The 55,323-nt window shown below is 64.0% G+C and carries 53 protein-coding genes (1 of these 53 running past the window's edge); 31 read left to right on the top strand and 22 right to left on the bottom strand.

Annotation, left to right across the window (positions count from 1 at the left end; all coding sequences use genetic code 11):
* Positions 1-60: 60 nt before the first annotated feature.
* The 8 genes from RHIBR816_RS0102920 to RHIBR816_RS0102885 all read left to right on the top strand — a co-directional run bounded on the left by RHIBR816_RS0102920 (position 61) and on the right by RHIBR816_RS0102885 (position 7,401).
* Positions 61-627 carry a NifU family protein gene (locus RHIBR816_RS0102920; RefSeq protein WP_018235034.1) on the top strand — a complete coding sequence of 189 codons (567 nt, stop codon included), beginning with the start codon at positions 61-63 and terminating at the stop codon, positions 625-627.
* Positions 628-957: 330 nt separating this feature from the next.
* The gene (gene tsaB / locus RHIBR816_RS0102915) at positions 958-1,626 is read left to right on the top strand and encodes a tRNA (adenosine(37)-N6)-threonylcarbamoyltransferase complex dimerization subunit type 1 TsaB (RefSeq protein WP_018235033.1); all 669 of its coding nucleotides are present in this window, start codon (positions 958-960) and stop codon (positions 1,624-1,626) included.
* 78 nt (positions 1,627-1,704) lie between these two features.
* Positions 1,705-2,202: a GNAT family N-acetyltransferase gene (locus RHIBR816_RS0102910; protein WP_018235032.1), complete on the top strand. Its 498-nt coding sequence runs from the start codon at positions 1,705-1,707 to the stop codon at positions 2,200-2,202.
* Positions 2,203-2,238: 36 nt separating this feature from the next.
* Complete coding sequence (locus tag RHIBR816_RS0102905; RefSeq protein WP_018235031.1) at positions 2,239-3,054, top strand: 1-acyl-sn-glycerol-3-phosphate acyltransferase; 816 nt, start codon at positions 2,239-2,241, stop codon at positions 3,052-3,054.
* Positions 3,055-3,132: 78 nt separating this feature from the next.
* On the top strand, positions 3,133-4,533 hold the full coding sequence (miaB, locus tag RHIBR816_RS0102900; RefSeq protein WP_018235030.1) for a tRNA (N6-isopentenyl adenosine(37)-C2)-methylthiotransferase MiaB: 1,401 nt from the start codon (positions 3,133-3,135) through the stop codon (positions 4,531-4,533).
* A gap of 115 nt (positions 4,534-4,648) precedes the next feature.
* Complete coding sequence (locus RHIBR816_RS0102895; RefSeq protein WP_026186578.1) at positions 4,649-5,704, top strand: PhoH family protein; 1,056 nt, start codon at positions 4,649-4,651, stop codon at positions 5,702-5,704.
* Positions 5,705-5,721: 17 nt separating this feature from the next.
* The gene (gene ybeY, locus RHIBR816_RS0102890) at positions 5,722-6,228 is read left to right on the top strand and encodes an rRNA maturation RNase YbeY (protein WP_018235028.1); all 507 of its coding nucleotides are present in this window, start codon (positions 5,722-5,724) and stop codon (positions 6,226-6,228) included.
* 12 nt (positions 6,229-6,240) lie between these two features.
* The gene (locus tag RHIBR816_RS0102885; protein WP_018235027.1) at positions 6,241-7,401 is read left to right on the top strand and encodes a hemolysin family protein; all 1,161 of its coding nucleotides are present in this window, start codon (positions 6,241-6,243) and stop codon (positions 7,399-7,401) included.
* Positions 7,402-7,438: 37 nt separating this feature from the next.
* Here the strand turns inward: RHIBR816_RS0102885 and RHIBR816_RS0102880 are convergent, their stop codons facing one another.
* Positions 7,439-8,014 carry an NYN domain-containing protein gene (locus tag RHIBR816_RS0102880; protein WP_018235026.1) on the bottom strand — a complete coding sequence of 192 codons (576 nt, stop codon included), beginning with the start codon at positions 8,012-8,014 and terminating at the stop codon, positions 7,439-7,441.
* Positions 8,015-8,419: 405 nt separating this feature from the next.
* Between RHIBR816_RS0102880 and lnt the strand changes: the two genes are divergently transcribed.
* The 4 genes from lnt to RHIBR816_RS0102860 all read left to right on the top strand — a co-directional run bounded on the left by lnt (position 8,420) and on the right by RHIBR816_RS0102860 (position 13,102).
* On the top strand, positions 8,420-10,015 hold the full coding sequence (gene lnt, locus RHIBR816_RS0102875; protein WP_018235025.1) for an apolipoprotein N-acyltransferase: 1,596 nt from the start codon (positions 8,420-8,422) through the stop codon (positions 10,013-10,015).
* A 146-nt stretch (positions 10,016-10,161) separates the two neighbouring features.
* Positions 10,162-10,575, top strand: coding sequence for a helix-turn-helix domain-containing protein (locus RHIBR816_RS0102870; protein ID WP_018235024.1), 414 nt, complete (start codon positions 10,162-10,164; stop codon positions 10,573-10,575).
* 223 nt (positions 10,576-10,798) lie between these two features.
* A complete protein-coding gene (gene metK, locus RHIBR816_RS0102865) occupies positions 10,799-12,067 on the top strand; it encodes a methionine adenosyltransferase (protein ID WP_018235023.1) in 1,269 nt (422 codons plus the stop codon).
* Between the two features lie 336 nt (positions 12,068-12,403).
* The gene (locus tag RHIBR816_RS0102860) at positions 12,404-13,102 is read left to right on the top strand and encodes a tRNA (guanosine(46)-N(7))-methyltransferase TrmB (protein ID WP_018235022.1); all 699 of its coding nucleotides are present in this window, start codon (positions 12,404-12,406) and stop codon (positions 13,100-13,102) included.
* A gap of 199 nt (positions 13,103-13,301) precedes the next feature.
* Here the strand turns inward: RHIBR816_RS0102860 and RHIBR816_RS0102855 are convergent, their stop codons facing one another.
* Both RHIBR816_RS0102855 and RHIBR816_RS0102850 read right to left on the bottom strand, forming a co-directional pair.
* On the bottom strand, positions 13,302-13,559 hold the full coding sequence (locus RHIBR816_RS0102855; RefSeq protein WP_012706639.1) for a DUF1150 family protein: 258 nt from the start codon (positions 13,557-13,559) through the stop codon (positions 13,302-13,304).
* Positions 13,560-13,608: 49 nt separating this feature from the next.
* On the bottom strand, positions 13,609-14,040 hold the full coding sequence (locus RHIBR816_RS0102850) for an Hsp20 family protein (RefSeq protein WP_018235021.1): 432 nt from the start codon (positions 14,038-14,040) through the stop codon (positions 13,609-13,611).
* A gap of 247 nt (positions 14,041-14,287) precedes the next feature.
* On the opposite strand from RHIBR816_RS0102850, the gene RHIBR816_RS0102845 reads away from it, so the two are divergent.
* Complete coding sequence (locus RHIBR816_RS0102845) at positions 14,288-15,232, top strand: nucleoside hydrolase (protein ID WP_018235020.1); 945 nt, start codon at positions 14,288-14,290, stop codon at positions 15,230-15,232.
* A 79-nt stretch (positions 15,233-15,311) separates the two neighbouring features.
* Here the strand turns inward: RHIBR816_RS0102845 and RHIBR816_RS0102840 are convergent, their stop codons facing one another.
* The 3 genes from RHIBR816_RS0102840 to RHIBR816_RS0102830 all read right to left on the bottom strand — a co-directional run bounded on the left by RHIBR816_RS0102840 (position 15,312) and on the right by RHIBR816_RS0102830 (position 20,130).
* Complete coding sequence (locus RHIBR816_RS0102840) at positions 15,312-17,690, bottom strand: methyl-accepting chemotaxis protein (RefSeq protein ID WP_026186577.1); 2,379 nt, start codon at positions 17,688-17,690, stop codon at positions 15,312-15,314.
* Between the two features lie 281 nt (positions 17,691-17,971).
* On the bottom strand, positions 17,972-18,871 hold the full coding sequence (locus RHIBR816_RS0102835; RefSeq protein WP_018235018.1) for a ribokinase: 900 nt from the start codon (positions 18,869-18,871) through the stop codon (positions 17,972-17,974).
* Between the two features lie 50 nt (positions 18,872-18,921).
* Complete coding sequence (locus RHIBR816_RS0102830) at positions 18,922-20,130, bottom strand: DNA recombination protein RmuC (protein WP_018235017.1); 1,209 nt, start codon at positions 20,128-20,130, stop codon at positions 18,922-18,924.
* 176 nt (positions 20,131-20,306) lie between these two features.
* Between RHIBR816_RS0102830 and RHIBR816_RS0102825 the strand changes: the two genes are divergently transcribed.
* The 4 genes from RHIBR816_RS0102825 to truA all read left to right on the top strand — a co-directional run bounded on the left by RHIBR816_RS0102825 (position 20,307) and on the right by truA (position 23,221).
* Positions 20,307-20,858, top strand: coding sequence for an NADPH-dependent FMN reductase (locus RHIBR816_RS0102825; protein WP_034815911.1), 552 nt, complete (start codon positions 20,307-20,309; stop codon positions 20,856-20,858).
* A gap of 77 nt (positions 20,859-20,935) precedes the next feature.
* Positions 20,936-21,460: a peptide deformylase gene (def, locus tag RHIBR816_RS0102820; protein WP_026186576.1), complete on the top strand. Its 525-nt coding sequence runs from the start codon at positions 20,936-20,938 to the stop codon at positions 21,458-21,460.
* Positions 21,461-21,542: 82 nt separating this feature from the next.
* Entirely contained in the window at positions 21,543-22,478 is a 936-nt protein-coding gene (gene fmt / locus RHIBR816_RS0102815) for a methionyl-tRNA formyltransferase (RefSeq protein WP_026186575.1), read from the top strand.
* Positions 22,478-23,221, top strand: coding sequence for a tRNA pseudouridine(38-40) synthase TruA (gene truA / locus RHIBR816_RS0102810; RefSeq protein WP_018235013.1), 744 nt, complete (start codon positions 22,478-22,480; stop codon positions 23,219-23,221). Before fmt ends, truA begins: the two co-directional genes overlap by 1 nt.
* A 9-nt stretch (positions 23,222-23,230) precedes the next feature.
* On the opposite strand, the gene RHIBR816_RS0102805 is transcribed toward truA, so the two are convergent.
* The 5 genes from RHIBR816_RS0102805 to RHIBR816_RS0102785 form a co-directional block, all read right to left on the bottom strand.
* On the bottom strand, positions 23,231-23,827 hold the full coding sequence (locus RHIBR816_RS0102805) for a hypothetical protein (protein WP_018235012.1): 597 nt from the start codon (positions 23,825-23,827) through the stop codon (positions 23,231-23,233).
* Positions 23,814-25,007 (bottom strand): succinyl-diaminopimelate desuccinylase, encoded by a 1,194-nt coding sequence (gene dapE / locus RHIBR816_RS0102800; RefSeq protein WP_018235011.1) that lies wholly within the window; start codon positions 25,005-25,007, stop codon positions 23,814-23,816. The genes RHIBR816_RS0102805 and dapE overlap by 14 nt, the downstream gene beginning before the upstream one ends.
* Before the next feature lie 158 nt (positions 25,008-25,165).
* Positions 25,166-28,351 carry an efflux RND transporter permease subunit gene (locus tag RHIBR816_RS0102795; RefSeq protein WP_018235010.1) on the bottom strand — a complete coding sequence of 1,062 codons (3,186 nt, stop codon included), beginning with the start codon at positions 28,349-28,351 and terminating at the stop codon, positions 25,166-25,168.
* Between the two features lie 124 nt (positions 28,352-28,475).
* Complete coding sequence (locus RHIBR816_RS0102790; RefSeq protein WP_018235009.1) at positions 28,476-29,681, bottom strand: efflux RND transporter periplasmic adaptor subunit; 1,206 nt, start codon at positions 29,679-29,681, stop codon at positions 28,476-28,478.
* Positions 29,682-29,722: 41 nt separating this feature from the next.
* On the bottom strand, positions 29,723-30,538 hold the full coding sequence (locus RHIBR816_RS0102785; protein ID WP_018235008.1) for an alpha/beta hydrolase: 816 nt from the start codon (positions 30,536-30,538) through the stop codon (positions 29,723-29,725).
* A gap of 136 nt (positions 30,539-30,674) precedes the next feature.
* On the opposite strand from RHIBR816_RS0102785, the gene RHIBR816_RS0102780 reads away from it, so the two are divergent.
* Positions 30,675-31,586, top strand: coding sequence for a LysR family transcriptional regulator (locus RHIBR816_RS0102780; protein ID WP_018235007.1), 912 nt, complete (start codon positions 30,675-30,677; stop codon positions 31,584-31,586).
* Between the two features lie 10 nt (positions 31,587-31,596).
* On the opposite strand, the gene RHIBR816_RS0102775 is transcribed toward RHIBR816_RS0102780, so the two are convergent.
* The 3 genes from RHIBR816_RS0102775 to dapD all read right to left on the bottom strand — a co-directional run bounded on the left by RHIBR816_RS0102775 (position 31,597) and on the right by dapD (position 34,894).
* Entirely contained in the window at positions 31,597-33,498 is a 1,902-nt protein-coding gene (locus tag RHIBR816_RS0102775) for a DEAD/DEAH box helicase (protein WP_018235006.1), read from the bottom strand.
* A gap of 152 nt (positions 33,499-33,650) precedes the next feature.
* On the bottom strand, positions 33,651-34,034 hold the full coding sequence (locus RHIBR816_RS0102770; protein ID WP_026186574.1) for a DUF805 domain-containing protein: 384 nt from the start codon (positions 34,032-34,034) through the stop codon (positions 33,651-33,653).
* A 2-nt stretch (positions 34,035-34,036) separates the two neighbouring features.
* Positions 34,037-34,894, bottom strand: a complete 858-nt coding sequence (gene dapD, locus RHIBR816_RS0102765; RefSeq protein ID WP_018235004.1) for a 2,3,4,5-tetrahydropyridine-2,6-dicarboxylate N-succinyltransferase — start codon at positions 34,892-34,894, stop codon at positions 34,037-34,039.
* Between the two features lie 303 nt (positions 34,895-35,197).
* Between dapD and RHIBR816_RS0102760 the strand changes: the two genes are divergently transcribed.
* Positions 35,198-36,097, top strand: coding sequence for an LOG family protein (locus tag RHIBR816_RS0102760; protein WP_018235003.1), 900 nt, complete (start codon positions 35,198-35,200; stop codon positions 36,095-36,097).
* Positions 36,098-36,112: 15 nt separating this feature from the next.
* On the opposite strand, the gene RHIBR816_RS0102755 is transcribed toward RHIBR816_RS0102760, so the two are convergent.
* Positions 36,113-36,826, bottom strand: coding sequence for a pyrimidine 5'-nucleotidase (locus RHIBR816_RS0102755; protein ID WP_018235002.1), 714 nt, complete (start codon positions 36,824-36,826; stop codon positions 36,113-36,115).
* Between the two features lie 157 nt (positions 36,827-36,983).
* Here RHIBR816_RS0102755 and RHIBR816_RS0102750 point away from each other — a divergent pair, with 157 nt between their 5' ends.
* The 4 genes from RHIBR816_RS0102750 to RHIBR816_RS0102735 all read left to right on the top strand — a co-directional run bounded on the left by RHIBR816_RS0102750 (position 36,984) and on the right by RHIBR816_RS0102735 (position 40,675).
* Positions 36,984-37,784, top strand: a complete 801-nt coding sequence (locus RHIBR816_RS0102750) for a sterol desaturase family protein (protein ID WP_034814818.1) — start codon at positions 36,984-36,986, stop codon at positions 37,782-37,784.
* A 49-nt stretch (positions 37,785-37,833) separates the two neighbouring features.
* Positions 37,834-38,748: an EamA family transporter gene (locus RHIBR816_RS0102745; RefSeq protein ID WP_018235000.1), complete on the top strand. Its 915-nt coding sequence runs from the start codon at positions 37,834-37,836 to the stop codon at positions 38,746-38,748.
* Positions 38,749-38,822: 74 nt separating this feature from the next.
* Positions 38,823-39,902, top strand: a complete 1,080-nt coding sequence (locus tag RHIBR816_RS0102740; protein ID WP_018234999.1) for a bifunctional transcriptional activator/DNA repair enzyme AdaA — start codon at positions 38,823-38,825, stop codon at positions 39,900-39,902.
* A complete protein-coding gene (locus RHIBR816_RS0102735; RefSeq protein WP_018234998.1) occupies positions 39,899-40,675 on the top strand; it encodes an isocitrate lyase/phosphoenolpyruvate mutase family protein in 777 nt (258 codons plus the stop codon). The genes RHIBR816_RS0102740 and RHIBR816_RS0102735 overlap by 4 nt, the downstream gene beginning before the upstream one ends.
* A gap of 194 nt (positions 40,676-40,869) precedes the next feature.
* Here RHIBR816_RS0102735 and argB read toward each other — a convergent pair whose 3' ends face one another.
* The gene (gene argB, locus RHIBR816_RS0102730) at positions 40,870-41,757 is read right to left on the bottom strand and encodes an acetylglutamate kinase (protein ID WP_012706663.1); all 888 of its coding nucleotides are present in this window, start codon (positions 41,755-41,757) and stop codon (positions 40,870-40,872) included.
* A gap of 260 nt (positions 41,758-42,017) precedes the next feature.
* On the opposite strand from argB, the gene RHIBR816_RS0102725 reads away from it, so the two are divergent.
* The 4 genes from RHIBR816_RS0102725 (at position 42,018) to msrB (ending at position 44,683) form a co-directional block, all read left to right on the top strand.
* Complete coding sequence (locus RHIBR816_RS0102725; RefSeq protein WP_018234997.1) at positions 42,018-42,557, top strand: sigma-70 family RNA polymerase sigma factor; 540 nt, start codon at positions 42,018-42,020, stop codon at positions 42,555-42,557.
* Positions 42,554-43,270 (top strand): anti-sigma factor domain-containing protein, encoded by a 717-nt coding sequence (locus RHIBR816_RS0102720; protein ID WP_018234996.1) that lies wholly within the window; start codon positions 42,554-42,556, stop codon positions 43,268-43,270. Before RHIBR816_RS0102725 ends, RHIBR816_RS0102720 begins: the two co-directional genes overlap by 4 nt.
* Positions 43,271-43,470: 200 nt before the next feature.
* Complete coding sequence (locus tag RHIBR816_RS0102715; protein ID WP_018234995.1) at positions 43,471-44,028, top strand: fasciclin domain-containing protein; 558 nt, start codon at positions 43,471-43,473, stop codon at positions 44,026-44,028.
* Between the two features lie 157 nt (positions 44,029-44,185).
* On the top strand, positions 44,186-44,683 hold the full coding sequence (gene msrB, locus RHIBR816_RS0102710) for a peptide-methionine (R)-S-oxide reductase MsrB (RefSeq protein ID WP_018234994.1): 498 nt from the start codon (positions 44,186-44,188) through the stop codon (positions 44,681-44,683).
* Positions 44,684-44,746: 63 nt separating this feature from the next.
* Here msrB and RHIBR816_RS0102705 read toward each other — a convergent pair whose 3' ends face one another.
* The 6 genes from RHIBR816_RS0102705 to rpmH all read right to left on the bottom strand — a co-directional run bounded on the left by RHIBR816_RS0102705 (position 44,747) and on the right by rpmH (position 49,627).
* Entirely contained in the window at positions 44,747-45,286 is a 540-nt protein-coding gene (locus RHIBR816_RS0102705) for a DUF1269 domain-containing protein (RefSeq protein WP_018234993.1), read from the bottom strand.
* A gap of 134 nt (positions 45,287-45,420) precedes the next feature.
* Positions 45,421-46,074: a ribosome biogenesis GTP-binding protein YihA/YsxC gene (gene yihA, locus RHIBR816_RS0102700; RefSeq protein WP_018234992.1), complete on the bottom strand. Its 654-nt coding sequence runs from the start codon at positions 46,072-46,074 to the stop codon at positions 45,421-45,423.
* 54 nt (positions 46,075-46,128) lie between these two features.
* Positions 46,129-47,061: a DMT family transporter gene (locus RHIBR816_RS0102695; protein WP_018234991.1), complete on the bottom strand. Its 933-nt coding sequence runs from the start codon at positions 47,059-47,061 to the stop codon at positions 46,129-46,131.
* Between the two features lie 234 nt (positions 47,062-47,295).
* Positions 47,296-49,074, bottom strand: a complete 1,779-nt coding sequence (yidC, locus tag RHIBR816_RS0102690) for a membrane protein insertase YidC (protein ID WP_018234990.1) — start codon at positions 49,072-49,074, stop codon at positions 47,296-47,298.
* A complete protein-coding gene (rnpA, locus tag RHIBR816_RS0102685; protein ID WP_084810984.1) occupies positions 49,074-49,460 on the bottom strand; it encodes a ribonuclease P protein component in 387 nt (128 codons plus the stop codon). The genes yidC and rnpA overlap by 1 nt, the downstream gene beginning before the upstream one ends.
* A gap of 32 nt (positions 49,461-49,492) precedes the next feature.
* Positions 49,493-49,627 (bottom strand): 50S ribosomal protein L34, encoded by a 135-nt coding sequence (gene rpmH / locus RHIBR816_RS35560; RefSeq protein ID WP_012706673.1) that lies wholly within the window; start codon positions 49,625-49,627, stop codon positions 49,493-49,495.
* 302 nt (positions 49,628-49,929) lie between these two features.
* Here rpmH and RHIBR816_RS0102680 point away from each other — a divergent pair, with 302 nt between their 5' ends.
* The 4 genes from RHIBR816_RS0102680 to RHIBR816_RS0102665 form a co-directional block, all read left to right on the top strand.
* A complete protein-coding gene (locus RHIBR816_RS0102680) occupies positions 49,930-51,930 on the top strand; it encodes a methyl-accepting chemotaxis protein (RefSeq protein ID WP_018234988.1) in 2,001 nt (666 codons plus the stop codon).
* A 193-nt stretch (positions 51,931-52,123) separates the two neighbouring features.
* Positions 52,124-52,921 (top strand): TVP38/TMEM64 family protein, encoded by a 798-nt coding sequence (locus RHIBR816_RS0102675; protein WP_018234987.1) that lies wholly within the window; start codon positions 52,124-52,126, stop codon positions 52,919-52,921.
* A 20-nt stretch (positions 52,922-52,941) separates the two neighbouring features.
* Positions 52,942-54,366 (top strand): NAD(P)/FAD-dependent oxidoreductase, encoded by a 1,425-nt coding sequence (locus RHIBR816_RS0102670; RefSeq protein WP_018234986.1) that lies wholly within the window; start codon positions 52,942-52,944, stop codon positions 54,364-54,366.
* A gap of 21 nt (positions 54,367-54,387) precedes the next feature.
* On the top strand, positions 54,388-55,323 hold the 5' portion of the coding sequence (locus tag RHIBR816_RS0102665; protein WP_018234985.1) for a HAMP domain-containing sensor histidine kinase. Its footprint extends 543 nt past the window's final position; only the first 936 of its 1,479 coding nucleotides appear in the window; it begins with the start codon at positions 54,388-54,390; its stop codon lies off the right edge, out of view.

Raw genomic sequence — 55,323 nt, 5'->3', positions numbered from 1 at the left:
TTCTTTTGAACCATTCTAAAGAGCCGGTTGAGACGCGTTCCCGGCGCAACGGAGTCAATCATGTTCATCCAGACCGAAGCCACGCCGAATCCGGCCACGTTGAAGTTCCTGCCGGGCAAGGTGGTGATGGAGAGCGGTACGGCCGAATTCCGAAGCGACGACGAGGCGCGCGCCGGTTCGCCACTCGCGGCGCGTCTGTTTGCGATTCCCGGCGTGACCGGCGTCTATTTCGGCTACGACTTCATCACGGTCAGCAAGGTAGGGCAGGAATGGCAGCATCTGAAGCCCGCGATCCTTGGCTCGATCATGGAACACTTCATGTCCGGCCAGCCGATCATGTCGGGCGCCAGCCGGGCTGAAGAGACCGACCAGGAAGACGAGTTCTATGACGAAGGCGACGAGGCGATCGTCGCCACGATCAAGGAACTGCTCGATACGCGGGTGCGGCCGGCCGTCGCCCAGGACGGCGGCGACATCACCTTCCGGGGTTTCAAGGACGGCACCGTGTTCCTGAACATGAAGGGGGCGTGCTCCGGTTGCCCGTCCTCGACCGCGACGCTCAGGCACGGCGTGCAGAACCTGCTGCGCCATTTCGTGCCCGAGGTCGAATCGGTCGAATCGGTCTGATCCGAAACCGGCCGAGTGGGCAATGGGCGAGCGGCACCGCTTCGGAACCGCTCTTCCTGCCTCGATTCGGATCGTAGCGATTTCAGGCTGACCGCAGCCCTGCAAGATTTCGGGATACCTAACGACAGGCAAAGCCTTGTAGGCTTCGCGAGTCGCGCCTACAGCGCCGCGCGTCTGATAAGACGCGCAAGGGTCGCTGTAGCACTTTGAAATACTGTATGTTTCCTCACGTCGGCTAACCTTCAAGGAAACATGCAGTCGCGGCAGGGGAGAAGTGTCTTCGCGGCGTTCGGGCGGCGAAGCGGATGAGCGAGGTCGTGACGGCTGAAAATGTTGGTTCTTGCCATCGATACATCGGGTAGTGGTTGTGCCGCGGCGGTCTACGACGGTGCGGCGGGCGAGGTTCTTGCCCGTGCCGGTGAGGACATAGGTCGCGGTCATGCCGAGCGCCTGATGGATTTCGTCGATGAGGCGCTGCTCGCCTCCGGCAGGCAGCTTGCTGAGATCGACCGCATCGCCGTAACCATAGGACCGGGATCGTTCACCGGCATCCGCGTTGGCGTCGCGGCGGCGCGTGGCCTGGCACTTGCCCTTGGAAAGCCGGCAGTCGGCATCACCACGCTTCAGCTCGTGGCGGAGAGCGCCAGGGAGAAGCAGCCGGGCCGGCCGGTGCTCGCAGTCATCGATGCGAAACGTGACGAGGTCTATGTCCAATCGTTCACCGCGCTCGGCGAGCCGGGAGGGGAACCCGAAATTCTGCCGCTCGGCGCGGCGCGCGACCGGTTTTCCGGCTTTGCCGGCGTCCTTTGCGGTTCCGGCGCGTCTCTTGTCGCCGCGGCTGAGACGGTTGGCGGGCCGGACGAGATCGACATTGCACTCGTCGGCCGGTTGGGCGCGGCGGCCGATCCAGCCTCGGCCAATCCGAAACCGCTCTATCTGCGCGGCCCCGATGCGAAGCCTCAGGCCGGCTTCGCGGTGACGAGGGCGACCGCAGGATAGGCCCGTGCAGTCAACCGAAATAGCGGGCCGGCACCCTTCAGGGGAGCGGCACCGTCGAGCCGGATACGTAGGACCGAGATGAGCTTCACCGACTATTTCACTCGCCGGACTGAATTCGACATCTTCCCGCTGGAGGAGGCCGACCTCATGGCCGCGGCAGCGCTGCACGGCCAGCGTTTCGCGGCGCCGTGGAGCGACGGCGAAATTCACGCGCTCCTGCTGCAGGACACTGTTTTCGGCTTCGCCGCCCGCCAGACGAATGGCACGATCCGTCCGGCCTTCGGCGGCTTCGTGCTGTCGCGTGCCGCCGCGGGTGAGGCCGAGATCCTGACGATCGGCGTTGATTCGCGCTTCGCCCGTTCGGGCCTCGGCTGGCGGCTGATGCAGGCCGTGATGCGCGAGGCGTTCGTCAAGGGCGCCGAGACGCTGTTCCTCGAGGTCGACGAGACGAACCTGGCGGCGATCGGCCTCTACGGCAAACTTGGCTTTGCCAAGGTCGGCGAGCGCAAGGCCTATTATCAGGCAACGCTCGGAGCGCGCACCGCCGCCCTTGTCATGCGGCTCGATCTTCGCTAGTCCCATCCAAGTGGTCGGATCAGAGAGTCTTTCCGGATGATCAACTGGGTACGGGTCGCGCTCTACGCCGTCTTGCTCGCGATCGTTTCTATCCTGCTGATGCCGGTCCAGATCATCTGCCTTTGGCTGGATCTGAAGCCACGCCGTTTCCTCCCACGCTTCTGGCATCGCATCGCCTGCCGCTTGCTCGGCCTCCGCGTTCGGGTGCACGGGGAACTGGACCGGCGGCGGCCGCTGCTCATCAGCGCCAATCACGTCTCCTGGAAGGACATACTGGTCCTGTCGTCGGTCGCCGATGTGGTGTTCGTGGCTAAGTCGGAGGTCAAGGGCTGGCCCGTCTTCGGCCTCCTCGCCCGGCTCCAGGCTTCCGTCTTCATCGAGCGCGACCAGAAGCGCACGACCGGTGACCAGGTGAGCGAGATCGGGCGCCGGCTCGCGGACGGCGAGGTCGTCGTGCTGTTTCCGGAGGGCACGACTTCGGACGGCAACCGCCTTCTCGAGATAAAGACATCGCTGTTCGGCGCTGCCGCCTCGGCCGTGCCGCAGTCGCCGACCGGTGTCGTGCATGTGCAGCCGGTGGCGATTTCCTATACGGGCATCCATGGCATGCCCATGGGCCGCTACTACCGACCGATCGCAGCCTGGCCGGGCGACATCGGGCTGCTGCCGCACCTTGTCGGGGTCCTGCGGGAAGGGGCGATCGATGTGGAAGTGGATTTCGGCGAGGCCGTGGATTACGACCGGCACTCCAACCGCAAGACCATCAGCCGTCTCGTCGAGCAGCGGATCCGCAACATGTTGTCGGACCGGCTGAGGGGCCGGGCGCCGGCCCGCGAGAGAACCGCGGCCTAGAAATAGCGAGCCGCCCGCCGCCTTGGATCCTCCCCGAAAATACTTCAACTTTGGGCCGCTTTGCACTAAAGAACGCCCATGACCCAGGAAACCGCTCTTCTGCCGAAATCCCCCGTTGCGGGCGACGAAAACGCGCCGGCGCGCAAGGTCTTCGTCAAGACCTATGGCTGCCAGATGAATGTCTACGATTCCGATCGCATGTCCGATGCGCTCACGCGGGACGGCTACGTCGCGACGGACGTGCTGGAGGATGCCGACTTTGTCCTGCTCAACACCTGCCACATCCGCGAGAAGGCCGCCGAAAAGGTCTATTCCGAACTGGGCCGCCTGCGTGAATTGAAGAAGGCAAAGGCGAGCGAGGGCCGCGAAATGGTGATCGGCGTCGCCGGCTGCGTCGCCCAGGCCGAGGGCAACGAGATCCTGCGCCGCTCGCCGGCCGTCGACCTGGTCATCGGCCCGCAAACCTACCACCGGCTGCCCGAAGCGTTGAAGCGGGCAAGGAACGGCGAGCGCGTCGTCGAGACGGACTACGCCCTCGAGGACAAGTTCGAGCATCTGCCGGCGCCGGACAACGCGAAGACACGTTTGCGCGGGGTCACCGCCTTCCTCACCGTGCAGGAGGGATGCGACAAGTTCTGCACCTTTTGCGTGGTGCCCTACACCCGTGGCGCCGAGGTCTCGCGGCCGGTGGCGCAGATCCTCGCCGAAGCGGAAAGACTGGTCGATGGCGGCGTGCGCGAGATCACGCTGCTCGGCCAGAACGTCAACGCCTGGCACGGAACGGGACCGGACGGCCGTGATTGGGGCCTCGGCGATCTGTTGCGGCGTCTCGGCGAGATCGACGGCTTGGCACGCCTGCGCTACACGACCAGCCATCCGCGCGACATGGACGAGAGCCTGATCGAGGCACACCGGTCGATGATGAAGCTGATGCCCTATCTGCATCTGCCGGTCCAGTCCGGCTCCGATCGTATCCTGAAGGCGATGAACCGGCGCCATACGGCGGCCGAATATCTCGCCCTCGTCGAGCGCATCCGCGCCGTCCAGCCGGACCTCGCCCTTTCCGGCGATTTCATCGTCGGCTTCCCCGGCGAGACCGAGGAGGATTTCGAGGACACGATGCGCCTGGTCGCGGCGGTGGGTTATGCACAGGCATTCTCCTTCAAATATTCGAGCCGTCCTGGCACGCCGGGGGCCGACCTCAAGGATCAGGTTTCCGAGGACGTGAAGGCCAAACGCCTGGAAAGATTGCAGACTTTGCTCGTCAACCAGCAGCGCGACTTTGCCGCCGGCTGCGTCGGCAGGGAGATCGATCTGCTTCTGGAAAAGCCCGGCCGCATGCCGGGCCAGCTGGTCGGCCGCTCGCCCTGGCTGCAGCCCGTGAATGTTGATGCAAAACGATCGCAAATCGGTGACATTATCAAGGTACGAATCACCAAGGCCGGCTCGAACAGCCTGTTTGCCGAGGTGATCGAATAGGGCAGAGGCACGAGATGCGTTCTCGGGAGCTTTTGCTGAGTTACGGTGTTAGAACGTTCTCTGCGCGTCATTTTACGCGCGGCGCTGTAGATCAAGAGCGAGGAGCCTGAACCGCTTGAACGGACACGAAATGATTTCATCCTCATCGCGCCATTCGAAGACAACCGCGACAGACGCCAATCACTTCGTGCTCACCTTTGAGAACAACCGGTTTGCCAGCGAGCTCTTCGGCCAGTTCGACCAGAATTTGAAGCTGCTCGAGGAGCGGTTGCGTGTCGATGCCCGACCGCGCGGCAATTCCGTTGCCATCTCTGGCGATGTCGTGGCGACCAATCAGGCGCGGCGCGCGCTCGACTATCTCTATGGAAGATTGCAAAGTGGGGCCTCGATCGATACGTCCGACGTCGAAGGGGCAATCCGCATGGCGGTCGCTGCCGACGACCAGTTGCAATTGCCGACCATGGAGCGCAAAGCCAAGTTGACGATGGCGCAGATTTCGACGCGCAAGAAGACGATCGCTGCGCGCACGCCGATGCAGGACGCCTATATCCGTGCGCTCGAGCGGGCCGAACTCGTCTTCGGCGTCGGCCCGGCCGGCACCGGCAAGACCTATCTCGCCGTCGCCCATGCCGCCCAGCTTCTGGAGCGCGGCGCGGTCGATCGCATCATCCTGTCGCGGCCGGCCGTCGAGGCGGGCGAGCGTCTCGGCTTCCTGCCCGGCGACATGAAGGAGAAGGTCGATCCCTATCTGAGGCCGCTCTACGACGCGCTCTATGACATGATGCCGGGCGACAAGGTCGAGCGGGCGATTTCGGCGGGCGTCATCGAGATCGCGCCGCTGGCCTTCATGCGCGGGCGCACGCTTGCCAATGCTGCCGTCATCCTCGACGAGGCGCAGAACACGACATCGATGCAGATGAAGATGTTCCTGACCCGCCTCGGCGAAAACGGCCGGATGATCGTCACCGGCGACCCGAGCCAGGTCGACCTGCCGCGCGGCGTGAAATCCGGTCTTGTCGAGGCGCTGCAGATCCTCAGGGGCGTGGAGGGCGTGTCGGTCATCCGCTTCAAGGATGCCGATGTGGTGCGCCATCCCATGGTGGCGCGCATCGTCAGGGCCTATGAGAGCCATACGGCCGTTCACGATGAAAGCGAACAGAGCGATCGCTGACGCGGTCGCGAGCGATCATGACGGCTTTGGATATTCAGATCAGCGTCGAGGAGGGGGACTGGCCGTCGGAGGACGAGCTCGAGACCTTTTCCAGCCGCATTCTCGGTGCGGCCGCGGATTTTCTCGCCGCAGAAGAAAAGCAGCCGTTCCCGGGCCAGCCGCCGGAACTGTCCTTGCTCTTCACCGACGATCGGTCGATCAGGGAGATCAACGCCGAGTGGCGCCACCAGGACAAGCCGACCAATGTGCTGTCCTTCCCTGCCTTTCCGGTGGTGCCCGGCAGGGTGCCGGGGCCGATGCTCGGCGACATCATCGTCGCCTATGAGACGCTGAAGCGTGAAGCGGAGGAGTTGGAGAAGCCATTCGAGGAGCATCTGACGCATCTTCTCGTGCATGGATTCCTCCATCTTTTCGGCTATGATCATATCGAGGACGACGAAGCGGAAAGAATGGAAGGGTTGGAGACTCGCATTTTGGCGCGTCTTGGCCTATCTGATCCCTACGGGGGCCGACCCCCGGGTTGACAGTTTGGAACAATGAGCGACTTCAAGACACAGCCGGCAACGGTTGCCAGCGAGGAGGCCGATGCCTCCGGCGATGCCGACGCGGGCAGTAGTAGTATCACCGCCCGAGCAGAGGGCAACAAACCAATCTCATCCTTCTGGAGCCGTGCGGCCCGCCTGTGGCGCGGTGCGGGGGCGTCGAGTCTGCGCGAGGATCTCGCCGACGCGCTGATGACGGATGCCGACAGCAACACCGCGTTTTCGCCCGAGGAGCGGGCGATGCTCAACAACATCCTTCGCTTCCGCGAGATCCGCGTCGAGGATGTGATGGTGCCGCGCGCCGACATCGAGGCGGTGGATCAGAGCATTACGCTCGGCGAGCTCATGGTTCTCTTCGAGGAATCCGGACGCTCGCGCATGCCGGTCTACAGCGAGGGGCTCGACGATCCGCGCGGCATGGTCCATATCCGGGATCTGCTGGCCTATGTGACCCGGCAGGCCCGCAACCGCCGCCGCAACGGCCGGGCGCAGCCCGCAACCGCCGCCGACAAGGCTGAGAAGACGCCGCGCCAGCCGAAGCCGAGTTTTGATCTCTCGCGCGTCGACCTGAACAAGACGGTCGAGGAGGCGGGCATCGTCCGCCAGGTCCTCTTCGTGCCCCCTTCGATGCTCGCCTCCGACCTGATGCAGCGCATGCAGGCCGCGCGCATCCAGATGGCGCTCGTCATCGACGAGTATGGCGGCACGGACGGCCTCGTCTCGCTCGAGGATATCGTCGAGATGGTGGTCGGCGACATCGAGGACGAGCATGACGACGACGAGGTGATGTTCGCCCGCACATCGGACGACGTTTTCGTGGCGGACGCGCGTGTCGAGCTCGAGGAGATTGCCGAGGCGATCGGACCGGATTTCGACGTGCGCGAGCAGCTCGAGGACGTCGACACGCTCGGCGGCCTGGTCTTCGCGTCCCTCGGCCGCATTCCGGTTCGCGGCGAAGTGGTGCAGGCCATTCCCGGTTTCGAGTTTCAGATTCTCGACGCCGATCCGCGTCGCGTCAAGCGCGTGCGCATCATGCGCAAGCGGCCGCCGGCGCGCCGCCGGGCGGTCAAGCCCGAAAAGGAGACCTTGCCCGAAGCACCGCCGGCAAACGGTGGCGGTCAGGCAAACGTCCTCCCTCCGTCTTCGGCGGAGTGATCGCGGCGTCGCTGCACGCTTCCGCGCTATTCGGTTGTCAGGAATTGACGCTTTCGTCGGTCGGCTTGACCGACCGAGCCATCCCCTGTGGATGGCGATCGATCTCGCTGCGCAACGAGGTGAGGTCGATGAAGTGGTCGGCCTTGCGGCGCAACTCGTCGGCGATCATCGGTGGTTGGGTCGAAAGCGTCGACACCACGGTAACCTTGCGGCCCTTGCGCTGCAGCGCTTCGACGAGCGTGGTGAAATTGCCATCGCCGGAGAAGAGGACGTAGTGGTCGACGACGTGACACAGGTGCATGGCGTCGACCGCGAGCTCGATATCCATGCTGCCCTTGATCTTGCGCCGCCCCAAGGCGTCGGTGAATTCCTTGGCCGGTTTGGTCACGACCGTATAGCCGTTATAGTCAAGCCAGTCGATCAGCGGCCGGATCGAGGAAAACTCAAGGTCTTCGATCAGCGACGTATAGTAATAGGCCCGCAAGAGATAGGCGCGGTTCTGGAATACGCTCAACAACTTCCTGTAGTCGATGTCGAAGCCCAGGCTCTTCGATGTCGCGTAGAGATTGGCGCCGTCGATGAAAAGCGCGACTTTTTCGCGGGAATCGAACATGGTGACCCCCTGTTATCTGTTTGGATCGCCTGCACTGATTTGGCTTGCCTGCACTGAGCCCGTTGCCCGGGCGGTGCCTATGCCAAACTAATGGCATCGTACCCGCGATGGAACAACCTGCAGTGGCCGATGCAAAGATTTCGACAACTGTGGTTAATCCTCAATCATCATATCTCAACCAGTCAGCGAGGTCATCCGGGTGATCGCGCTCCCTTCATGTCGCCATGATCGCCGGGCAATCGATCTTGATCTGTTGCCGTGAGACAAGGCGAGCAACGCCTGCAGTTTCCCTCTCCTGAAACAACGGTCGCGGCCACGGGACAAGCGGACGGTTTTTTGGAAAACTGCCGGCAATGATTCGATCTTCCGCGTCCGGCCCGTGCGTCCGGCGCCAATGGAGGCTGCATGGAAAGACTGGCAGGCAAGATCATATTGCTCTCCGGAGCGTCTCGCGCATTTGTCGGCTTCCTCTGCGGTCTCCTGGCAATGTTCGCGCAGCCGCCTTTCGGCATCTTCGCCGCGGCCTTCGTTTCCTTCCCGATGCTCGTCTGGCTGATCGATGGGGTAACGACGCATCCGGACGACGGTGTTGTTCGACGGCTCCTGCCGGCCGCTTCGATCGGCTGGAGTTTCGGCTTCGGCTATTTCCTTGGCGGTCTCTGGTGGCTCGGCAACGCTTTTCTGGTCGAAGCGGACCTCTTCGCCTGGGCCCTGCCGCTAGCCGTCGTCGGCCTTCCCGCCTTTCTCGGCTTGTTCTATGCGCTGGCAGTGGTCATTGCCCGCGGCCTCTGGTCCGATGGCATCGGTCGCATTGCGGCTCTTGCCGTCGGCTTCGGCGCCGCCGAATGGCTGCGCAGCTTTCTCTTCACGGGGTTTCCCTGGAACGCGATCGGCTACGCGGCCATGCCGATGCCGCTGATGATGCAGTCGGCGAGTGTCCTGAATGTTGCGACGATCAACATGCTGGCGGTCTTCGTGTTCGCCGCCCCGGCCCTCATCGGCACGGGCAAGGGCGCTCGGATCGGCCTTTCCTTCGCAGCCGCGCTGTTCGCCGCGCATATCGGCTACGGCTATTACAGGCTTTCACTGCCGGCGCCGCAGCCACTGACCCCGGAACGCACCGTTCGCCTCGTCCAGCCGGTGATCGACCAGGCGAAGAAGATGGACGATCGCGAGCGCGCGGCGATCTTCGAGGAGCATCTGGCCCTCACGGCCGCACCGCCGCAGGCGGGCGGCAAACGGCCGGACGTCATCGTCTGGCCGGAAACCTCGATCCCTTTCATCCTGACGGACAATCCCGATGCCCTGACCCGCATCGCGGAGGTCCTCCAGGAGGGGCAGATTCTCGTGGCCGGCGCCGTGCGCGCCGAGGATGCGGGGGCGGGCCTGCCGCCGCGCTACTACAATTCGATCTATGTCATCGACGACCGTGGCCAGATCGTCAGCGCGGCGGACAAGGTACATCTCGTTCCGTTCGGCGAGTATCTGCCCTTCGAGGACGTTCTCAATTCGTGGGGGTTGAACTCTCTCGCCGCGTCGATGCCCGGCGGCTTCTCAGCGGCATCGAACCGTTCGATCCTGACCTTGCCCGGCGGCAGGACCTTCTATCCACTGATTTGTTACGAGGCGATCTTCGCCGAAGAGATCGACGGCAAGGCGAGCCTGGCCGAAGCGCTCCTGAACGTCACCAATGACGCCTGGTTCGGCGACACGCCCGGGCCGCGCCAGCATTTTCATCAGGCGCAACTGCGCACCGTCGAAACCGGAGCGCCGATGATCCGCGCCGCCAATACCGGTATATCAGCAATTGTTGATGCACGTGGTGTTTTAGTGGTAGGATTGGGATACAATTACAAGGGAGTGGCCGACGCAATTCTGCCGGGCAAGATGCCCACGACGACTGACAGCGCAACGCGTGGCAGGATTTTCTGGTTCACGGGCGTTTTTCTATTGTTGGTTGCGGCAATCTCGCGCAGGAGTTTAAATTTTCGGAAGAATTGACGTAAAACCCCTAAAATTGCATAGTGGTTCTTACCATCAACCCATGCCTGCCACTGGAGCCCTGCTTTCGCTGGCAGGCTGTTTGTCATGTGCCATGGCAATGACGAGTTGTGGCTTATCGAAACAGCGTGTTCAGGAACGCGACTATGGTTGAAAACAAGAAGAAGCCGAACCCGATCGACATTCATGTCGGTAGCAGGATTCGCCTTCGCCGGACGATGCTTGGCATGAGCCAGGAGAAGCTCGGCGAGAGTCTGGGGATCACATTCCAGCAGATCCAGAAATACGAGAAGGGGACGAACCGGGTTGGTGCGAGCCGGCTGCAGAACATATCCTCCATCCTCAACGTCCCGGTCTCGTTCTTTTTCGAGGACGTTCCGGGCGAGGGCGGCGGATCCGGCCTGGCGGAACCATCGAGCTCGAATTATGTGGTGGACTTCCTGTCTTCCTCCGAAGGCCTGCAGCTCAACCGGGCATTCGTGAGGATCTCCGACCCGAAGGTCCGGCGCAAGCTGGTCGATCTTGTGAAAGCCCTGGCGGCGGAGGCCGAGAGCGAATAGCGGAGCTTTCCGATCCTTCGAAAAAGCGGCCCAGGGCCGCTTTTTTCGTATGCGCTGGTCCCTGCTGAGACAGTTTTTGCCCTTCGGCGCGGCTTCGGGCAATGCCGTTCCATCCACCCTGGCAATACTGATATAAAGATATATTTATGTCCTTGTGCGCTTGTTTTTCGGCGGCAAAACCACTAACAGTGAACCCGCTTCTTTCATTGAGGGGACTTCCCGTATGCGCGCAAACTACCTGTTCACCAGCGAATCCGTTGCCGAAGGTCATCCGGACAAAGTGTGTGACCGCATTTCCGACGAGATCGTCGATCTGGTCTACCGCGAAGCGGCGAAATCCGGCGTCGACCCCTGGACCGTGCGCATTGCCTGTGAAACGCTGGCGACGACCAACCGCGTCGTCATTGCCGGTGAAGTCCGCCTGCCGCCGAGCCTTCTGAAGAAGGACAAGAACGGCAACGACGTCATCAACCCCTCGAAGTTCAAGGCCGCCGCCCGCAAGGCGATCCGCGACATCGGCTACGAGCAGGACGGCTTCCACTGGAAGACGGCGAAGATCGACGTGCTCTTGCACTTCCAGTCCGCCCATATCGCACAGGGCGTGGACAATGCCGCCGACAAGCAGGGCGAGGAAGGGGCTGGCGACCAGGGCATCATGTTCGGCTATGCCTGCCGCGAGACCGCCGAGCTCATGCCGGCGCCGATCTACTATTCGCACCGCATTCTCAATCTGCTCGCCGCTGCCCGCAAGAAGGGCGAGGGCGATGTCGCCAAGCTCGGCCCGGACGCCAAGAGCCAGGTGACGGTGCGCTATGTCGATGGCAAGCCGACCGAGGTGGTCTCCATCGTGCTTTCGACCCAGCACCTTGACGATAGCTGGGACTCCGCCAAGGTCCGCAAGGTCGTCGAGCCCTTTATCCGCGAGGCCCTGGGCGACCTGAAGATCGCCGACGACTGCACCTGGTACATCAATCCGACCGGCAAGTTCGTCATTGGCGGTCCGGATGGCGACGCCGGCCTCACCGGCCGCAAGATCATCGTCGACACCTATGGCGGTGCTGCCCCGCACGGCGGCGGCGCCTTCTCCGGCAAGGACACGACGAAGGTCGACCGCTCGGCCGCCTATGCCGCCCGCTATCTGGCGAAGAACGTCGTAGCAGCCAATCTCGCGGAGCGCTGCACGATCCAGCTCTCCTATGCGATCGGCGTCGCCCAGCCGCTGTCGATCTATGTCGATCTGCACGGCACCGGCAAGGTCTCGGAAGATCAGGTCGAGAAGGCCATCCGCCAGACGATGGATCTGTCGCCGACCGGCATCCGCCGCCACCTCGACCTCAACAAGCCGATCTACGCCAAGACCTCCGCCTATGGCCACTTCGGCCGCAAGGCCGGCCGCGACGGTTCCTTCTCCTGGGAGAAGCTCGATCTCGTCAAGCCGCTGAAGGAAGCGATCTCGCTCGACACGACGGCGATCAACAGCCGCGCCGCCTAGCGCATCGGCCCGAAAATCGGGACCCGATTTTCGGAAAGCTCGATGCGTAGATTCAACGACTTACAGCGTCCTTTGTGCGTCCTAAAGGACGCACGGCTCTGAAGGCCTTTCTGCGGGAGGCCAGGAACCTCTCGCACTGAAGACGACGCCACGGCGTGGGTCCGGCGAAGATGACATCAAAACGGGGCGGATGCTCGCAATGAGCCTCCGCCCCGTTTGTTTGTGCGGGAATGTCTGAACGTTCCGGAGCCTGCGTCTGGACATGCCGAACTCGATCATGTTTGTGATCGTCGATCGAATGAACCCCTAGCCGTCCTGACCCAAGGAAGTATTGAGATGACCGAACCGCGCCGCGCCAGAGCAACAGAGGCCTTCTTCGGTCGCCGCAAGGGCAAGCAGTTGCGGGAGCGCCAAGCCGCCCAGCTCGAAAATTTGCTGCCGGTCCTGAGGCTCGACCTGAACGAGCCGGCGCCAGACGACCTGTCGGCACTTTTCCCCGCAGCGGTGAAGCAGATCCGGCTGGAGATCGGCTTCGGCGGCGGCGAGCATCTCATCCATCGGGCAGCGGAGGATCCGTCGACCGGATTCGTCGGTGTCGAGCCCTTCATCAATTCCATGGCAAAGCTGCTTGGCCAGATCGAGGCGAGAGAGATCGACAATGTTCGGCTCTATGACGACGACGCGACCCAGGTGCTGGATTGGCTGCCAGAGGCCTCCGTCGATCAGGTCGACCTGCTCTATCCCGATCCCTGGCCGAAGCGGAAGCACTGGAAGCGGCGCTTCGTCTCGAAGGTCAATCTCGACCGCTTCGCGCGCGTCCTGAAGCCGGGCGGCCTCTTCTGCTTCGCCTCGGACATCGACAGCTATGTCAATTGGACGCTCATCCATTGCCGCGATCACGCCGCCTTTGACTGGACGGCGGAAAGATCGGCGGACTGGCTGACCCCGTTTGCCGGCTGGCCGAGCACGCGCTACGAGGCCAAGGCCCGACGGGAAGGCAGAAGCTCGGCCTATCTGACGTTTCGTCGCGCCTGAAACCCCTTCGCTTTGCCCTCTCCTCGGGTCTAAACCCGAGGACTAACCCTCTTGCCGCCAGCGGGGCGAGGGGACACGCTCAAATGATCGGCCTTTGCGGCGGGCGGAAGCAGCGCCGGAGGTCCCTTCTCCCCGTCGGGACGAGGAGAAGGTGGCGGCAGTCGGATGACGGGCGGAATTCAAATGTATTTGCACGTCATCAATGCAGGCTGACGGTGCGAAGGTCGTCCTCGGCGGCCTTGAAGAAGGTACTCGAACGGTTGTCGGTCAGGAGGATCGGCGTGCCGTCCGCCGCGAACAGGGCCCAGAGATCGATGCCTGGTCCCATCTCGGGCGCTTCCGGAAAGCAGCGGGAGACCTCCTCCGATCGCATCTTGCGGATATAGCCGACTTCGCCCGCGCCGAGATGCGCAAGGTCGTTCTTCGACAGCGATGAGGTGATGGTTTTCAGTCCCATGGTGATGCTCCGTGGTCGCCGGCGCGGGAGGAAAATCCCGCCGGTTATCCTATTCTGGGACCGAAATATTAATTTTCTTTACCATACGGACCGGCTCGGGGCGCACCAGATCGACCGAAAGAAGACCGTTGCGCAACTCGGCGCCGAGCACTCGCATGCCGTCGGCAAGCACGAAGGTCCGCTGGAACTGCCTGGCGGCGATGCCGCGATGAAGGTAGTCCCGCTCGCCGGTCTCGACCTGGCGGCCGCGGATGACGAGCTGATTTTCTTCCGTCGTCACCTCCAGATCCTCGTCGGAGAATCCGGCAACGGCGAGGGTGATCCGCAGCCGGTCCGGCATGTCGGCAGCACTATCGCCGCGAATGCGCTCGATATTGTAGGGGGGATAACCGTCGTTCGCCTTGGCGATCCGCTCGAGGGTCTTTTCCATGCTGTCGAAGCCCACCAGGAGCGGGCTCGTAAAAGGCGTAATCCTGCTCATTCCCAAGTCCTTGTGAGTTCAAGCGACCATTTTTCGGACCTGCCAAGCAGCATCCCTTGGAACGCAATATGGTAGCTGTGCGCAATGAGTGCAAGCGGCTTGCCTCGGGCGCGCACGCAAATCATAGTCCGCTGCGAAGTCCTAAATCCCGGCGCAGGCGAAGGCCGCTGCATGGTATTTTCGCTTCGCCGGCTCGTTGAACCCGACCGGGTCATGGCCGAGGCCATCCGGCTCGCAGGAGGAAGACGTGACAAACGCGAGAAAGATCATCATCGACACGGATCCGGGGCAGGACGATGCGGCTGCGATCATGCTCGCCTTCGGCAGTCCGGAGGAAATCGACGTGCTCGGCATCACCGCCGTTGCCGGCAACGTGCCGCTTACGCTGACGACGCGCAACGCACGGATTGTTTGCGAGCTCTGCAACAGAACCGACATCAAGGTCTTCGCCGGTGCCGAGCGGCCCGTGGCGCGGCCGCTAGTGACCGCCGAGCACGTGCACGGCAAGACCGGGCTCGACGGCCCCGTGCTCAGCGAGCCGACGATGGCTCTCGAAGAGCAGCACGCCGTCGATTTCATCATCGAGACGCTGCTTGCAGAAGCGCCGGGCGCGGTGACGCTCTGCACGCTGGGCCCGCTGACGAATATCGCCCTGGCGCTCACCAAGGCGCCGGAGATCGCACCGCGGGTGCGGGAACTGGTGATGATGGGCGGCGGCTTCTTCGAAGGCGGCAACATCACGCCGGCCGCCGAATTCAACGTTTATGTCGATCCGGAAGCCGCCGAGATCGTCTTCCGCTCCGGCATCCCCATCGTGATGATGCCGCTCGACGTGACGCATCGTGTTCTCACCCACAAGGTCCGTGTCGAAAAGATCCGCGCCATCGGCAGCCCGGCGGCGGTGGCGCTCGCAGAAATGCTGGAGTTTTTCGAGCGCTTCGACATCGAGAAATACGGCACCGACGGTGGGCCCCTGCACGATCCGACGGTGATCGCCTATCTGTTGCGGCCGGAGCTCTTCACCGGTCGCGATTGCAATGTCGAGATCGAGACGACGTCGGCGCTGACGACGGGCATGACGGTCGTCGACTGGTGGCAGGTGACCGGCCGAAAGCACAATGCCAAGGTCATGCGCCATGTCGACGACGAGGGCTTCTTCGAGCTTCTGACGGATCGCCTGGCACGCCTCTGACAGCCCGCAACGGCGTCGACCGCCTCAGAAACGAAAATGGCGCCGCTCGGGCGCCGTTTTCAGTTTCGTGCCGCTCCGATCAGAACTCTTCCCAACTGTCCTGGGCAAGGGCGTTGGCACCCGAGGTCTGGGCGGGAACGCGGTGAGTCGGGGCCGGATGGCCGGCGCGTGCCGCCGGCCTTGTCGGCTGGCTCTCCGCGGCGACGGGGCGGTGAGCCTCTGCGGTCCGCATCCTGGAGGCGGCGCCGCGCAGCATCTCGGAGGAGGACTGGGCGGCTGTTTCCCGGGCAACCCGGAACCTCGAGACCAGCGCGCTCAGCGTGCGGGCCTCCTCGTTCAGCGTCATGCTGGCCGCCGTCGTCTCTTCGACCATCGCGGCATTCTGTTGCGTCACCTGATCCATCTGGTTGACGGCCGCGTTGATCTCCTTGAGCCCGACTGCCTGCTCCGAGGCGGAGCTGGAGATCTGGCGGATGAGGCCGTTGATCTGCACGACCTGCTCGGCGATCTTCTTGAGCGCACCGCCCGTCTTGCCGACCAGATCGACGCCCTCGCGCACCTGTCCGGCCGAGGTGTTGATCAAGGTCTTGATCTCCTTGGCGGCATTGGCCGAGCGCTGCGCGAGTTCGCGGACCTCCTGCGCGACGACCGCAAAACCCTTGCCGGCCTCGCCGGCGCGGGCCGCCTCGACGCCCGCATTGAGCGCGAGAAGGTTGGTCTGGAAGGCGATCTCGTCGATGACGCCGATGATGCGGCTGACCTCGGTCGAGGACTGCTCGATGCCCTGCATCGCCGCAATCGCCTTCTGTACGACCTCACCGGACTCAGCGGCGTCGCTGCTCGCCAGTTCGACGGATTTTGCCGCGACCTTGGCGTTTTCGGCGCTGGCATCCACCTGCGACGTCAGCTGGTCGAGGGCGGCCGCGGTTTCCTCCAGGCTTGCGGCCTGCTGCTCGGTACGATGCGAAAGGTCGTTGGCGGCGCTGGAGATTTCGCCGGTGCCGCTGCCGATGTTGACGACCGAGTGGTTGACGGTGCGGATCGTCTCTTCGAGGCTCCCCATCGTCGCATTGAAGTCGCGCTTCAGCTGGGCGTATTCGCCCGGGAACTCGTCGGCGATCCGGTAGGCGAGATCGCCGGAAGCGAGGTGCGAGAGACCTTTGCCGAGGCGGGCGACGATGTCGCGCTGCAGCGCGCCGGTTTCGGCCCGCTCGTTTTCCGAGCGGCCGCGCTCCAGTTCGGCCTGTTCGCGCTCGTGACGGGCCTCGGCTTCGAGGCGCTTGGTGTCGGCGAGCCGATGGCGGAAGCCTTCGAGGGCCTTGGCGACCGAGCCGGTCTCGTCGAAGCGATCCTGCCCGGAGATCGGCTGTGCGTAGTCGCCATTGCTGAGCGTTTCGACGTCGCGGACGAGTCCGGCGAGCGGCTTCTGGACGAAGCGGCGGACGGCGAGATAGAGGCCGGCGAGCACGGCTGCGAGAACGACGATACCGCCGATGATCATCATATAGGTCTGATCGTTGACCGGCGCATTGATGGCGGTGCGCGGCACATCCACGAGGATGACCCAGCTGGCGTTCACATTGGGCAGCTTGAAGGGATAGACGACGCGGTCAAAGGGCGCGTTCCCGTCATAGGTGAGGTTCTTGATCATGCCGGAAGCATCGGACGACAGCGCCTTCTCGATGACGTCCGCACCCTCGCCTTCATAGTCCTTCATGATGAGATCGGGGATGGGGGCTGCGAGCCACTTGCCGCTCTGCGACAGAAGGTAGACACGGCCCGAACCGAAGGGCTTCAGCGTTCCGAGCCGGTCGGCAAGCGAGGCGAGCGAGATGTCGACGCCCGAGACGCCGATCATCTTGCCGTCGGACAGCACCGGATAGGCGATCGACGTCATTGTCGTCGGAACGTCGGTGCCTTCGGCCATGTAAGGCTGGGTGATGGCGCCTTTGCCGCTCTTGGCGGCCAGCGCGTACCATTCGGCCGCATAGTCGGCACGGAAGGTCGAGAGCTGCGCCTGGCCGTTGCGGTCCTTCGACCAATAGGGCGTGAAGGCGCCGTCCGCATTGCCTCCGAGTTCGGTGTTGTTGACGACGTCCTTGCCGTCGAAGGCCTTAGGCTCTTCGGCGAACCAGCTGCCGAAGGCGAAATCATGCTGATCGAGGTTGGCCTTCAGCAGATTGATGGCGCCGGCACGGTCGGTCGATTTTCCGGCATGGCCGCGGCCAAGCACGCCCGACATTGTGTTGGCGGCGGCGGCCAACTCTCCGACGCTGCCGGCGATATCGGCGGCAATCGCGCGGGCCTCCGTCTTCGCGCCGTCGAAGACGAGCGTTTCGACACGATCCTGGGTCTGCGAGATAAGAACGAAATTCGACGCGAGCAACACGAGAGCGATCGTGCCGCCCGTGACGGTGATCAGCTTGGTGGCCAGCGATTTCGCATGGAAGTTGAACATGAAATCCTCACGCACTGAGAGGTCCGCAGGTTTGCGCCGCGGCATGACATTCCAAAATGTGGGTGAAGCTCCATCATGGAGCGCGTGATGCCGACCGGCATGAAGGAGCCGGCCCGATGCAAGTGGGCCGTCTCGCAATCTGGATAAATCATCAAAGATTAAAATACGGCCAACGCGCACGCCAATTCATGGCTGTCCAGGATGGAATCTCGGCGGCAAGTATCGTTGTCGCGCCAAATACTATCCAGATCACGAAATGGGCGAAAATTGCCTGCAGCGGGTCAGAGGCGCGCGGCGACCTCGGAGGTGAGGGGGATGGACGGCTGCGCTCCAGCTTTCAGGCAGGCGAGCGACCCCGCAACCGCCGCGCGGCGGAGTGCGTCGGAAAAGGCGAGGCCCGCGTCGAGGCTTGCGGCGAGATAGCCGCAGAACGTATCGCCGGCGCCGACCGTGTCGATGGGTTCGATCGTCAGCCCCTTGGCCCGATGGATTTCGCCCTGATGGACGGCGGCGACACCCTCGGCGCCGAGGGTGACGATCACCGTCTGTCCGGTTTCGTCGTGGAGGCCCTTCATTGCCGCTTCACGCTCGGCGCCGGCGATGCCGCTCTTTCCGGCCAAGAGCTCGAACTCGGTCTCGTTGGCGATGACGATATCGGCCATGCGACCGAGGCGTGCGGCCTCCGGCGTCAGCGGCGCGATGTTGATGATCGAGCGGATGCCCCGGCGCTTTGCCTCGACGAGCGCCTTTTCCACAGAGGCAGCTGGAATTTCGAGCTGCAGCATCAGCGTGTCGCCGGCCGACATTTGCTCGACCGCGGCAACCGCGTCGCTCTCGCTGACTGTCGCATTGGCGCTGGCGACGACGACGATCACGTTCTCGCCATCGCCGCCGACGAGGATATGCGCCGTCCCGGTCGGCTCGTTCACGGTCTTGGTAAGGGCAAGGTCGGTGCCCGCCTCCTTGAGCAGGGCAAGCGCGCCCTCCGCGAAGCTGTCGGAGCCGACGGCGCCGGCCATGCGCACGGCTGCGCCGGCGCGACGGGCCGCCAGCGCCTGGTTGGCGCCCTTGCCGCCGGCGGCGGTGGAAAAGCCTGTCCCGGCAACGGTCTCGCCGGGCTTCGGAAGGCGTGCGGTGGTGGCGATCAGGTCCATGTTGATGGACCCAAAAACAGTGATCATGTGGAATGTCCCGTCGGGTTGCTGATTTTGCCGGAGAGTGCCCGAGGGCATCAGTCCTCGTCAACCACCCGGAGCTTCAATTGCCCGATGCGGTTGTCGACAGTCCGGCCACCGCCGTCGCCCGGCGCCTTGTCACCATGGCCGGCGGGCGCGGCCGCCTCCAGTTCCAGCGCCTCGATCTTGGCGCCGCGGCGCGTCAGCTTGTCGGAGGAGATCAGGATGTCCTCGACGTCCTTCTGTGTCATGGCGAAGTGGCCCTGCAGCTTTCTGACCCGCTCGTCGAGCCGCGTCAGATCCTCCATCAGCCGCACCACCTCGCCCTGGATCAGATGCGCCTGCTCGCGCATGCGGGCATCCTTCAGGATCGCCTGGATGACCTGGATGGAGAGGAGCAGCAGCGACGGCGAAACGATGACGATGCGCTGGCGGTGCGCCTTCTGCACGATCGCTTCGAAATGCTCGTGGATCTCCGCGAAGATCGATTCGGACGGAACGAACAGGAAGGCCGTTTCCTGCGTCTCGCCCGAGAGCAGATATTTGCTGGCGATATCGCGGATGTGTACCTCCATGTCACGGCGGAAGGATTGCGACGCCTGCTGGCGCCGCTCGGCACTTGCCGCGTCACGCATGGCGTTCCAGGCTTCGAGCGGAAACTTCGCGTCGATGACGAGCGGCGGCTGGCCGTTCGGCATGCGGATGATGCAGTCCGGCCGCGCGCCGTTCGAAAGCGTCGCCTGGAAAGTGAAGGCGCCCATCGGCAGGCCATCGGCGACGATCGCCTCCATCCGCGACTGGCCGAAGGCACCGCGCGTCTGCTTGTTGGAAAGGATGCTCTGCAGCCCGGCCATGTCCTTGGCGAGCGACTGGATGTTGCTCTGGGCGCTGTCGATGACCGCAAGCCGCTCCTGCAGCCGCCTCAAATTCTCATGCGTCGCCTTCGTCTGCTCGCTGATCGACGCGCCGATCCGATGCGTCATGCCATCGATGCGCTGGCTGAGCGACTGGTTGAGCTCCGCCTGACGCGTGCCGAAAACATCGGCCATCGCGGCGATGCGTCCCTGCATTTCGGTTTGTGCCGCGAGCAGCGCCGATAGCTGCTGGTCCTGCTCCTCGGCGCGAAGCGCGCGGGCACGGCGCAGGGCGGCGATCGCCAGAAAAGCCAATAGGACGGCGGCAGCAGCGACGAGGTGGCCAGCCGTTACGGGAAAGGTGCCGAGCAGGAACAACGGCTGGTCGAAAGCGAAGGCATTGGGTTCCATGGCCGCAGCCTAACAGATTCGCGTCTGAAAAACAGATCAAAACAAGAACAGATTTATCGGGGTTTTGCAGTTGATTTTTGTACCGGCAGCCACCTTACTTGCGACGGGTAGGAATAGGGCGCCTTGCGGTGAGCCGCTTTCTGGTCCGAGCAATGGTGACCCTGGACAGCGAGTTCATGAAAATCTTGGCCATATCCGGCAGCGCCCGAAGGGATTCGACCAATACGGCGATGCTCCAGGCGATCAGAGAGGTGGCAGCGCCCGGGTTCGACATACGCGTTTTTCATGACATTGCTGCGCTGCCCGTTTTCTCGCCGGACCTCGAAAGGGAAAACACCCCTGGCATCGTTCGCGATTTCATGAAGGCGGTTGAGGCGAATGACGGGCTGATCGTTTCGAGCCCGGAATATGTCAGGACCCTTCCGGGCGGTCTGAAGAATGCCATCGATTGGCTCGTATCGGCGGAGGTGATTGTCTACAAGCCGGTTGTCCTGGCCCATGCCTCCCATAGAGGCGACGATATGCTTGCGACGCTTCGCAATGTCATGTCCACGGTCACGTCGAATTTCAACAGCGAGATTTTTCTGCGTTTTCCGCTCATGAAGAAATCACCGGAAGAAGTCCGGCAGATCGTCGGGACGCCCGAAAATCGAGGCTGTGTCGACAGGTTCCTCGAGGAATTTTCAGAGTTTTGCCAAACGGTTCGCGCTGACGCCCCGGGTCAATGATAACCGCGCCGGTTTTCGGTCGTCTGTGAGCGGCAATTTTCTTGCGCCCGAAGGAAAAGATCGGCTATGGGAGCAGCATGACGATCAAGCCGCTCATCATCCTTCCCGATCCCCTTCTGCGCCAGGTTTCGACGCCCATCGAGACGATCGACGCCGACATTCGCCGTCTTGCCGACGATATGCTCGAGACGATGTATGACGCTCCCGGCATCGGGCTCGCGGCAATCCAGATCGGCGTGCCGAAGCGCCTCCTGGTTCTCGACGTCTCGAAGGAAGGCGAAGAAAAGAAACCGCTCGTCTTCATCAACCCGAAGGTCGTGAAATCCTCCGAGGAACGCTCGGTCTACGAGGAAGGCTGCCTGTCGATTCCGGACTATTATGCGGAGGTCGAGCGGCCGGCGGCCATCACCGTCGAATATCGCGATCGCGACGGCAAGGAACAGGCGGTGGAGGCCGACGGCCTGCTTGCCACCTGCCTGCAGCACGAGATCGACCACCTGAACGGCGTTCTGTTCATCGACTACATCTCCAAGCTCAAGCGCGACATGGTGATCCGCAAGTTCACCAAGGCCGCCAAGACACGCGGCGCCAAGGCCATTTGACCGTCGCGCGCTGCGCCTCGCGGGGCGTTTGGCTCGGAGCCGCTGCAGTCTCAAGCATTTGAGAAAGACGGAGTTCACCGCCTTGCCGCTTCGCATCATCTTCATGGGAACACCGGAATTCTCCGTGCCGACGCTCTCTGCCCTCGTCGAGGCGCGTCACGAGATCGTCGCCGTCTATACGCAGCCGCCGCGCCCGGGCGGCCGGCGCGGCCTCGACCTGCAAAAGTCGCCGGTGCATCAGGCGGCCGAACTTCTCGGCGTTCCGGTGTTGACACCCGTCAACTTCAGGCAAGCGGCGGATCGGCAAACCTTTCGGGATTTCAATGCCGATGTCGCGGTCGTCGTCGCCTATGGCCTGCTGCTGCCGGAGGAGATCCTCTCCGGCACCCGCCATGGCTGCTATAACGGCCACGCCTCGCTGCTGCCGCGCTGGCGGGGTGCGGCGCCGATCCAGAGGGCGATCATGGCCGGCGACCGAGAGACCGGCATGATGGTGATGAAAATGGACAGGGGCCTAGACACCGGCCCCGTGGCGCTCGTCAAGTCTGTCCCGATCGGCGAGACGATGACGGCCGGCGAGCTGCACGACAAGCTGATGCATGTCGGGGCCGCGCTGATGAAGGAGGCGATGGTGCAGCTCGAGATGGGCGAACTGACGCTGACGCCGCAGCCCGTGGAAGGCGTCGCCTATGCCGCAAAGATCGCCAAGGACGAGACGCGCATCGATTTCACCAGGCCGGCAACCGATGTCCACAATCACATCCGTGGCCTCGCGCCCTTTCCCGGCGCCTGGTTCGAGCTCGAGATCGCCGGGCGGATGGAGCGGATCAAGGTGCTCGGCTCGGAGCGCGCTGCGGGAACCGGCGCGGCCGGCACGGTCCTGGACGACGGCCTGACGATCGCCTGCGGCGACGGCGCGGTGCGGCCGACGCGCTTGCAGCGGGCCGGCGGCAAGGCGCTTGCGACGCCTGACTTTCTGCGCGGCACGCCGATCGCCGCCGGCACGAGGATTTCCTGATGCCGCGCTATCGCCTGACCGTCGAATATGACGGCTCCGACTATGTCGGCTGGCAGCGGCAGGAGAACGGCCCCTCCGTACAAGGGGCGATCGAGAAGGCGGTGCTGTCCCTGACCGGCGAGACCGTGTCGATCCGCGGTGCGGGACGCACCGATTCCGGCGTTCACGCCATGGGCCAGGTGGCGCATCTCGACATGACCCGCGAATGGAAGACGCACACGCTGCGCAATGCGCTGAATGCCCACCTGACGCTTGCCGGCGAGCGGGTCTCGATTCTCGACGCGGCCGAAGCCCCACCGGAATTCGACGCGCGCTTCTCGGCCCTCCGCAGGCACTATCTCTACCGCATCATTTCCCGCCGTTCGCCGCTGGCGCTCGAGGCGCGGCGCGCCTGGTGGGTGCCGAAGACGCTGGACCACGAGGCGATGCACGCGGCCGCACAACATCTCGTCGGCCATCACGATTTCACGACGTTCCGGTCGGCCCATTGCCAGGCGACCAGTCCGCTGCGCACCATCGATCGGCTGGATGTCACCCGCAGCGGCGAATTGATCGAGATCCGCGCGACGGCGCAAAGCTTCCTGCACAATCAGATCCGCTCCTTCGCCGGCTCACTGAAGCTCGTCGGCGAGGGCAAGTGGAGCCCCGACGACCTCAAGGCCGCACTCGAGGCGCGCGACCGCAAGGCCTGCGGACCCGTTGCCCCGCCGGATGGCCTGTTCTTCATGCAGGTCGATTACTGACCCCTTCGCTCAGCCGGGTATCAGCCCGAAGAGGTGCTGGAGATATTGCACGAGCATCATCGACGGCAGCAGGTAAAGAGCCGTCAACGCGGCGGCGAGCAGGTTCTGGTTGCCCGTTACGGTGCGCAGCAGCCGGAAGAGCAGGAAGACGCCGGCAGCAAGGACGATCAGCGACAAGAGAACCGTGAGCTGATTGCCACCGCGCGCCAGCAGCAGGATCGCAGCCGGAATTGCCATGGCATAGGAAAGCGGGACCGAAAGCCAGTTCGTCGTGACGACCACAGGCACGACCAGTCCGGCGAAGCCGAGCGGGCGCGAGAGCGCGGCGATCAGCACGATCGGCAGCAGCCAGCTGACGAGATCGACGACGAGCAGCTTGAGGAAAAAGCCGATGCCGACCGTCGTGCCGCCCGGCATCGCCGAAAGATAGTAGAGCCGCCAGGACGCCCAGGACACGGCCATGGCCGGCAGCGACCAGAGGATGGCCGCGAAGGAGCGCCACAGGCCGCCTTCGCTGATGTCCAGCCACTGATAGCCTTCCTGCTTGCCCTGGATCAGCAGCCAGAGCCCCTTGATATAGGCGAGAACCTCATCAAGCAGCGGCATGGTCGAACCAGCGGGCGATGAAGGTCTCGTAGATCTCGGTCAAGGTCTCGAGATCGGCGACGGCGACGCGCTCGTCGACCATGTGCATCGTCTGGCCGACGAGGCCGAACTCGACGACCGGGCAATAGTCCTTGATGAAACGGGCGTCCGACGTGCCGCCGGTGGTCGAAAGCTTCGGTTGGCGCCCGGTCACGGCCTCGACCGCACCGGAGAGCGAATCGATCAGCGCATTGTTGCGCGTCAGGAAGACCTGGCTCGGGCGCTCATTCCAGACGATGTCGTATCTCACCGGATCGCGGCCGGGCCGGAGCGCACCGTCCTTCGCCGCACGGTCGAGACGGGCGACGATCTCCGCCTTCAGGCTTTCCGCCGTCCAGCGGTCGTTGAAGCGGATGTTGAAGGCGGCGCTCGCCTTGGCCGGGATGACGTTGACGGCGGCGTTGCCGACATCGATCGTCGTGACCTCCAGATTGGACGGCTGGAAATTCTCCGTGCCATTGTCGAAGGGCGGGTCCATCAGTGCTTGCGTCAGCTGCAGAATGCCGCGCACCGGACTGTCGGCAAGGTGTGGATAGGCCGCATGGCCCTGAACGCCGTGGACGGTGATCCGGCCGGAAAGCGAACCGCGACGGCCGATCTTGATCATGTCGCCGAGCTTGTCGGGATTGGTCGGCTCCCCGACGAGGCAGGCATCCCAGCGCTCGCCTTTTTGGGCGGCCCATTCGAGAAGCTTCACCGTGCCGTTGATCGCCGGGCCCTCCTCGTCGCCGGTAATGAGGAAGGAGATCGAGCCGTTCGGACGCCCATGCTTTTCGACATGACGGGCGACCGCCGCGACGAAGCAGGCAATGCCCCCCTTCATGTCGACGGCGCCACGCCCGTACATTTCACCGCCGGCGATTTCGGCGGAAAAGGGCGGGTGGGTCCAGGCGGCCTCGCCGCCGACCGGCACGACATCCGTATGGCCGGCGAACGTCAGATGCGGGCCCTCAGTGCCGAGCCGGGCGTAAAGGTTCTCGATATCCGGTGTGCCCGCGTGCTTCGCCACGACCCGATCGACTGTGAAGCCGAGCGGCGCCAGCATCGATTCGAGCGCCGTGAGCGCGCCGCCTTCGGCCGGGGTGACCGAGGGGCAACGGATGAGGGAGGCGAGATTGGAGATCGGATCGGTCGGGAACATCGGGTGGAATGCCTGCGGAGCCGGTGGGCCAAGGAACTGAGATCGCTGGTTTATCCGATCGGTCCCCAACTGTCACGCCCGATTGGACAGCGTGCGCCATTGAAACGAAAGCGGGCCGGACGAAGGTCCGGCCCGCTTTATGCAATCCGGCGGGAAAGCTACTCGCCGGGGGTCAGATGCGGCGCCTCGATATGGCCGCCGGCGTGCTTCAGCGGCCGCTCGCCGGAGAGCTTGCGGATCAGCACGTAGAAGACCGGCGTCATGAAGATGCCGAAGGCGGTGACGCCGATCATGCCGGCAAAGACCGCAACGCCCATGGCCGAGCGCATTTCCGCGCCGGCGCCGGTCGAGGTGACGAGCGGCACAACACCCATGATGAAGGCCATCGAGGTCATCAGGATCGGCCTGAGGCGCAGCCGGCTCGCCTCGATCGCGGCGCTGACGGCGCTGCTGCCGGAGAGCTCCAGCTCGCGGGCGAACTCGACGATCAGGATCGCATTCTTCGCCGAGAGGCCGACGAGCACGATCAGGCCGATCTGCGTGAAGACGTTGTTGTCGCCGCCCGTCAGCCAGACGCCGGTGAGCGCCGCCATGATGCCCATCGGCACGATCAGGATGATCGATATCGGCAGCAGCAGGCTCTCATACTGGGCCGCCAGCACCAGATAGACGAGCAGCAGCGCCAGCGGGAAGATCAGGATTCCCGAATTGCCGGCGAGGATCTGCTGGTAGGTCAGGTCCGTCCATTCGTAGGAGATGCCGGGCGGCAGCGTCTCGGCCGCGATCCGCTCAATGGCCGCCTGCGCCTGGCCGGAGGAGAAGCCCGGTGCCGGCCCGCCATTGATGTCGGCGGCGAGGAAGCCGTTGTAGCGGATCGCTCGCTCGGCTCCGACCGTCTGCTCGACCTTCAAGAGCGCCGAGAGCGGGATCATCTCGCCCGATTGCGAACGGACCTTCAGCTTGCCGATATCGTCGGCGTGGCTGCGGTAGTTCGCGTCGGCCTGGATGCGCACACTGTAGGTGCGGCCGAAGGCGTTGAAGTCGTTGACATAGAGCGAGCCCAGATAGATCTGCAGCGTCTCGAACACGTCCGTGACCGCGACGCCGAGCTGCCGCGCCTTGGTCCGGTCGAGGTCGGCATAGAGCTGCGGCACGTTGATCTGGTAGCTCGAATAGAGCCCGGCCAGTTCCGGCGTTTGAGCAGCCTGCGCCAGGAAGGCCTTGGCCGCATCGTCGAGCGCCCGGTAACCGAGGCCGTTCTTGTCCTCGATCTGCAGCTTGAAACCGCCGGTCGTGCCGAGGCCCTGGACGGGCGGCGGCGGGAACATGGCGATGAAGGCGTCCTGGATCGCGCCGAACTCCTGGTTCAACTGCATGGCGATCGCCCCGCCCGATAGTTCCGGCGTCATGCGCTCCTCGAACGGCTTCAGCGACACGAAGACGATGCCGGAGTTCGAGGAATTGGTGAAGCCGTTGATCGACAGGCCCGGGAAGGCGATGGCGTGCTCGACGCCGGGATGCTTGAGGGCGATGTCGCTCATCCGACGGATGACGTCCTCCGAGCGGTCGAGCGTCGCCCCGTCCGGCAATTGCGCGAAGCCGATCAGATATTGCTTGTCCTGCGCCGGCACGAAGCCGCCGGGGACGGAGCGGAAAAGGACGAAGGTGACGCCGATGAGGACGACATAGACGCCCATGATCAGCGACTTGCGCGTCAGGATGCCGCCGACGCCGCGGCCATAGGCCTCCGAGCTCGCCCCGAAGAAGCGGTTGAAGCCGCGGAAGAACCAGCCGAACAGCGCGTCCATGATCCGCGTCAGGCGGTCCTTCGGCGCGTGGTGGTCCTTCAACAGAAGCGCGGCAAGCGCCGGCGACAGCGTCAGGGAGTTGAGGGCGGAAATCACCGTCGAGATCGCGATGGTCAGCGCGAACTGGCGGTAGAACTGGCCGGTGAGCCCGGTGATGAAGGCCAGCGGTACGAAGACGGCGACGAGCACCAGGGCGATCGCGATGATCGGCCCGGAGACTTCCTGCATGGCGCGATAGGTCGCCTGCACCGGCGAGAGGCCCTGGGCGATGTTGCGTTCGACGTTTTCGACGACGACGATCGCATCGTCGACGACGATGCCGATCGCCAGCACCAGGCCGAAGAGGCTGAGCGCATTGATCGAGAAGCCGAAGACATACATCACCGCAAAGGTGCCAACGATCGAGACCGGAACCGCGACGAGTGGGATGATCGAGGCGCGCCAGGTCTGCAGGAAGACGATGACGACGAGGACGACGAGCGCGATCGCTTCGAGCAGGGTGTGGACGACCGATTCGATCGATGCCCGGACGAATTGCGTCGTATCGTAGACGATTTCGTAGTCGACGCCCTCGGGCATCGTCTGCTTCAGCTCGGCCATCGCCTTGTGGACGTTTTCGGAGATCTGGATGGCGTTGGAGCCGGGCGCCTGGAAGACGCCCATGCCGACGGCAGCCTTGTTGTCGAGCAGCGAGCGCAGCGAATAGTCCGCCGCGCCCATTTCGACGCGGGCAACGTCGCCGAGGCGGGTGATTTCGCCATTGGCGCCGGATTTAACGACGATCCCGGCAAAGTCCTCCGGCGTCCTGAGCCGCCCCTGGGCGTTGACGGAGAGCTGCAGGTCGAGGCCGGCAACGGACGGCGAGGCGCCGATCACGCCGGCGGCGGCCTGGACGTTCTGTCCGCGGATCGCATTGGCGATGTCGCTCGCGGCGAGACCGCGCTCGGCGGCCTTCTCCGGGTCGATCCAGACGCGCATCGAATAGTCGCCGCCGCCGAAGATCTGCACCTGGCCGACGCCCTCGACGCGGGCCAGCCGGTCCTTGACGTTCAGGACGCCGTAGTTGCGCAGATAGTTGATATCGTACTGGCCGTTGGGCGAGATCAGGTGCACGACGAGCGTCAGGTCCGGCGAGCTCTTGACGGTGGTGACGCCGAGCCGGCGTACTTCCTCCGGCAGGCGCGGTTCGGCCTGCGCGACGCGGTTCTGTACGAGCTGCTGGGCCTGGTCCGGATCGGTGCCGAGTTCGAAGGTGACGGTCAGCGTCATCAGCCCGTCGGCGGTCGCCTGGCTCTGCATGTAGAGCATGCCCTCGACGCCGTTGATCTGCTCTTCGAGCGGGGTCGCGACGGTTTCGGCGATGACGGCCGGGTTGGCGCCTGGATACTGGGCGCGCACGACGATCTGCGGCGGCACGACCTCCGGATATTCGGAGATCGGCAGGCCTGTCATGCCGATCAGGCCGGCGACGAAGATGAGCACGGAAAGAACGCCCGCGAAGACCGGGCGGTCGACGAAAAAGCGTGAGAAGTTCATAACGATCCCCCTTGGGAACTTCGGGCAAACAGAGGGCGTCTGCGGCGGAAAGGTCCGCCGCGAGCCGATGCATGCCGTTGGATGTCTACTCGCTTCCCTGCCCTCAGAGGCAGGGCGCGCCTAACTATGGTTTCGCGATCGACGCGGTTGCCTGCTCGACCGGTTGCGGCGCGACGACGACGCCGGGACGGACACGCTGCAGGCCGTTGACGACGATGCTTTCGCCGGGCTTCAGGCCGGTCTCGACGATCCGCAGGCCGTCAGCCGTCGGTCCGAGGGTGACCTGCCGGTATTCGACCTTGTTGTCGGAACCGACGACCAGCACGAATTTCTTGTCCTGGTCGGAGCCGATGGCGCGGTCGCTGATCACCAGCTTCTCTGCCGGCGCCGGATCGCCGATGCGGATGCGGACGAACTGGCCCGGGATCAGCCGGCCGTCGGCATTTTCGAGCGCCGCCCGGACGCGGATGGTGCCGGTTGCCGCATCCACCTCGTTGTTGATGAGCTGGATATGGCCGCTGATCGGCGTGCCTTCATCGGCGGCGGTGCCGATCTGCACCGGAATGCGCTCGATCGCTTCGGCATCGGCAGAAGCGGAAAGCTTGGCGAGTGCCGCCGCAACCACTTCCTCGCTGACATTGAAGCTCGCATAGATCGGATCGATCGAGACCAGCGTCGTCAGGATCGGCGAGGCGGAGCCCGCGGCGACGAGATTGCCGGAGGTTACCTCGAGCCTGCCGACGCGTCCGGCAATCGGCGCGCGCACCTCGGTATATTGCAGGTCCAATCTGGCGGAGCGCAGCGCCGCTTTGGCCGAGCGGACATTGGCCTGTGCCTCGTCATAGGTGCTGAGCCGCTGGTCGACGCCGCTCTGCGGGATGGCGCTGGTGGAAACCAGCTTGCGGCCGCGTTCGAGTTCGGTTTTCGCAAACGCCACCCGCGCCTCCGCCGCCGAGACCTCCGCTTCGGCGCGCTCGACGGCCGCCGCATAGGGCTCAGGATCGATGGTCACGAGCAGGTCGCCCTTGTCGACGAGGGCACCCTCGCGGAAATGGGCGCTGAGGATCGAGCCGCCGACGCGGGGACGGACTTCGACGCGCTCGATCGCCTCGAGCCGGCCCGAGAAGCTCTCCCAGGTCGTGATCCGGCGCGTCTCCGCCTTGGCGACGGAAACCGGAACGGCGGGAGGAGCAGCGGGTGCCGCTTCGGTTGCGGCATCCGCCTGCAGGCGGGCGGGCAGGCCGAGAAAGACGGCTGCTCCGCCGGTGACGGACAATAGAATGCTGAGGCCGGCGCCCCACAGGGCGCGGCGAGTAACGCTCGACGTCATGGTCTCTCCTTGCCGGGTGGGAGCCGGCTCTAAATGTCTGCTTACTTCTGTGTGGCCTTCGCTCCCGCCTTCTCGAAGAAGCGGGAGAAAATGCCGGATATGATTTCTTCCTGTTCGGGCCAGCTTTGCTGGGCCGAGACATTGGCCGGGACCCACGCGGCACGGCCGGGCAGGACGTGCATCTCCACCGGAACCCCGGCTGTGCGCAGGCGCTCGGCATAGGCCTTGGCCTCGTCTCGCATCGGACACTCCTCGCTGGTGACCACGAGGGCCGGAACGAGACCGCCGAGCCGGGTGCAATGGCCGGGCGCCGCGTAAGGGTGGGTCAGGCCGCTGCCTTCGCCGAGATATTGCTGCCAGCCGTCGGCGATCGATTGGACCGAGCTCTGCGGACAGAACTTGCGGAACGACGGCGTCGCCAGGCAGGGATCGAGCAGCGGCGAAAGCAGGATCTGGCCCTTGAGGTCGGTCAGAAACTGATCCCGCGCCATCAGCGCCAGGCCGGCGGCGAGGTTGCCGCCCGCCTCCTCGCCGGCGACGAACAGCAACGACTTCTTGTGCGCGAACTGCGGACAGCGGCTGCGCATCGAAGCGAGCATGGCATAGGCGGCGTCGAGAGCCGCCGGAAACGGGTTGAGACAGGCCGACGGATATTCCGGCGAGATGACGACCGCACCGGCAGCGGAGAGTGCTCCTGCGACCTTCTCTCCGGCCGCGACCGAATCTCCCGTGAAGCTACCGCCGTGCAGATGCAGGACGACCGGCGGCGGTGCGAGCAACGACGCACCCTTGTAGACGCGCGCGCGGCACGAGCCCTGGCCCGTCTGCATCGTCTCTTCGGTAAAATGCGTGTCCATCTCTTGCCTCGACAATGGGTGAATCCCTAGATGAGGGACAACCCGCGACGGTCACATCCTAACATTGTCTTTCTTCTGGAATAGTCCGTGGGCGCTGATTACACTATTCGGTATTTCGAACAATTGGCTATTGAAAATGGACCAGCTTACGGCCATGCGCGTGTTCCTTCGAGTGGTGGAGACCGGCAATTTCACCCGGGCCTCCGCTTCTCTCAACATGCCGAAGGCGACCGTTACCAATCTCATCCAGGGCCTGGAGGCGCATCTTCGCACCAAGCTTCTCAATCGCACGACGCGGCGGGTTCTGGTGACGCCGGACGGTGCGCTCTACTACGAACGCGCCGCGCGCCTGCTCTCCGACATCGATGAACTGGATGGTAGCCTTTCGAGTGCCCAGAGCCTGCCGAAGGGCCGGCTGCGCGTCGAAACGGCGAGCGCCTTCGCCAACCTGATCATCATTCCGGCGCTGCCTGAGTTTCACCGCAAGTATCCCGATATCCAGATCGATCTCGGCGTGTCCGACCGCAACGTCGACTATCTGGCCGAAAACGTCGATTGCGCGATCCGCGGCGGTGCGCTGACGGACCAGTCGCTGATCGCCCGGCGCATCACGGAGATGAAGTTCATCACCTGCGCCACGCCGGACTTCCTCGAGAGGCACCCAGCGCCGCAGCATCCCTCCGACCTCGAGAAGAACTGCTATGCCGTCGGCTATTTCCGCCCGACCACCGGTCAGCAGATGCCTTTCCACTTCCGGCGCGGCAGCGAGGAAATCGAGGTCAATTGCCGCTATAGCGTGGCGGCGAACGAGGCGACGAGCTATGTCGCGGCCGCGCGCGCGGGAATGGGGGTCATCCAGGCGCCGCACTTCATGGTGCGCGGCGATCTCCGCGCCGGCACCATGGTTCCGGTGCTTGCCGATTGGCAGGTCGAATCGATGCCGGTCTATCTGGTCTATCCGCCGAACCGCCATTTGAGCAGCCGGCTGCGCGTCTTTGCCGACTGGGTGGTGAAAGTGGTCGCGCAGTCGCAAGTCGACGGCGCGTAACCCGAATAAATCAGGCCTGACGGTTCTTGGCGTTGTTGCGCTTGGCTTTCGGCTTGAAGTCGCCGGCTGCCTTTCTCGCGTCGGGCTTCCCCTTCTTCTTGCTCCAGGGCTTTTCGTCGCGCCTCTCCGGATGCGCGTCCTGGCCGGCGGCAGGCTTCTTTTCGAATTTGCGCTTCGGTTCGAAGTCCTTGTGGCCACGCTCCGGCTGAGCTTCTGCCGGTCGCGGCCGCTTCTTCGCGAATTCTTGCTTGTCGTCGCGCGGCCGCGAGCCGTCCGGGGCGCCCGGCAGCGTCTTAACGCGAATGCCCTTTTCCAGGGTCCGGTTCGGGCCGATCGCCGCGAGGAAGCGCTCGGCGCCCTCGGCCGTCAGCTCCACATAGGTTTCCTCCGGCTGCATGCGGATCGCGCCGATGTCGCGCTTGGTGAGCTTGCCATGGCGGCAGAGCATCGGGATCAGCCAGCGGGGTTCGGCGTTCTGCTTGCGCCCGACGGAGAGCGAGACCCATTGGCCGTCGGCGAAGTCCGCGCGGGGCGCGGGGGCGCTGTCTCCAGCAAAAGCCGGGCCGTCGCGGCGACCCTTTTTCCGGTCATCGGAAAGGGAGACATCGGAAAGATCTTCGGGGGCGGAACGGTTGGAACGGAACTGCCGCAGAAAGGCGGCGGCGAGCTTCTCGGCGCCGTGACGCTTGATCAGCGCCTGCACGATCTCTTGTTCGTCGTCGCGGAGCGGCTCGTCGAAAGCCGTATCGGCGAGGAGACGCTCCTCGTCGCGGCGCGTCACCTCGTCCGCCGACGGCGGCTTCGCCCAGGCAGCGGTGATCCGGGCGCCATCCAGCAGTCGCTCCGCCTTCCGCCGTTGATTGACCGGCACGATCAAGGCGCTGACGCCCTTCTGACCGGCGCGACCGGTGCGGCCGCTGCGGTGCAGAAGCGTCTCGGAATTGGTCGGCAGATCCGCATGGATGACGAGCTCGAGGCCCGGCAGGTCGATGCCGCGGGCGGCGACGTCCGTCGCGATGCAGACCCGGGCACGGCCGTCGCGCATCGCCTGCAGCGCGTGGGTGCGCTCGTTCTGGCTGAGTTCGCCGGAGAGGGCCACGACCGAGAAGCCGCGATTGTTGAAGCGAGCCGTCAGGTGGTTGACCGCAGCGCGGGTCGAGCAGAAGACAATCGCATTGCGGGCCTCGTAGTAGCGTAGCACGTTGATGATGGCGTTCTCGCGGTCGCTCGGGGCGACGAGGAGGGACCGGTATTCGATGTCGCCGTGCTGCTTCTGTTCGGAAGCGACGCCGATCCGCACGGCGTCGCGCTGGTAGTTCTTGGCGAGCGTCGCGATCGAGCGCGGCACGGTCGCCGAGAACATCAGCGTTCGGCGTTCGGCCGGCGATGCTTCCAGAATGAATTCCAGATCCTCGCGGAAGCCGAGATCGAGCATCTCGTCCGCCTCGTCCAGCACCACGGCGCGCAAGGCGGAGATATCGAGCGAGTCGCGGCGGATGTGGTCGCAGAGCCGGCCCGGCGTGCCGACGACGATATGGGCGCCGCGTTCGAGCGCGCGTCGTTCGCTGCGGATGTCCATGCCGCCGACGCAGGACGCGATCGTCGCCCCGGCAATCTCGTAGAGCCATTCGAGCTCGCGTTTCACCTGCAAGGCCAGCTCGCGCGTCGGCGCGATGACGAGCGCCAGCGGCGCCTCCGGGGTGCCGAATTGCCTTGCCGCTCCGAGCAGCGTCGGCGCCAGCGCCAGGCCGAAGGCGACGGTCTTGCCGGAGCCGGTCTGAGCGGAAACCAGCGCGTCGGCGCCGTCGAGCGCCGGGTCGCGCATCGCCTGCTGAACCGGTGTCAGCGTGTTGTAACCGCGTTTCGCCAACGCCTCGGCGATCGCCGGTGCGATCCCTTCAAATTCTGTCATCTCTCGTCTTTCGGAGTTCGGTTCGCGCCGGTAGACGAGCGGACCTCGATCAGGTCGTCATCGGGCGTCGATAGCCGCGGGCAACACGTCGCGGCCCAGTTCATTGCCGCGCTACATACGCTTTGGGACTAGGAATGTACAGGGGCCGATGGTCAACGCCTCGGACCGTTGCGGCGCCCGCCGAATTCGTTGGCGCCTTGCGCGCCGGGCCAGAGACAGAGCGCGATGAAGACGATGGGGCTCAGCACCGGAATGAACAGACAAAGGGCGAGCGGGCCCGGATAGCCGATATCATGCAGCCGCTTGATCGCCAGCATGGCGATTGAAACGGTCGAGGCGATGCCGGAGCCGATCATCGCCAGCGTCCAGAGCGCCAGCGCCGCGTCCTGGTCCTCGTATTTCAGCATCTGCATCAGGATGACGCCGCCGACGACGAACCAGAAAAGCCAGGAGAGGAAGAAGGGCAGGCGGCCGATCCGGCCGGAGGGGCTGAAGAACAGCCAGGTCATGCTCGGCTGCCGCCCCTCCTCGGCCATGATCAATCCCGGAGCAGTTCGTTGATGCCGGTCTTGGAACGGGTCTTCTCGTCGACGCGCTTGACGATGACGGCGCAATAGAGGTGCGGCGCCGGCTGGCCGTTGGCCATGGTCGAGCCGGACGGCATCGAGCCGGCGACAACGACGGAGTAGGGCGGTACTTCGCCATACATCACTTCGCCGGTGGCGCGGTCGACGATCTTCGTCGACTTGCCGATGAAGACGCCCATGCCGAGGACCGAGCCCTCGCGGACGACGCAGCCCTCGACGACTTCGGAGCGGGCACCGATGAAGCAATTGTCCTCGATGATCGTCGGCCCGGCCTGCATCGGCTCCAGGACGCCGCCGATGCCGACGCCGCCGGAAAGATGCACGTTCTTGCCGATCTGCGCGCAGGAGCCGACTGTCGCCCAGGTATCGACCATCGTACCCTCGCCGACATAGGCGCCGAGATTGACGAAGGAGGGCATCAGGACCGCGCTCGGAGCGATATAGGCGGAACGGCGCACGACGCAGTTCGGGACGGCGCGGAAGCCGGCCTTCTCGAACTCGTTGACGCTCCAGCCGTCGAATTTGGAGGGGACCTTGTCCCACCAGACGGATTCGCCCGGTCCGCCCCTGACGAGTTCCATCGGGTTCAGCCGGAAGGAGAGCAGCACGGCCTTCTTGAGCCACTGGTTGACGGTCCAGTTGCCGTCGGCGCTACGCTCGGCGACGCGCACCTTGCCGCCGTCGAGCAGGTTCAGCGCCGCCTCCACTGCGTCGCGGATCGGGCCGCGTGTGCTGGTGCTGACGGCCTCGCGATCATCAAAGGCGGTCTCGATCGTCTGCGACAGGGAGGCGAGGTCGTGGTTCGTCATCGGATTTCCTTAGGTTCGCGTTGTCCAGCAAGCTCTACTGCATAATTTCTCGAATCGGAACCGATTAAAGGACGGTTTGGCCGGCCATTCAGCGGGCCGCAGCCCCCATTTACGCCCGAAGAAAGTGCATCCTTGCGGCGCCCGGGCCTGAAAAGTTGAATGGCTTTTCGGCCCGCTCTCCGAACGGGGGACTTGGCAAGCCTGCCCGTTTCCGGCAGAGAGACGCACTTATGGCCGAACGGCACAGGAATGGACATGTCCGGACGAGATGCCGGCTGTCCGGAACGCGACGGGACGAGAAATATGGGACGCATGAAGAAGCGCAACCTGCGCGGCAAGGGCGGGGTCTGGGATCCTCTGGCAGACAGCTCGCAAAGCAGGCAGCGCGCCTCGACCGTTCCGCTGACGCCCCAATCGGCCTCTCCGACCTATCGGCTTGCCTATGTCGACGACGATTTCCTGTGCCGCGAGGAACTGAGGCCCGTGCGCCTGCAGCTCGAGCTCCTGAAGACGGAGATGATGCTCGAGGAGCGCGGCATCAACTCGACCGTCGTCATGTTCGGCGGCGCGCGCATACCCGAACCCGGCGGCGATGCCTGGGCGGCCAAGAACGAGACTCAGCGCAAGAACCTGGAAGCCGCCTCGGTCTATTACGACGAGGCACGCAAGTTCGCCCGAATCTGTTCCGAGCAGTCCGCCAAGCTCGGCCACAAGGAATATGTGATCGTCACCGGCGGCGGTCCCGGCGTCATGGAGGCGGGAAACCGCGGTGCGGCGGACGTCGGCGCACCGTCGATCGGCCTCAATATCGTTCTGCCGCATGAGCAGGCGCCGAACAGCTACGTCACGCCGGAACTGTCGTTCAACTTTCACTATTTCGCCATCCGCAAGATGCATTTTCTGCTGCGCGCCAAGGCGGTGGCGGTCTTCCCGGGGGGCTTCGGCACGCTCGACGAGCTGTTCGAGACCATGACGCTGATGCAGACCGGACGCCTGGCACTCGTGCCGCTCGTTCTCTTCGGCGAGAAGTTCTGGCGCTCGATCATCAATTTCGAAGCGCTCGCCGAATTCGGCACGATCGCCCCGAACGACATCGACCTCGTGCATTTCGTCGAAACCGCCGAAGAGGCCTGGGAGATCATCGCCCGCTTCTACGCAACCGTGGATCCGCGCGCCGTCCCGATGGCGTCCGGCCAGCGGTAGGTTTCGGGCGGGCGTTTAGCCCGCCGACACGACCCGGCGCAGGAATCCGGCGAGATCCTCGGTGACGTAATCGATCTGCTCGTCGGCGTCGCTGGAGGTCTCCCAGGCTTCCGCGAACTCATATTCGAGGTTGCGCGGCACCAGGAGCACGGTCTTCATGCCGAGCGCCTTCGGCACCAGGAGGTTGCGCGGCAGATCCTCGAACATCGCTGCATGCTGCGTGTCGACGCGGTGCAGGCTCATGAACTTGTCATAAGTATCGCCGGCCGGCTTCGGCACGTAGCCGGCGGCGACAATGTCGAAAATATCGTCGAAATGGTCGAGGATGCCGAGCGCGCGCGCCGTCATCTCCGCATGGACGACACTGCCATTGGTGAAGATGAACTTGCGGCCGGGCAGCGCCTTGATCGCCTCGCCGAGATCGGGATTTGCCGGGACGACGCTGTAGTCGATCGCATGCGCCCGTTCGAGAAAATCGTTCGGATCGATGCGGTGATGGATCATCAGCCCCTGCAGGGTGGTGCCGTGATCGCGGTAATATTCCTTCTGCAGCTTCTTCGCTTCCGAGGGCTCGAGCGACAGGAGCTCGGCCACGTAAGCCGTCATGTTGCGGTCAATCTGCGCGAAGAGATTGACGTGGTGCGGGTAGAGCGTGTTGTCGAGATCGAAGACCCAGTCGGTGACATGGGCGAATTCGGCGTGGGTCGGCAGGCGATCGAGCTTTTTCATCGCCGCCTTATGACATGGGTATGGGCGCCGGCAAACGAGAAAATGCACGGCCGCTGCAGGGGCCGGCCTGCCGCCGCCAACATTTCTACTTTGAATTGTCAAAGAGGCATGGCATCTTCCGGCCGGCTTGGTTTTCGCTCGGGGGATGCCGGTGCCGATGTCGGACGAACTGTTCTATCTGCTGTTTCTGTTCGGATTCTACTTAACGACGGTCGTCACCTATTTCGCCCTCGGCTACGGCCTGACCTGGGTCAACGACCGCAATCCTGAGCGGAAGATCCAGAAGGGGCGCGGTTCCGACAAGCGCCGCAACGCGGAAATCCGCCAGAGCCTGGCGTCGATGTTCAGCGCCTGCCTGCCGCTGACGATCGGCCTCTACGCCCAGCAAAAGGGCTGGGCGCCGGCCCCCTGGGCCTTCAACTGGTGGACGACGGTGCCGCTCTTTGTCCTGTGCATGTTCCTCTACGATACCTGGTTCTATTTCATGCACCGGCTGCTGCACACCAAGTGGCTCTATCCCCTGCACGCACTGCATCACAAAAGCGTCGCGCCAACGATCTGGAGCACCTATTCGGAGGATGTTCTCGACAATTTCCTATTGCAGGGCTTTTCAGCCGTCATCGTATTCGTCGTCCCGTTTCCGCCGGCGATTCTCATCGCGCAAAGACTGTTCGAGCATTTCAACGGCATGTTCGGGCATTGCGGCTTCGAGTATTTCGCCTCATCGACGACGCGTTATCCGTCGCCTCTGTTGTCCACGGCGTTCCATGACCAGCATCATTCCGGGTTCCGCTACAACTACGGCAACTATTTCTCGTTCTGGGATCGCGTCCTGGGCACGATCTCGCCGAACTACGACGAGCGCGTGAAGAATTTCGAGCAGGACGGGCCGCCGCTCGTGTTCGGTCAGGCCGTCAATCTGGCGGAGGCTCAGGAAAAGCGGATCGAAACACCGTAGCTCCACGGAGTTCTTGGCAATGTCCGGACCTGCGTGCTAGCTCGCAGCTATGGAAACCTGGGTTCTCATCACCATCGGCGCGGCCTTTCTGCAAAATATCCGCTCCTCCATGCAGAAGCATCTCAAAGGCGCCATGGGCACGACCGGCGCCACCTTCGTGCGTTTCGGCTTCGGACTGCCCTTCGCGCTCCTCTATCTCCTCCTGCTCTGGCGCGTTTCGGGCCACCCCCTGCCGGTGCCGAACGGCTCCTTCTTTCTCTGGGCAATCATCGGCGGCCTGGCACAGATCGCCGCGACATTCCTGCTGGTTCACCTCTTCTCCTTCCGCAACTTCGCGGTCGGCACCGCCTATTCCCGCACCGAGCCGGCCCAGGCGGCGCTCTTCGGGCTGATCTTTCTCGGCGAAAGGGCAAGCCAGGGGACGCTGGTGGCGATCGCAATCTCGGTGGTCGGGGTCATGCTGATCTCCGTGGCCCGCACGACGCTCAGCGCCCGGTCGCTGCTGACCTCGGTCTTCAGCCGCACCGCCGGCATAGGCCTCATGTCCGGCACTTTCTTCGGGCTTTCGGCGGTCTCCTATCGTTCGGCGTCGCTGGCACTCGCCCCCAGCCTGCCGGCGCCGGACTACATCATGCAGGCGAGTTTCACGCTCGGTTTCGTCATCCTGCTGCAGACCGTCGTCATGCTTCTTTGGATCGTGGCGCGCGAGCCCGACGAACTGAAGCGGATCGGTGCGGCCTGGAAGCCCGCCTTCATCGTCGGCTTCGTCGGCTCGTCGGCATCCTTCGGCTGGTTCATGGCGATGACGCTGCAGCAGGCGGCGATCGTCAAGGTCGTGGCACAGGTCGAGATGCTGTTCACCTTCGCCTCGTCCTTCTTCGTCTTCCGCGAATGGATCAACCGGCTCGAACTCGTCGGCTGCCTGCTGATCGTGCTCGGCGTCGTGATGCTGCTGGTGCTCTAGCCGGCGCATTCCGACGTAGAATAAGCGCCCGAATTTCGGCGGACGATTCAATCATAGGATGCTACAAACGCGGCATGCTTTTCGATTTGCCGAACGACGACATCCTTTACGACGCGCAGCTGGCCCGCAGTTCCGACTATGAGGGCCAGGCCTTTGCCTGCGTGAAGAGCACCGGCATCTTCTGCCGACTTTCCTGCCCGGCCCGCAAGCCGAAGCGGGAAAACACGCTGTTTTTCGACAGCATCGCGGCCTGCGTCAATTCCGGTTTCAGGCCCTGCGAGCGATGCCGGCCGCTGGAGCAGGCTGCCGGCAAGGAGCCGCTCGTCGAGCAACTGCTGAAGCTCCTCGATCGCCATCCGGACCGGCGCTGGACCGAAGACGATCTCGTGGGGCGCGGCCTCGATCCGTCGACCGTCCGTCGCGCCTTCAAGCGGAGCATGGGCGTCACCTTTCTCGACCTGGCCCGCCAGCGGCGCATGGTAGAGGCTGCCCGCCAGCTATCCGCCGGTGCCAGTGTCATCGCGGCGCAGGTCGAAGCGGGCTACGAATCGCCAAGCGGCTTCCGCACCGCCTTTGCGAGGCTGATCGGCGCGGCGCCGGCCAAGGCGCAAGGCCGCGAACTGCTCTTCGCCGACTGGATCGACACGCCGCTCGGGCCCATGGTGGCCGTCGCCGACCAGACGCACCTCCATTTGCTCGAATTTCACGATCGCAAGGCATTGCCGGCCGAGTTGGAAAAGCTGAAACGAACGACGCGCTCGGCCGTCGTGCCGGGCAGGGCCGCGCCCATCGAACAGATCGAGGCGGAACTCAAGGCCTATTTCGCCGGTCAGTCAGGCGAATTTCTCACCCCCCTGGCTCTCGATGGCAGCGCCTTCGAGCGGCAGGTATGGGCAAGGTTGACGCAAATACCGATCGGCGAGACGCGATCCTATAGCGACATTGCGCGGGAAGTCGCTACGATGCAGGCGGTGCGCGCCGTGGCGAGAGCCAATGGCGCCAACCGCATCGCGATCGTCGTCCCCTGCCATCGCTGCATCGGCGCGGACGGATCGCTGACGGGATACGGTGGCGGCCTCGAGCGAAAGCAATGGCTGCTTCGGCACGAAGGAAAAATGAGACCTGTCGGCCTGTTTACGGAGGAGATGCGATGAACCAGGAGGAAAGGGCGCGTGCCTTTCAGGCGCTGCACCGCAAGGGCGATCCGATCGTTCTTTACAATATCTGGGATGCGGGCAGCGCCCATTGCGTGGCCGAGGCCGGCGCCAAGGCGTTGGCCACGGGGAGTTGGTCGGTGGCGGCCGCGCATGGTTTCGGGGACGGGCAGAAGATCCCGCTGCAATTGCTGGTCGAGATCGCCCGCGAGATCGTCGCCGCGACCGACCTGCCGCTGTCGGTCGATTTCGAAGGCGCCTATTCGGAAGACCCGGCCCAGGGTGCGGCCAATGTGGCGCAACTGATCGATGCCGGTGCGATCGGCATCAATTTCGAGGATCAGGTCGTCGGCAAGGGCGGGGTTCACCCGACCGGCAAGCAGGCGGCCCGCATCCGCGCGATCCGCGAGATGGCCGAACGCCAGAACGTCCCGCTGTTCATCAATGCTCGCACCGACCTGTTCCTGCAGGAAGGCGATGCGACCCGCCATGCCGGGTTGATGCACGAGGCGGTCGCCCGCGCCAAGGCCTATGCCGAAGCGGGCGCCAGCGGCTTCTTCGCGCCGGGGCTCGCCGATGCCGAGCTGATCGCTAAGCTCTGCGCTCAGTCGTCCCTGCCGGTGAACGTCATGATGAAGCCGGGTGCGCCGGACCTCGCAACCCTTGCCGCCGCCGGCGTCGGCCGCGTCAGCTACGGGCCGTTCCCCTATCGGGCGATGATCGCCTGGCTGCGGGGCGAGGCGGAGAAGGTGTATGGGGGTGCTGGGAAATAGGTTGGCGAGAGTTTGCCCCTCATCCCGCTGCCGCGACCTTCTCCCCGCAAGCGGGGCGAAGGGGTTTGCCGCACCGCCTTAGTCCCCTCTCCCCGCGTGCGGGGAGAGGGCTAGTCCTGGGGTTGAACCCGGGGTTGAACCCGAGGAGAGGGGCAATTCTCGCGGGGCGTGAGGGCAATTCGCGCTGAAACGCCTCACGGCACGATCAGCGTACCGGCGCCGCGCTCGGTGAAAATCTCCAAGAGCACCGAATGGGCGGTCTTGCCGTTGAGGATGACCACGCCCTGGACGCCGGCCTTGATCGCTTCCATGCAGGTCTCGACCTTGGGGATCATGCCGCCGGAAATCGTGCCGTCGGCGATCAGCGCGTGCGCCTGGGCGACCGAAAGCTCCTTGATGAGATTGCCCTGCTTGTCGAGAACCCCCGGAACATCGGTCAGGAACAGGAGGCGCGTCGCATTGAGCGCGCCGGCGATGGCGCCTGCGAAGGTGTCGGCGTTGATGTTGTAGGTATGGCCGTCACGGCCGGGCGCCACCGGCGCGATCACCGGGATCATTTCCGAGCGCGCCAGAAGGTCGAGAAGCGTGCGGTCCACTTCGACCACCTCGCCGACGAAGCCGAGATCGAGGATGCGTTCGATATTGGAATCCGGATCCTTGATGGTCTTGCGCGCCTTTTCCGCAAAGACCATGTTGCCGTCCTTGCCGCAAAGGCCGATCGCCCATTCGCCGGTCTGGTTGATGAGCGCGACGATTTCCTTGTTGATCGAACCGGCGAGCACCATCTCGACGATTTCGACGGTCTTCTCGTCGGTGACGCGCAGCCCGCCCTCGAATTTCGATTCGATGCCCATCTTGTTGAGCATGGCGCCGATCTGCGGGCCGCCCCCGTGGACGACGATCGGGTTGACGCCGGACTGCTTCAGCAGCGCGATGTCGCTGGCGAAGGCGCGCCCGAGCTCGGGATTGCCCATGGCATGGCCGCCATATTTGACGACGATCGTCTTGTTCTCGTAGCGCTGCATATAGGGCAGGGCCTGGGCGAGCAGGCGTGCCTGGATTTCACTTTCTGATGCGGACATGGCGGACCCTCGAAAATAACCGGCTGCTGTTTAGCGCATGTTTCCTGCCGATGGAATGATCCGGGCGCAACATACGATCGGAATGGAATCTTCTCACGGCGCCCCGGCGACCTTTACGCGTCTTGCTGATAGAGTGTGCAGGCTGGCTGCGTCACGCTTTCCGTCCTATGGTTGTGGCCTGGCCATGCAGTATTTCAAACAGCTGCGGCAACCTTTGTGCGTCTGATGAGACGCGCGGCGCTGCTAGGGGGCATGCGACGATGGCCGATGAGGAGATTTCCGCGCTGCTCGGCCGCGTGGCTCTGCGGGACCGTGCCGCCTTTGCCGCACTCTACCGCCAGACGAGCCCGAAACTCTTCGGCATAGCCTTGCGTATCTTGAAGGATCGCAGCGAAGCCGAAGAGGCGCTGCAGGAAATCTACGTCAAGGTCTGGGAACGCGCCGAGCGCTTTGCGAGTGGCGAGGCCAGCCCGTTGTCGTGGCTCGCGGCGATTGCCCGCAATCACGCGATCGACCTCTTGCGCGTACGAAAACCCGTCGCCAACGCGATTGACGAGGCCTATGATTTGGCTGATCCTGCTTACGATCCGGAGCGATCGGCCGTTATCCGGTCTGAAGGCAGGCGCATCGATGCGTGCATGGAGGAGCTTGAAAAGGACCGCGCCGACGCGGTTCGCCGGGCCTATGTCGAAGGACTGAGCTACGAAGAACTGGCCGAAATGTTCGCGGTGCCGCTCAACACCATGCGGACTTGGCTGAGGCGCAGCCTCCTGAAGTTGAGAGAGTGCATGGAACGATGACGACACAGAAGCCCGAGAGTGGGGACTCTCGCCGCGACGAGGTGATCGCCGGGGAATACGTATTGGGCGTTCTGTCCGCCGAAGACCGACGCAAGGTCGAGGCACGCATGGCAACCGATCGCAATTTCGCGGCCATGGTCAGCCGCTGGCAGAGCAACCTCGCCTCCCTCGACGCCGCCTATGAGCCCGTCGCGCTGCCGCCGCATGTTTACGCCGCCATCGAGCGCCGAATTTTCGACGCAGCGACGGACACGCGCCCATCTCCCGGTCTCTGGAACTCCCTTGCCCTGTGGCGCAGCCTTGCCCTCGCGTCGCTTGCAGCCGTCGTTGTCATGGCGGGGGCGATGGCAGGTCTCTTCAGCAGCGCGCCAAGCGGCCAGCGCCTGGTGGCGGACCTTGCCGGACAAGGCAATGCCGTCAATCTCGTCGCACGTTTCGACGCGGCCTCGGGGCGCCTGAGCCTGACGCCGGCGGCGGCCAGCCAGGCGGAGGAAAAGTCCCTCGAACTCTGGCTGATCAAGGGCGACGATCCGCCGATCTCGCTCGGCGTGCTACCGCAGTCCGGCGAAGGCGGCATCCTCCTTGCACCGGGCATGCATAGGCAGCTCACGCCGGGTTCGACACTCGCCGTCAGCATCGAGCCTCTGGGCGGATCCCCGACCGGCGCGCCGACGGGAGCAGTCATCGCACAGGGCCGCGCCCGCAGTCTTTAGAGGCGGCCCGTAGCTGCTTTTACCCAGTTTGACAAAAAACCAATTATTTACAATTGGATAGTGAAAAAGGCGTGCGACTGAAACTCTTTCCTCGCGCCTCCCGTTGCTTGTCGTGTTCCCCCGGTGGGGAACCGAAGAACGCCAGAGGAACCGTCTTGATTGCGGTCCCGTGGCCAAGTCGCAACAGGAAGGAACAGAAGATGCTCACGTCCGCGATTCGTTCACTATTCGCCGCCTCCATCCTCGCCGCAGGTGCGGCTGTCGCTTATGCGGAAAATCCGATGGTCGGCGGCGCGCCGATGCTTGCCGAGAAGAATATCGTCGAGAACGCCGCCAATTCGAAGGACCACACCACGCTAGTTGCGGCCGTGAAGGCGGCCGGCCTTGTCGAGACGCTGCAAAGCAAGGGGCCGTTCACCGTCTTTGCCCCAACCGACGACGCGTTCGGCGCACTGCCGGCCGGGACGCTCGACATGCTGTTGAAGCCCGAGAACAAGGACAAGCTCGCCAAAATCCTGACCTGCCACGTGGTGGCGGCGGATGCGATGTCGTCGACGATCGCCAGGATGATCGAGGGCGACGGCGGTGCACACGACGTCAAGACCATCGGCGGCTGTATCCTCAAGGCCAAGGCCGACGGCGGCAAGATCGGCCTGACCGACGAGACCGGCGGCACCGCTTGGGTGACAATTGCCGACGTGAAGCAGTCGAACGGCGTGATCCACGTCATCAACAAAGTGCTGTTGCCGAAAGGTTGAGCGCCCGGCCACCGGTCTGCGCGCCTCGCGCGGGCCGGTGGCATTCCATCGTGGCCGGTGCTTCACGGCGGTTTGATCCGCATTGGTTTGTCGCTTCAGGCGCAGGCCCTCTATACTTCAACCGAGATGGCGGCGACGCCGCCGACGGGAGGTTCCGATGACGAGCCGACGCAATTTCCTCATGGCGGGCGCGGCATTTTCCGCCTGGATCGCCGCAGACAGGTTCGCCCCGCCCGCGCAGGCTTCGAATCACGGCGAGGCCTTCGAAATCACCAGGACGGATGCCGAGTGGCGAGCGGTCCTCAGCGAAGCCCAGTACCGCATCCTCAGGCAGGAGGATACCGAACGGCCCTTCAGCAGCGCGCTCAACCACGAAAAGCGCAAGGGCATCTTCCATTGCGCTGGATGCGGTCTGGCGGTCTATTCCTCGGAGGCGAAATACGACAGCGGTACCGGCTGGCCGAGCTTCTGGCAGTCGCTTGCCGGTGCCATCGGCACGCGCGCGGACAATTCCCTGTTCATGACGAGGACCGAGTGCCATTGCCGGCGTTGCGGCGGTCATTTCGGCCATATTTTCGATGACGGACCGCCGCCGACCGGCGAGCGGCACTGCATCAACGGTCTTGCGCTGACCTTCGCGCCGGCGGCGGTGTGAGGGGCGAACCATTTCCCCCAACCTCACCCGGCAGCCCGGGTGAGGGGCAATCTCCGACGAGGCTCAAAACGTCCCCGCTTGCGGCGACGGTGTCTGCGCATCCGAGAGGGCCGCCTGCAGTTTCTGCTCCTGCTCGGGCGACAGCGATGTCTTCAGCACCCGGCCGCGAAGCCCCGCGAGTTCGGCGAGAACCTTTTCCGGCTGCACCTTGCGCACCAGGATGAAGAGGGCAGAGGAGTTATTCGGGATCGTGCTGCCGAGCGACTTGATGAAATCGTCGTCGATGCCATAGTCGGCGAGCGAACCGGAAAGGGCTCCGGCGCCTGCGCCGATCGCGCCGCCGATGGCAAAGCCGGCGAGCGGGTTCAGGAAAAGCAAGCCGACCAGTCCGCCCCAGAGCGAGCCTGACAGGAGGCCGGAGGCCGCGCCGACGGTGGGCAGATTGATGCTCTGTTTCAGATGCACCTTGCCTTCGGCGTCGCGCACCACGACGACCGCATCTTCCAGATCGATCAGATATTCCTTCTTGAGGCTGTGGAGCTTGAGGAGAACCCGGTCGGCCTCCTCTGGCGCGTCGAAACCTATGACAATCAAGTCGGACATGTCTCTCTCCTCTGACCTTGAGGCGACGAGCATCCGCCGCCGCCAGCCAGGAGATAGGGCAGCGGACGTGTCCGGGTAGTGAGGGGTCCAAAGAGTTGCGCAGCGCCCGTCGGCCGGCGCTGCATGGGCCGGCCTCAGCGCAGCACGGCGTTTTCGATCGCGGCGCGCAGATCCTCGATCCCGGCGCCCTTCTCCGAGGAGGTCGACAATACCTCCGGATAGGCGGCCGGCCGCTTCTTGATGGTGTCGAGCGTTTCGGTAATCAGCCGCGGCACGCCGGCTGCCTTGATCTTGTCGGTCTTGGTCAAGACGATCTGATAGGAGACCGCCACCTTGTCGAGCAGCGCCAGCACCTCTTCGTCGTTCTTCTTGATGCCGTGGCGGGCGTCGATCAGCACATAGACGCGCTTCAGCGTCGAGCGCCCGCGCAGATAATCGAAGACAAGCTTCGTCCAGGCATCGACCTGTTCCTTCGGCGCCTGGGCGTAGCCGTAGCCGGGCATGTCGACGAGCGCCATCGGCGGCAGGTCATCGGCCTCGCCGGAATAGCCGTCGGGCACGAAATAGTTGAGTTCCTGCGTGCGCCCCGGCGTGTTGGAGGTGCGGGCGAGGCCCTTGTGGCCGACGAGGGCATTGATCAGCGACGACTTGCCGACATTCGAGCGTCCGGCAAAGGCGATCTCCGTCGGCCCCTCCGGTGGCAGGAACTTCATGGCGGGTACGCCGCGAATGAAGATCCACGGCCGGCCGAATAGCGGCTTGTCGTCTTTGGTTCTGGTTTCGGCCATCGGCAGGGTCCTTCATCGAGAAAGCGCATGGCTTCCCGGTTTTGGCCATGGATGTCAAGGCGTCGGCGTCCGAACTGGCCGCCTGGGGCCGTTCTGCTGGCGTCGGAACTCGTTGAAGAGATAGGCAAGCAGCGCCAGGAAGATGAGAGCACCGCCGATGATCGTCCGGCCACTTGGCACCTCGCCATGAATGATGGCGACCCACACGGGGCCAAGCACGGTTTCCGCCGTGCCGAGCAAAGCGGCAAGCGCCGACGGCACCAGCCGGGCGCCTGTGACGAACAGTGCCATGCCAAGTCCGAGATTGAAGGCGCCGAAGACGAAAAGCAAAGCGAGCTCGCCCGACGTCACCGAAAGGTCGGACGACTGGCTTGCCGCAATGGCGCAGGCGGCAAAGCAGCCGAAGCAGGTCGCCGGCGTCATCCGCACATGCGGGTAGCGGCGGGTGATTACGGTTGCAAGTGCGAAGACGACGGGGATGAGCAGCGCGAGCGCATCGCCGACCGGCGAGACGGTCCCCGTCAGGCTCTCCGACACCATGATCGCGACGCCGAAGATCACGGCGGTGATCGCCCCCCAGGTAAAACGCGAGACCCGTTCACGAAACAGCACCCAGCTCATCAGCGCCGCGAACAGGGGCACGCCGGCTCCGAGCAGAACGACATTGGCGATCGTCGTGTAGGAAATGGCGATGATGAAGGAGGTCGAGGCAGTGGTGAAGCAGAGCCCAACGGCAATGCCCTGCCAGCCCATTCCCCGGAAGAGCGCCAGGGTGCCGCGCGGTCCGTCACGAACGAGCATGAAGGCAAGCAGAAAAAGACCGGCAAACAGGCAGCGCCAGAAGACGATCGTCCAGCTATCGGAAATATGCAGGAAGCGTGCGATGGCGCCGCCGAAGCTCCAGAAGAAGGCCGAGCCGAAGACGAGCAGGGCGCCAAGCTTTTCGTTGGCGGCGAAGGGAGCGGAGGTGGTCGACGGGTCCGTCATGCAAATTGTTCCGAAGCATGGGCGGCTGCGCCTCCGCTTGAAGGGACAGAGGTCGCCGCCGCCTGACTGGCTGCATCATTGCCGAAAAATCGAATCCGATCCGCGCAGTGATTTGAGTAGCGCCAGATGCCCGTGCGGCGCGCCCGCGTCAACGCTATTCAGTGTCGCGATGGCGCCCAAACGAAAAAGCCCCGGACTTGAGGTCCGAGGCTTTGTGATCGCTGCACCGGCCGGCTATTCCGCCGGCTTGGGTTTCTTGGCGAACATCCCCTTCAGATTGTCGAAGAGCTCGATCTTGACGCCCTGGCGCTTCATGATGATGCCCTGCTGGGTGATCGACAGCGTGTTGTTCCAGGCCCAGTAGATCACCAGACCCGCCGGGAAGGACGCCAGCATGAAGGTGAAGACCAGCGGCATCCAGGTGAACAGCATCGCCTGGGTCGGGTCCGGCGGCGTCGGGTTCATGCGCATCTGCAGGAACATGGTGACGCCCATGACGATCGGCCAGATGCCGAGATGCAGGAAGGCCGGTCCGTCGAAGGGCAGCAGGCCGAAGAGATTGACGATCGTCGTCGGATCGGGGGCGGAGAGATCCCTGATCCAGCCGAAGAACGGCGCGTGACGCATCTCGATGGTGACGTAGATCACCTTGTAGAGTGCGAAGAAGACCGGGATCTGGATGAGGATCGGCCAGCAGCCCGCCAGCGGGTTGATCTTCTCGTCCTTGTAGAGCTGCATCATCGCCTGCTGCAGCCCCATGCGGTCGTCGCCGAACTTCTTCTTCAGTTCCTCCATCTTCGGCTGGACCTTCTTCATGTTCGCCATAGACGCATATTGCTTGTTGGCGAGCGGGAAGAAGATCAGCTTGACGACGATCGTGGTGATCAGGATGGCGATGCCGAAATTGCCGAACAGACGGAAGAAGAAGTCCATCATTTTGAACATCGGCTTGGTGATGAAGTAGAACCAGCCCCAGTCGATCAACTTGTCGAAGTTCGGGATCGCATAGGCCACTTCATAATTGTCGACGACCGGCACTTCCTTGGCGCCGGCGAAGACGAGGTTCTTGACCTCCGCGGACTGCCCCGGTGCAACCGTGATCGCATCGCTCTTATAGTCGCTCTGGTAGCGCGGGCGGCCATCGGCGAAGTGAGAGAAGCGGATGTCGAATGGCGTCTCCTGTGGCGGGACGATCGTCGCGGCCCAGTACTTGTCCGTGATGCCGAGCCAACCACCCGTCGATTTGCCCGGTTCCACTGGCTGGTCATCCTCGACCTTCGAATAGCCGACTTCCTGCAGGCCGTTTTCGCCGGCGACCCCGATGAAGCCTTCGTGCAGCACGTAGATGCTCGGCGTTGTCGGCTTGTTGAAGCGTGTGACGCGGCCGTAGGAGGAAAGCGACACCGGCGCGGCGCTGTCGTTCTTGATGCTGTCCACGACCTGGAACATGTAGCGATCGTCGACGGAGATGGTCCGCGCGAAGGTGATGCCCTTGTCGTTGGTGTAGGTGAGCGTGACGGGCGTGGCCGGCGTCAGCTTGTCGCCGCCCGAAAGCGTCCAGACGGTCTGCGGGCCCGGCATCGAGCCGGTCGCGTCGCTGCCGATATAGCCGATCTCGGTGAAATAGCCGTCGGCGGTTTCTGCCGGACTGAAGAGGGTGATGACCGGGCTCTTCGGGTCGACCGTCTCGCGGTACCCCTTGAGCTTCAGGTCGTCGAAACGGGCGCCGGTCAGGTTGATGGAGCCGGAAAGCGCCGGCGTGTCGATCGCCACGCGGGCAGACTTGGCCACCGCCTGCTCGCGGCTTTCGCCGGGGACAGCGCCACCGGGCAGTGCCTGGCCGGGTGCGGCCTGCTGGCCACCCTGCTGGGGCTGGGCCTGCTGCGTCTGCTGGGCCTTTTCCGCAGCGATCCGGTCTTTTTCCATTCTCGGATTGACATAGAGGAACTGCCAAGCAACGAGGATCAGCACCGAGAGCGCTATCGCCACGAAATAATTGCGGTTGTTTTCCATCATGGTTTCCTGGAACCGGCCGGGGGCCGTTTCTGTTTCGGCTTGTTTTCGATGCGATCCTTGAGCGCCCGGGTCAATGCGTCAAAAGGTGCATTCAGGAGATCGCGTCGGGCGACAATCACATAGTCGTGTCCGGGTTTCATTGCAAACCCGGCGGAAAGCCGCACGGCTTCTTTGAGGCGTCGGCGCATGCGGTTTCGCTCGACGGCGTTGCCGTGTTTCTTGGTGACGGTGAAGCCGACGCGGGCCTCGCCTTCCGGTTCGTTCCGGTCAAGCACTTCAAGGAGGAAGTGCGACCCTTTTCGGGCTTCTCCCGCCCTGACCGCTAAAAACTGCGGACGGCTTTTCAGCCGTCCGACAGGGGTCTTGTCTTTTTCTGACGTCATGTGCCCAAACAATGCTTTCGGGCAGCTTCGGCTCAGGCCGAAAGACGCTTGCGGCCACGAGCCCGGCGGGCTGCGAGGACCTTCTGGCCACCCTTGGTGGACATGCGTGCACGGAAGCCGTGACGGCGCTTGCGAACAAGCTTGGACGGTTGGTAGGTACGCTTCATTTATTTAATACCGCGGTGTGCGGCCCTTCTTGGGTTTGCAGATTGCAAGAGCGCTTACGTTACCGGGCATGGCTCCGCTGTCGGACGGCTTGACCGGACGTGCGCGGCTTATAAGGACAAATGTCCGGCAAAGTCAATTCCCGCCGCGTTCTTGCCGTGGAACGTAGCGGGCGTATGCAGCCAGATTCCAGCCACCGCATCAGTTATTTCTTAACCACACGTATTTTAGTATTTAATAATACGTGTATGCCGTGCGCCTCTGCCCGCTAAAGGCGAGCGGCGGCCCGGGAGGGAGCAGGAAAATGAGAATTCGCGGAAAGATCTACCTGATCGTCGGCATCATGGGCCTGCTGGCGGTCGCCATCACCGGCATGTCGTTGATGATCGTATCCAGATACAACGACGAGCTTGAGCAATTCCAGAACGCATCCGAGCGCAGTTTCAAGGGCGAGCGGCTCAATCGTCTGGTCACGGCCGTCGTCATGGAATCACGCGGGGTCTACGCCGCGCCGACGATTGAAAAGGCCACCCCTTTCGCCGAGGGCATCGTCAAGAACCTCGGTAAGATCGACGCGCTGCTTCAGGACTGGCGACCGCTGGTTCCGGCCGACCGGTTGCCGGCCTTCGACGCCGTGGCCAAACGCGCCGAGGAATTCAAGGCATTCCGCACGGAAACGGCCCGCCTCGGCCGGGAGGTCTCGCCGCAGGCGGCCAACGAGCAGGGCAACAACGAGGCCAACCGCGCCAACCGCAAGGCCTTCCAGGCGGAGATCGACGTCGTCGTCGACGCCGACCGCGAATCCCTTCAAGCCATCACGGATGGCATTGCCGCCTTCGAAAGTGCTGTCATCGTTATCGTTCTCGGCATCGCCGGCCTCGGTATGGCCGTCGGTATCGGCGCGGCCTTTTATGTAGGCACCAATCATCTCAGCCGGCCGATCGTCGACCTGACCGGCAGGATGAAGCTCCTCGCCGGCGGCGACCTCTCGGTCGACGTGCCATTTGCCGGGCGCCAGGACGAGATCGGCGACATGGCCGCGGCCGTCGAAGTCTTCAAGCAGAACGGGCTCGCCGTGCGCGAGCTCAATGCCCAGGAAGCGGCGCTGCGCGAAAAGAGCGCCGACCTTCAATCGAGCATCGGCATCGTCGTTGCGGCCGCGGCCGCCGGCGACTTCGCCCAGCGCATCGGCAAGGATTACGACAACGACGATCTGAACCGCTTCGCCGCGAGCGTCAACGCGCTCGTCGGCAGCATCGACAGCGGCATCGCCGAAACGCGGCGGGTGATCGCGAGCCTGGCGGCCGGCGATCTGACACAGAACATGGACGGCCACTTCCAGGGCGCCTTCGCGGAACTGCAGAAGAACGTCAACGAAACCTTCTCGACCCTGCAGAAGACCATGCGCGAGGTGCGTTCGGCGACGGACTCGATCAACGGCAACGCGTCCGAGTTGCGCTCGGCGGCCGACGACCTGTCGAAACGGACCGAGCAGCAGGCCGCCGCCCTGGAGGAAACCTCCGCCGCCCTCGACGAGATCACCGCGGCGGTGAAGAGTTCGACCGAGCGGGCCCATGAAGCGACTGTCATGGTGACCGAAGCGAAGGAAAACGCCGCCGAATCCGCTTCCGTCGTGCGCAACGCCATCGAGGCGATGGGGCGCATCGAGCAGGCCTCGAGCGAGATCGGCCAGATCACCAACGTCATCGACGAGATCGCGTTCCAGACCAACCTGCTGGCGTTGAATGCGGGCGTCGAGGCGGCACGGGCCGGTGACGCCGGCAAGGGGTTCGCGGTGGTCGCGCAAGAAGTCCGCGAACTCGCCCAGCGTGCCGCCAGCGCCGCCAAGGATATCAAGGCGCTCATCTCGAAATCCGGCAGCGAGGTGGCCACCGGCGTCAAGCTGGTGCAGGCGACCGGCGCCGCCCTCGGCGAGATCGAGACGCGGGTGCTGAAGATCAACGACCACATCCATTCGATCGCCACCGCCGCGCGCGAGCAGTCGACGGGGCTTGGCGAGGTGAGCACCGCCGTCAACCAGATGGATCAGGTGACCCAGCGCAATGCCGCCATGGTCGAGGAGGCGAATGCGGCGACGCACAAGCTCTCCGCCGAAGCGAACGGTCTCGCCACGCTCATCACCTATTTCAAGGTCGAGCGCGAGCCGGCGCGTGCAGCCAGCCCGGCCAGGGAGACGAGCCGCCCGGTCGCTTCGCCCGCCCGCCGCATGATCGGAACGGTCGCCCGTGCCTTCGGTGGCGGTTCGGCGGCTGTTGCCGCGCGCAGCGAATGGGAAGAGTTCTGAAGTTTAGGCTCGTCAAGACCCACGCAATATCAAGGAGCCCGCCGGCCGCCGCCGGCGGGCTTTCCTGTCTCACGGCAACGTGAGTTGTCACAGCCGCCCGATCACGCTGTCGTTTAAGGGCGCGACCACTCTTTACTGGTTCGCGGAGCGGAGTCCTTTTAAGCCAAGAACAGTATCGCCGAGAGCAAAGTTCATGAGCCATGGTGCCAGAAACGGGGCAAAGGAGGCGACGGCCCTGAGCGCGCCGTCGGGCCGGGAGGCCGGCATTTCCGGACGGACCCGGTCGCTTTGGCGGGTCGTGCCGCTCGCGCTGCTGCTTGCGGGTGGGGTGGCGGCCTATGCCCTCGGGTTGCAGGACCATATTTCGCTGTCGGCGCTCGTCCGCCATCAGGAGGCGCTGAGCCTCCATGTCGATGCCCATCCCGTGCGTTCCGGCCTGGCTTTCTTTGTGGTCTATGTCGCCGCGGTGGTTTTTTCGATCCCCGCGGCATCGGTGCTGACGATCGCTGCCGGCTTTCTGTTCGGCCCCTTCCTCGGCGGCATGGTTGCGGTTTTTGCCGCCACCTTGGGGTCGAGCCTGTTGTTTCTCGCCGCGCGCGGGGTTCTCGGCGATCTCTTGCGAAAGCGCGCCGGCCGCTTCCTGGAGCGCCTCGCCGACGGGTTTCGGCGCAACGCCTTCCTCTATTTGCTCGTCCTGCGATTGGCGCCGATCTTTCCATTCTTCATCGTCAATATCGCGCCGGCCTTCTTTGACGTGAAGCTGCGCACCTTCGTCGCCGCCACGCTCATCGGCATCGTTCCGGCCACCTTTGCCTATGCGTGGCTGGGCTGCGAGCTCGATGATGTGATCGCCCGCGCGGGCGAGAGCGGCCATGCGCTGTCGCTTTCGGATTTTGCGACGAAGGAAATTTCGCTTGCCCTCCTCGCGCTGGCGCTGTTTGCGGCATTGCCTCTGGCCTACAGGCTAATAAAGTCACATCGGCAAGGTTGACGGCAAGAAGGGCGTGCGGCGTGGGGACCATACTCTATCCGGACATCTGCGTGATCGGCGGCGGGGCGGCCGGCCTGTCGGTCGCCGCCGGTGCGGCTGCCTTCGGCGTCCCTGTCGTTCTCGTCGAACAGGGCAAGATGGGCGGCGATTGCCTGAACTATGGCTGCGTGCCCTCAAAGGCGCTGATTGCGGCAGCCAGGCAGGCGCAGTCGATGCGCCAGGCCGGCGAGTTTGGCCTCGTGGCCGCAGAGCCGTTCATCGACGGCGAAAGGCTGCATGCGCGTATACGCGCGGTGATCGAGGGCATCGCGCCGCATGATTCCGCAGAGCGCTTCGCCGGCCTCGGCGTAAAGGTCATCCACGAAACGGCCCGCTTCGTCGATGACCGGACGGTCGCTGCCGGCGATCTTCTCATTCGCGCCCGACGCTTCGTCATCGCCACGGGCTCGTCGCCTGCCATTCCGCCGATCGCGGGCTTGGCGGAGACGCCGTACCTGACCAACGAAACGCTGTTCGACTTCAAGCACGTGCCGGGTCATCTCGTCGTCGTGGGCGCCGGGCCGTTCGGTCTCGAAATGGCGCAGGCCCATCGCCGATTGGGAGCCCATGTTACGGTTGTCGAGACAGCCGATGCGCTTGCGAGGGAGGATCCGGAACTGAAGACGGTCGTCCTCGACGCCCTCCGGGCCGAAGGCATTGCTGTCCATGAGCGAACCACCATCCGTTCCGTCGAACGCGATGGCGATGGAATCCGGCTGCATTGCGACATTGAAAACGGACCGTTCGACATCGACGGCAGCGACCTGCTACTGGCCACGGGCCGCGCTGCCAATCACGGCGCCCTCGATCTCGGCGCGGCCGGCATTCGCCACGATGCGGAGCGGATCGAGGTCGGCGCGGACCTGCGCACGAGCAACCGCCGCGTCTATGTGATCGGCGACGCGGTCGGCGGTCTGCAGTTCACCCATGCGGCCGGTTATCATGCCCGGCTCGTGCTGCAGCAGATCCTCTTCCGTCTGCCGGCGCGCGAAATGCGAAACATCGTCCCGCGGGTCACCTTCACGGACCCGGAGATCGCCCAGGTCGGCCCGACCGAAGACGAGGCGCGTGCAAGCTTCAGCGCGGTCGAACTGGTCCGCTGGGAACTGTCAGAAAACGATCGGGCCCGAACGGACGGCCTGGGACGGGGAATGGTCAAGGTCGTGGCCGGCCGAGGCGGCCGGATCCTCGGCGCCGGGATCGCCGGCGCCGGTGCGGGCGAGATGATCAACCTCTGGGCCTTCGCCATTGCCAATCGGCTGACGCTCAAGAGTTTTCGCGACTATGTCGCGCCCTATCCCACGCTTTCCGAGATTGGAAAACAGGCGGCGATCTCTTATTATTCTCCCATGGCGCGAAATCGCTTCGTTCGCTCTGCGATCCGCCTCTTGCGGCGTTTCGGCTGAGGCAGGGAATAGTCACGGATCATGGTAGAAGACGCACGTCCGGCCAATGAGACTGCGCCGCCGCGAGCGGCCGTCGGATTTTTGCGCGGGCTCTCCGGCAAACTCCTGTTGCTGACGATCGCTTTTGTCATGCTGGCCGAGGTGCTGATCTTCGTACCGTCCGTCGCGAACATGCGGATCCGCTGGCTCGAGGACCGGCTGAACACCGTGGCCGCTGCCGCCGTCGTCGTCGACGGGCTCCAGAACATCGAACTGCCGCGCGCCGTGCAGCGCGAGACCCTGATGGCCACCGGCACCAAGGCGATCGTCATCCGCCGCAAGGACGCCTCGCGGATGATCGCCACCGTCGACATGCCGCCGGCGATCGACGGCGAATACGACATCGCCAATTTCACGGCCCTCGGCGCGATTCGCGACGCTTTCGATATGCTGCTTTTCGGCGGCGGCCGCGTCATGCGCGTCTATGGGCCGCTCGGCGAGAGCGACGCGACGATCGAGCTGGTGATGAAGGATACGAGCCTGCGAAAGGCCATGCTCGTCTATTCGCGCAATGTCTTCCTGCTGTCGATCGTCATTTCGCTGATCACCGCGGCGCTGATCTTCCTCGCCATCAACCGGATGCTGATCGCGCCGATCAAGCGCCTGACGGCGAGCATGCAGGAATTCTCCGATGAGCCCTCCAGCCCGGAACGCGTCCTCGTGCCGCCGGACGGGCGGGACGAACTGGCGGTCGCCGGCCAGCACCTCGCCAGCATGCAGCGCGAGTTGCAGAAGACATTGAAGCAGCAGAAAAGCCTCGCCGAGCTTGGCCTTGCCGTTTCGAAGATCAATCACGACATGCGCAACATCCTGTCCTCTGCGCAGCTCATCTCCGACCGGCTGGCCGATGTCGACGATCCGGTGGTCAAGCGCTTCGCGCCGACACTGCTCAGAACCATAGACCGCGCCGTCGGCTAC

The organism is Ensifer sp. BR816, from assembly GCF_000378985.1.
Classification (GTDB): Bacteria; Pseudomonadota; Alphaproteobacteria; order Rhizobiales; family Rhizobiaceae; genus Sinorhizobium.
This window is presented reverse-complemented; position numbering and strand designations above follow the sequence as displayed.

Excerpts from the sequence above, each read along its gene's own strand:
- RHIBR816_RS0102920 (WP_018235034.1), top strand. The coding sequence starts at position 61 with ATGTTCATCCAGACCGAAGCCACGCCGAATCCGGCCACGTTGAAGTTC.
- tsaB (WP_018235033.1), top strand. The coding sequence starts at position 958 with ATGTTGGTTCTTGCCATCGATACATCGGGTAGTGGTTGTGCCGCGGCG.
- RHIBR816_RS0102910 (WP_018235032.1), top strand. The coding sequence starts at position 1,705 with ATGAGCTTCACCGACTATTTCACTCGCCGGACTGAATTCGACATCTTC.
- RHIBR816_RS0102905 (WP_018235031.1), top strand. The coding sequence starts at position 2,239 with ATGATCAACTGGGTACGGGTCGCGCTCTACGCCGTCTTGCTCGCGATC.
- miaB (WP_018235030.1), top strand. The coding sequence starts at position 3,133 with ATGACCCAGGAAACCGCTCTTCTGCCGAAATCCCCCGTTGCGGGCGAC.
- ybeY (WP_018235028.1), top strand. The coding sequence starts at position 5,722 with ATGACGGCTTTGGATATTCAGATCAGCGTCGAGGAGGGGGACTGGCCG.
- RHIBR816_RS0102885 (WP_018235027.1), top strand. The coding sequence starts at position 6,241 with ATGAGCGACTTCAAGACACAGCCGGCAACGGTTGCCAGCGAGGAGGCC.
- RHIBR816_RS0102880 (WP_018235026.1), bottom strand. The coding sequence starts at position 8,014 with ATGTTCGATTCCCGCGAAAAAGTCGCGCTTTTCATCGACGGCGCCAAT.
- lnt (WP_018235025.1), top strand. The coding sequence starts at position 8,420 with ATGGAAAGACTGGCAGGCAAGATCATATTGCTCTCCGGAGCGTCTCGC.
- RHIBR816_RS0102870 (WP_018235024.1), top strand. The coding sequence starts at position 10,162 with ATGGTTGAAAACAAGAAGAAGCCGAACCCGATCGACATTCATGTCGGT.
- metK (WP_018235023.1), top strand. The coding sequence starts at position 10,799 with ATGCGCGCAAACTACCTGTTCACCAGCGAATCCGTTGCCGAAGGTCAT.
- RHIBR816_RS0102860 (WP_018235022.1), top strand. The coding sequence starts at position 12,404 with ATGACCGAACCGCGCCGCGCCAGAGCAACAGAGGCCTTCTTCGGTCGC.
- RHIBR816_RS0102855 (WP_012706639.1), bottom strand. The coding sequence starts at position 13,559 with ATGGGACTGAAAACCATCACCTCATCGCTGTCGAAGAACGACCTTGCG.
- RHIBR816_RS0102850 (WP_018235021.1), bottom strand. The coding sequence starts at position 14,040 with ATGAGCAGGATTACGCCTTTTACGAGCCCGCTCCTGGTGGGCTTCGAC.
- RHIBR816_RS0102840 (WP_026186577.1), bottom strand. The coding sequence starts at position 17,690 with ATGTTCAACTTCCATGCGAAATCGCTGGCCACCAAGCTGATCACCGTC.
- RHIBR816_RS0102835 (WP_018235018.1), bottom strand. The coding sequence starts at position 18,871 with ATGATCACTGTTTTTGGGTCCATCAACATGGACCTGATCGCCACCACC.
- RHIBR816_RS0102830 (WP_018235017.1), bottom strand. The coding sequence starts at position 20,130 with ATGGAACCCAATGCCTTCGCTTTCGACCAGCCGTTGTTCCTGCTCGGC.
- RHIBR816_RS0102825 (WP_034815911.1), top strand. The coding sequence starts at position 20,307 with ATGAAAATCTTGGCCATATCCGGCAGCGCCCGAAGGGATTCGACCAAT.
- def (WP_026186576.1), top strand. The coding sequence starts at position 20,936 with ATGACGATCAAGCCGCTCATCATCCTTCCCGATCCCCTTCTGCGCCAG.
- truA (WP_018235013.1), top strand. The coding sequence starts at position 22,478 with ATGCCGCGCTATCGCCTGACCGTCGAATATGACGGCTCCGACTATGTC.
- RHIBR816_RS0102805 (WP_018235012.1), bottom strand. The coding sequence starts at position 23,827 with ATGCCGCTGCTTGATGAGGTTCTCGCCTATATCAAGGGGCTCTGGCTG.
- dapE (WP_018235011.1), bottom strand. The coding sequence starts at position 25,007 with ATGTTCCCGACCGATCCGATCTCCAATCTCGCCTCCCTCATCCGTTGC.
- RHIBR816_RS0102795 (WP_018235010.1), bottom strand. The coding sequence starts at position 28,351 with ATGAACTTCTCACGCTTTTTCGTCGACCGCCCGGTCTTCGCGGGCGTT.
- RHIBR816_RS0102790 (WP_018235009.1), bottom strand. The coding sequence starts at position 29,681 with ATGACGTCGAGCGTTACTCGCCGCGCCCTGTGGGGCGCCGGCCTCAGC.
- RHIBR816_RS0102785 (WP_018235008.1), bottom strand. The coding sequence starts at position 30,538 with ATGGACACGCATTTTACCGAAGAGACGATGCAGACGGGCCAGGGCTCG.
- RHIBR816_RS0102780 (WP_018235007.1), top strand. The coding sequence starts at position 30,675 with ATGGACCAGCTTACGGCCATGCGCGTGTTCCTTCGAGTGGTGGAGACC.
- RHIBR816_RS0102775 (WP_018235006.1), bottom strand. The coding sequence starts at position 33,498 with ATGACAGAATTTGAAGGGATCGCACCGGCGATCGCCGAGGCGTTGGCG.
- RHIBR816_RS0102770 (WP_026186574.1), bottom strand. The coding sequence starts at position 34,034 with ATGGCCGAGGAGGGGCGGCAGCCGAGCATGACCTGGCTGTTCTTCAGC.
- dapD (WP_018235004.1), bottom strand. The coding sequence starts at position 34,894 with ATGACGAACCACGACCTCGCCTCCCTGTCGCAGACGATCGAGACCGCC.
- RHIBR816_RS0102760 (WP_018235003.1), top strand. The coding sequence starts at position 35,198 with ATGGGACGCATGAAGAAGCGCAACCTGCGCGGCAAGGGCGGGGTCTGG.
- RHIBR816_RS0102755 (WP_018235002.1), bottom strand. The coding sequence starts at position 36,826 with ATGAAAAAGCTCGATCGCCTGCCGACCCACGCCGAATTCGCCCATGTC.
- RHIBR816_RS0102750 (WP_034814818.1), top strand. The coding sequence starts at position 36,984 with ATGTCGGACGAACTGTTCTATCTGCTGTTTCTGTTCGGATTCTACTTA.
- RHIBR816_RS0102745 (WP_018235000.1), top strand. The coding sequence starts at position 37,834 with ATGGAAACCTGGGTTCTCATCACCATCGGCGCGGCCTTTCTGCAAAAT.
- RHIBR816_RS0102740 (WP_018234999.1), top strand. The coding sequence starts at position 38,823 with ATGCTTTTCGATTTGCCGAACGACGACATCCTTTACGACGCGCAGCTG.
- RHIBR816_RS0102735 (WP_018234998.1), top strand. The coding sequence starts at position 39,899 with ATGAACCAGGAGGAAAGGGCGCGTGCCTTTCAGGCGCTGCACCGCAAG.
- argB (WP_012706663.1), bottom strand. The coding sequence starts at position 41,757 with ATGTCCGCATCAGAAAGTGAAATCCAGGCACGCCTGCTCGCCCAGGCC.
- RHIBR816_RS0102725 (WP_018234997.1), top strand. The coding sequence starts at position 42,018 with ATGGCCGATGAGGAGATTTCCGCGCTGCTCGGCCGCGTGGCTCTGCGG.
- RHIBR816_RS0102720 (WP_018234996.1), top strand. The coding sequence starts at position 42,554 with ATGACGACACAGAAGCCCGAGAGTGGGGACTCTCGCCGCGACGAGGTG.
- RHIBR816_RS0102715 (WP_018234995.1), top strand. The coding sequence starts at position 43,471 with ATGCTCACGTCCGCGATTCGTTCACTATTCGCCGCCTCCATCCTCGCC.
- msrB (WP_018234994.1), top strand. The coding sequence starts at position 44,186 with ATGACGAGCCGACGCAATTTCCTCATGGCGGGCGCGGCATTTTCCGCC.
- RHIBR816_RS0102705 (WP_018234993.1), bottom strand. The coding sequence starts at position 45,286 with ATGTCCGACTTGATTGTCATAGGTTTCGACGCGCCAGAGGAGGCCGAC.
- yihA (WP_018234992.1), bottom strand. The coding sequence starts at position 46,074 with ATGGCCGAAACCAGAACCAAAGACGACAAGCCGCTATTCGGCCGGCCG.
- RHIBR816_RS0102695 (WP_018234991.1), bottom strand. The coding sequence starts at position 47,061 with ATGACGGACCCGTCGACCACCTCCGCTCCCTTCGCCGCCAACGAAAAG.
- yidC (WP_018234990.1), bottom strand. The coding sequence starts at position 49,074 with ATGGAAAACAACCGCAATTATTTCGTGGCGATAGCGCTCTCGGTGCTG.
- rnpA (WP_084810984.1), bottom strand. The coding sequence starts at position 49,460 with ATGACGTCAGAAAAAGACAAGACCCCTGTCGGACGGCTGAAAAGCCGT.
- rpmH (WP_012706673.1), bottom strand. The coding sequence starts at position 49,627 with ATGAAGCGTACCTACCAACCGTCCAAGCTTGTTCGCAAGCGCCGTCAC.
- RHIBR816_RS0102680 (WP_018234988.1), top strand. The coding sequence starts at position 49,930 with ATGAGAATTCGCGGAAAGATCTACCTGATCGTCGGCATCATGGGCCTG.
- RHIBR816_RS0102675 (WP_018234987.1), top strand. The coding sequence starts at position 52,124 with ATGAGCCATGGTGCCAGAAACGGGGCAAAGGAGGCGACGGCCCTGAGC.